At 69.3% G+C, this 57,191-nt stretch carries 55 protein-coding genes (1 of these 55 running past the window's edge); 40 read left to right on the top strand and 15 right to left on the bottom strand.

Annotated elements, in window-relative coordinates; translation table 11 throughout:
* The 3 genes from rpoB to CSR00_RS13525 form a co-directional block, all read left to right on the top strand.
* A protein-coding gene (gene rpoB / locus CSR00_RS13535; RefSeq protein WP_099022921.1) for a DNA-directed RNA polymerase subunit beta crosses the window boundary here: on the top strand, positions 1-2,553 show its 3' portion. Its footprint begins 957 nt before the window's first position; only the last 2,553 of its 3,510 coding nucleotides appear in the window; its start codon lies off the left edge, out of view; the stop codon is at positions 2,551-2,553.
* Between the two features lie 70 nt (positions 2,554-2,623).
* Positions 2,624-6,574, top strand: a complete 3,951-nt coding sequence (locus CSR00_RS13530; protein WP_099022920.1) for a DNA-directed RNA polymerase subunit beta' — start codon at positions 2,624-2,626, stop codon at positions 6,572-6,574.
* A 261-nt stretch (positions 6,575-6,835) separates the two neighbouring features.
* Positions 6,836-7,984: a phosphatase PAP2 family protein gene (locus CSR00_RS13525; protein ID WP_176562049.1), complete on the top strand. Its 1,149-nt coding sequence runs from the start codon at positions 6,836-6,838 to the stop codon at positions 7,982-7,984.
* A gap of 34 nt (positions 7,985-8,018) precedes the next feature.
* Here the strand turns inward: CSR00_RS13525 and CSR00_RS13520 are convergent, their stop codons facing one another.
* Positions 8,019-8,354, bottom strand: a complete 336-nt coding sequence (locus tag CSR00_RS13520) for a cupin domain-containing protein (RefSeq protein ID WP_099022918.1) — start codon at positions 8,352-8,354, stop codon at positions 8,019-8,021.
* A gap of 79 nt (positions 8,355-8,433) precedes the next feature.
* Here CSR00_RS13520 and CSR00_RS13515 point away from each other — a divergent pair, with 79 nt between their 5' ends.
* From CSR00_RS13515 to CSR00_RS13500, 4 genes are read left to right on the top strand one after another with little or no spacing between them, the layout of a single operon-like run.
* The gene (locus tag CSR00_RS13515; RefSeq protein WP_099022917.1) at positions 8,434-10,062 is read left to right on the top strand and encodes an acyl-CoA dehydrogenase family protein; all 1,629 of its coding nucleotides are present in this window, start codon (positions 8,434-8,436) and stop codon (positions 10,060-10,062) included.
* Positions 10,059-11,003: a crotonase/enoyl-CoA hydratase family protein gene (locus CSR00_RS13510; protein WP_099022916.1), complete on the top strand. Its 945-nt coding sequence runs from the start codon at positions 10,059-10,061 to the stop codon at positions 11,001-11,003. Before CSR00_RS13515 ends, CSR00_RS13510 begins: the two co-directional genes overlap by 4 nt.
* A 22-nt stretch (positions 11,004-11,025) precedes the next feature.
* Complete coding sequence (locus CSR00_RS13505; protein WP_099022934.1) at positions 11,026-11,796, top strand: PaaX family transcriptional regulator C-terminal domain-containing protein; 771 nt, start codon at positions 11,026-11,028, stop codon at positions 11,794-11,796.
* A gap of 14 nt (positions 11,797-11,810) precedes the next feature.
* On the top strand, positions 11,811-12,587 hold the full coding sequence (locus CSR00_RS13500; protein ID WP_176562048.1) for a crotonase/enoyl-CoA hydratase family protein: 777 nt from the start codon (positions 11,811-11,813) through the stop codon (positions 12,585-12,587).
* Between the two features lie 52 nt (positions 12,588-12,639).
* Here the strand turns inward: CSR00_RS13500 and CSR00_RS13495 are convergent, their stop codons facing one another.
* Both CSR00_RS13495 and CSR00_RS13490 read right to left on the bottom strand, forming a co-directional pair.
* Positions 12,640-13,059: a DUF3060 domain-containing protein gene (locus tag CSR00_RS13495; protein WP_099022915.1), complete on the bottom strand. Its 420-nt coding sequence runs from the start codon at positions 13,057-13,059 to the stop codon at positions 12,640-12,642.
* A 149-nt stretch (positions 13,060-13,208) separates the two neighbouring features.
* A complete protein-coding gene (locus tag CSR00_RS13490) occupies positions 13,209-13,514 on the bottom strand; it encodes a DUF3060 domain-containing protein (RefSeq protein ID WP_245905999.1) in 306 nt (101 codons plus the stop codon).
* Between the two features lie 361 nt (positions 13,515-13,875).
* Here CSR00_RS13490 and CSR00_RS13485 point away from each other — a divergent pair, with 361 nt between their 5' ends.
* The 7 genes from CSR00_RS13485 to CSR00_RS13455 all read left to right on the top strand — a co-directional run bounded on the left by CSR00_RS13485 (position 13,876) and on the right by CSR00_RS13455 (position 21,263).
* Positions 13,876-14,490 carry a TetR/AcrR family transcriptional regulator gene (locus tag CSR00_RS13485; RefSeq protein ID WP_099022913.1) on the top strand — a complete coding sequence of 205 codons (615 nt, stop codon included), beginning with the start codon at positions 13,876-13,878 and terminating at the stop codon, positions 14,488-14,490.
* Between the two features lie 387 nt (positions 14,491-14,877).
* The gene (rpsL, locus tag CSR00_RS13480) at positions 14,878-15,252 is read left to right on the top strand and encodes a 30S ribosomal protein S12 (RefSeq protein WP_007167812.1); all 375 of its coding nucleotides are present in this window, start codon (positions 14,878-14,880) and stop codon (positions 15,250-15,252) included.
* Positions 15,252-15,722, top strand: coding sequence for a 30S ribosomal protein S7 (rpsG, locus tag CSR00_RS13475; RefSeq protein WP_099022912.1), 471 nt, complete (start codon positions 15,252-15,254; stop codon positions 15,720-15,722). Before rpsL ends, rpsG begins: the two co-directional genes overlap by 1 nt.
* An 84-nt stretch (positions 15,723-15,806) precedes the next feature.
* Entirely contained in the window at positions 15,807-17,909 is a 2,103-nt protein-coding gene (gene fusA, locus CSR00_RS13470; RefSeq protein WP_099022911.1) for an elongation factor G, read from the top strand.
* Positions 17,910-18,054: 145 nt separating this feature from the next.
* Positions 18,055-19,245 carry an elongation factor Tu gene (gene tuf, locus CSR00_RS13465; protein WP_099022910.1) on the top strand — a complete coding sequence of 397 codons (1,191 nt, stop codon included), beginning with the start codon at positions 18,055-18,057 and terminating at the stop codon, positions 19,243-19,245.
* A gap of 220 nt (positions 19,246-19,465) precedes the next feature.
* Positions 19,466-20,293, top strand: coding sequence for an SHOCT domain-containing protein (locus CSR00_RS13460; RefSeq protein WP_099022909.1), 828 nt, complete (start codon positions 19,466-19,468; stop codon positions 20,291-20,293).
* A gap of 115 nt (positions 20,294-20,408) precedes the next feature.
* Positions 20,409-21,263 (top strand): mycofactocin-coupled SDR family oxidoreductase, encoded by an 855-nt coding sequence (locus CSR00_RS13455; protein WP_099022908.1) that lies wholly within the window; start codon positions 20,409-20,411, stop codon positions 21,261-21,263.
* A gap of 12 nt (positions 21,264-21,275) precedes the next feature.
* Here CSR00_RS13455 and CSR00_RS13450 read toward each other — a convergent pair whose 3' ends face one another.
* The 4 genes from CSR00_RS13450 to ddaH form a co-directional block, all read right to left on the bottom strand.
* Positions 21,276-22,157, bottom strand: coding sequence for a universal stress protein (locus CSR00_RS13450; protein WP_099022907.1), 882 nt, complete (start codon positions 22,155-22,157; stop codon positions 21,276-21,278).
* On the bottom strand, positions 22,154-23,641 hold the full coding sequence (locus tag CSR00_RS13445; RefSeq protein WP_099022906.1) for an amino acid permease: 1,488 nt from the start codon (positions 23,639-23,641) through the stop codon (positions 22,154-22,156). The genes CSR00_RS13450 and CSR00_RS13445 overlap by 4 nt, the downstream gene beginning before the upstream one ends.
* 72 nt (positions 23,642-23,713) lie before the next feature.
* Entirely contained in the window at positions 23,714-24,985 is a 1,272-nt protein-coding gene (rocD, locus tag CSR00_RS13440) for an ornithine--oxo-acid transaminase (RefSeq protein ID WP_407662441.1), read from the bottom strand.
* Entirely contained in the window at positions 24,982-25,857 is an 876-nt protein-coding gene (ddaH, locus tag CSR00_RS13435; protein WP_176562047.1) for a dimethylargininase, read from the bottom strand. Before ddaH ends, rocD begins: the two co-directional genes overlap by 4 nt.
* 134 nt (positions 25,858-25,991) lie before the next feature.
* Here ddaH and CSR00_RS13430 point away from each other — a divergent pair, with 134 nt between their 5' ends.
* Together CSR00_RS13430 and CSR00_RS13425 are read left to right on the top strand one after the other, a co-directional pair.
* The gene (locus tag CSR00_RS13430; RefSeq protein ID WP_099022904.1) at positions 25,992-26,444 is read left to right on the top strand and encodes an Rv2324 family transcriptional regulator; all 453 of its coding nucleotides are present in this window, start codon (positions 25,992-25,994) and stop codon (positions 26,442-26,444) included.
* Between the two features lie 114 nt (positions 26,445-26,558).
* Complete coding sequence (locus CSR00_RS13425; RefSeq protein ID WP_099022903.1) at positions 26,559-27,731, top strand: NAD(P)/FAD-dependent oxidoreductase; 1,173 nt, start codon at positions 26,559-26,561, stop codon at positions 27,729-27,731.
* A 151-nt stretch (positions 27,732-27,882) separates the two neighbouring features.
* Here CSR00_RS13425 and CSR00_RS13420 read toward each other — a convergent pair whose 3' ends face one another.
* Genes CSR00_RS13420 through mftR form a run of 3 tightly spaced genes read right to left on the bottom strand, consistent with a single transcriptional unit; the run spans position 27,883 to position 30,360 of the window.
* Positions 27,883-29,178: a VOC family protein gene (locus CSR00_RS13420; RefSeq protein WP_099022902.1), complete on the bottom strand. Its 1,296-nt coding sequence runs from the start codon at positions 29,176-29,178 to the stop codon at positions 27,883-27,885.
* Positions 29,175-29,693, bottom strand: a complete 519-nt coding sequence (locus CSR00_RS13415) for an RNA polymerase sigma factor (RefSeq protein ID WP_099022901.1) — start codon at positions 29,691-29,693, stop codon at positions 29,175-29,177. The genes CSR00_RS13420 and CSR00_RS13415 overlap by 4 nt, the downstream gene beginning before the upstream one ends.
* 40 nt (positions 29,694-29,733) lie before the next feature.
* Positions 29,734-30,360 carry a mycofactocin system transcriptional regulator MftR gene (gene mftR, locus CSR00_RS13410; protein ID WP_099022900.1) on the bottom strand — a complete coding sequence of 209 codons (627 nt, stop codon included), beginning with the start codon at positions 30,358-30,360 and terminating at the stop codon, positions 29,734-29,736.
* Between the two features lie 97 nt (positions 30,361-30,457).
* Between mftR and mftA the strand changes: the two genes are divergently transcribed.
* The 7 genes from mftA (at position 30,458) to mftG (ending at position 37,085) form a co-directional block, all read left to right on the top strand.
* On the top strand, positions 30,458-30,553 hold the full coding sequence (gene mftA, locus CSR00_RS13405; protein ID WP_099022899.1) for a mycofactocin precursor MftA: 96 nt from the start codon (positions 30,458-30,460) through the stop codon (positions 30,551-30,553).
* A 12-nt stretch (positions 30,554-30,565) separates the two neighbouring features.
* A complete protein-coding gene (mftB, locus tag CSR00_RS13400) occupies positions 30,566-30,892 on the top strand; it encodes a mycofactocin biosynthesis chaperone MftB (protein ID WP_099022931.1) in 327 nt (108 codons plus the stop codon).
* Positions 30,889-32,079, top strand: a complete 1,191-nt coding sequence (mftC, locus tag CSR00_RS13395) for a mycofactocin radical SAM maturase (RefSeq protein ID WP_099022898.1) — start codon at positions 30,889-30,891, stop codon at positions 32,077-32,079. Before mftB ends, mftC begins: the two co-directional genes overlap by 4 nt.
* Before the next feature lie 19 nt (positions 32,080-32,098).
* Complete coding sequence (gene mftD, locus CSR00_RS13390; RefSeq protein ID WP_099022897.1) at positions 32,099-33,304, top strand: pre-mycofactocin synthase MftD; 1,206 nt, start codon at positions 32,099-32,101, stop codon at positions 33,302-33,304.
* A gap of 114 nt (positions 33,305-33,418) precedes the next feature.
* Positions 33,419-34,159, top strand: coding sequence for a mycofactocin biosynthesis peptidyl-dipeptidase MftE (mftE, locus tag CSR00_RS13385; protein ID WP_099022896.1), 741 nt, complete (start codon positions 33,419-33,421; stop codon positions 34,157-34,159).
* A complete protein-coding gene (gene mftF / locus CSR00_RS13380; protein ID WP_099022895.1) occupies positions 34,156-35,586 on the top strand; it encodes a mycofactocin biosynthesis glycosyltransferase MftF in 1,431 nt (476 codons plus the stop codon). Before mftE ends, mftF begins: the two co-directional genes overlap by 4 nt.
* 14 nt (positions 35,587-35,600) lie before the next feature.
* The gene (mftG, locus tag CSR00_RS13375) at positions 35,601-37,085 is read left to right on the top strand and encodes a mycofactocin dehydrogenase MftG (protein ID WP_099022894.1); all 1,485 of its coding nucleotides are present in this window, start codon (positions 35,601-35,603) and stop codon (positions 37,083-37,085) included.
* A 2-nt stretch (positions 37,086-37,087) separates the two neighbouring features.
* Here mftG and CSR00_RS13370 read toward each other — a convergent pair whose 3' ends face one another.
* A complete protein-coding gene (locus tag CSR00_RS13370; protein WP_099022893.1) occupies positions 37,088-37,759 on the bottom strand; it encodes an aspartate/glutamate racemase family protein in 672 nt (223 codons plus the stop codon).
* A gap of 21 nt (positions 37,760-37,780) precedes the next feature.
* Positions 37,781-39,391 carry an MFS transporter gene (locus tag CSR00_RS13365; RefSeq protein WP_407662440.1) on the bottom strand — a complete coding sequence of 537 codons (1,611 nt, stop codon included), beginning with the start codon at positions 39,389-39,391 and terminating at the stop codon, positions 37,781-37,783.
* Between the two features lie 52 nt (positions 39,392-39,443).
* Here CSR00_RS13365 and CSR00_RS13360 point away from each other — a divergent pair, with 52 nt between their 5' ends.
* Complete coding sequence (locus CSR00_RS13360) at positions 39,444-40,130, top strand: TetR/AcrR family transcriptional regulator (protein WP_099022892.1); 687 nt, start codon at positions 39,444-39,446, stop codon at positions 40,128-40,130.
* Here the strand turns inward: CSR00_RS13360 and CSR00_RS13355 are convergent.
* A complete protein-coding gene (locus tag CSR00_RS13355) occupies positions 40,115-41,377 on the bottom strand; it encodes a cytochrome P450 (protein ID WP_099022891.1) in 1,263 nt (420 codons plus the stop codon). The genes CSR00_RS13360 and CSR00_RS13355 overlap by 16 nt on opposite strands.
* 134 nt (positions 41,378-41,511) lie before the next feature.
* Between CSR00_RS13355 and CSR00_RS13350 the strand changes: the two genes are divergently transcribed.
* On the top strand, positions 41,512-43,173 hold the full coding sequence (locus CSR00_RS13350; protein WP_099022890.1) for a carboxylesterase/lipase family protein: 1,662 nt from the start codon (positions 41,512-41,514) through the stop codon (positions 43,171-43,173).
* A gap of 47 nt (positions 43,174-43,220) precedes the next feature.
* Here CSR00_RS13350 and CSR00_RS30670 read toward each other — a convergent pair whose 3' ends face one another.
* A complete protein-coding gene (locus CSR00_RS30670; RefSeq protein ID WP_176562046.1) occupies positions 43,221-43,376 on the bottom strand; it encodes a hypothetical protein in 156 nt (51 codons plus the stop codon).
* Between the two features lie 97 nt (positions 43,377-43,473).
* Positions 43,474-44,772, bottom strand: coding sequence for an acyltransferase family protein (locus tag CSR00_RS13345; protein ID WP_099022889.1), 1,299 nt, complete (start codon positions 44,770-44,772; stop codon positions 43,474-43,476).
* Between the two features lie 553 nt (positions 44,773-45,325).
* Here CSR00_RS13345 and rpsJ point away from each other — a divergent pair.
* The 15 genes from rpsJ to CSR00_RS13270 all read left to right on the top strand — a co-directional run.
* Positions 45,326-45,631, top strand: coding sequence for a 30S ribosomal protein S10 (gene rpsJ, locus CSR00_RS13340; protein WP_003883485.1), 306 nt, complete (start codon positions 45,326-45,328; stop codon positions 45,629-45,631).
* A gap of 14 nt (positions 45,632-45,645) precedes the next feature.
* Positions 45,646-46,299: a 50S ribosomal protein L3 gene (gene rplC / locus CSR00_RS13335; RefSeq protein WP_099022888.1), complete on the top strand. Its 654-nt coding sequence runs from the start codon at positions 45,646-45,648 to the stop codon at positions 46,297-46,299.
* Complete coding sequence (rplD, locus tag CSR00_RS13330; RefSeq protein WP_099022887.1) at positions 46,299-46,961, top strand: 50S ribosomal protein L4; 663 nt, start codon at positions 46,299-46,301, stop codon at positions 46,959-46,961. Before rplC ends, rplD begins: the two co-directional genes overlap by 1 nt.
* The gene (gene rplW, locus CSR00_RS13325; protein WP_099022886.1) at positions 46,961-47,263 is read left to right on the top strand and encodes a 50S ribosomal protein L23; all 303 of its coding nucleotides are present in this window, start codon (positions 46,961-46,963) and stop codon (positions 47,261-47,263) included. The genes rplD and rplW overlap by 1 nt, the downstream gene beginning before the upstream one ends.
* 40 nt (positions 47,264-47,303) lie before the next feature.
* The gene (gene rplB / locus CSR00_RS13320; protein WP_099022885.1) at positions 47,304-48,140 is read left to right on the top strand and encodes a 50S ribosomal protein L2; all 837 of its coding nucleotides are present in this window, start codon (positions 47,304-47,306) and stop codon (positions 48,138-48,140) included.
* 29 nt (positions 48,141-48,169) lie between these two features.
* Positions 48,170-48,451, top strand: a complete 282-nt coding sequence (gene rpsS / locus CSR00_RS13315) for a 30S ribosomal protein S19 (protein ID WP_011739061.1) — start codon at positions 48,170-48,172, stop codon at positions 48,449-48,451.
* Positions 48,448-48,984, top strand: a complete 537-nt coding sequence (rplV, locus tag CSR00_RS13310) for a 50S ribosomal protein L22 (protein ID WP_099022884.1) — start codon at positions 48,448-48,450, stop codon at positions 48,982-48,984. The genes rpsS and rplV overlap by 4 nt, the downstream gene beginning before the upstream one ends.
* Positions 48,984-49,802, top strand: a complete 819-nt coding sequence (gene rpsC / locus CSR00_RS13305) for a 30S ribosomal protein S3 (RefSeq protein WP_099022883.1) — start codon at positions 48,984-48,986, stop codon at positions 49,800-49,802. The genes rplV and rpsC overlap by 1 nt, the downstream gene beginning before the upstream one ends.
* Before the next feature lie 5 nt (positions 49,803-49,807).
* Positions 49,808-50,224, top strand: a complete 417-nt coding sequence (gene rplP / locus CSR00_RS13300) for a 50S ribosomal protein L16 (RefSeq protein ID WP_099022882.1) — start codon at positions 49,808-49,810, stop codon at positions 50,222-50,224.
* Positions 50,224-50,457 (top strand): 50S ribosomal protein L29, encoded by a 234-nt coding sequence (rpmC, locus tag CSR00_RS13295; RefSeq protein WP_099022881.1) that lies wholly within the window; start codon positions 50,224-50,226, stop codon positions 50,455-50,457. The genes rplP and rpmC overlap by 1 nt, the downstream gene beginning before the upstream one ends.
* A complete protein-coding gene (rpsQ, locus tag CSR00_RS13290) occupies positions 50,458-50,766 on the top strand; it encodes a 30S ribosomal protein S17 (RefSeq protein ID WP_099022880.1) in 309 nt (102 codons plus the stop codon).
* A gap of 250 nt (positions 50,767-51,016) precedes the next feature.
* On the top strand, positions 51,017-53,002 hold the full coding sequence (locus tag CSR00_RS13285) for a hypothetical protein (protein WP_245905995.1): 1,986 nt from the start codon (positions 51,017-51,019) through the stop codon (positions 53,000-53,002).
* A 1-nt stretch (position 53,003) separates the two neighbouring features.
* The gene (locus CSR00_RS13280; protein WP_245905994.1) at positions 53,004-54,527 is read left to right on the top strand and encodes a hypothetical protein; all 1,524 of its coding nucleotides are present in this window, start codon (positions 53,004-53,006) and stop codon (positions 54,525-54,527) included.
* Positions 54,528-54,544: 17 nt separating this feature from the next.
* Complete coding sequence (locus CSR00_RS13275; protein WP_099022927.1) at positions 54,545-56,044, top strand: glycosyltransferase; 1,500 nt, start codon at positions 54,545-54,547, stop codon at positions 56,042-56,044.
* Positions 56,016-57,191: glycosyltransferase family protein (locus CSR00_RS13270; protein ID WP_245905992.1), on the top strand; the 1,176-nt coding region annotated here is incomplete at its 3' end. The genes CSR00_RS13275 and CSR00_RS13270, both read left to right, overlap by 29 nt.

Here is a 57,191-nt window from a genome sequence, read left to right as displayed (position 1 = left end):
GCGACGACGCTGACCGAAGAGGACATCGTCGCCACCATCGAGTACCTGGTCCGCCTGCACGAGGGCCAGACCACGATGACGGTGCCCGGCGGCGTCGAGGTGCCCGTCGAGGTCGACGACATCGACCACTTCGGCAACCGTCGCCTGCGCACCGTCGGCGAGCTGATCCAGAACCAGATCCGGGTCGGCCTGTCGCGCATGGAGCGCGTGGTCCGCGAGCGCATGACCACCCAGGACGTCGAGGCGATCACCCCGCAGACCCTGATCAACATCCGCCCCGTGGTGGCCGCGATCAAGGAGTTCTTCGGGACCAGCCAGCTCTCGCAGTTCATGGACCAGAACAACCCGCTGTCGGGCCTGACCCACAAGCGCCGCCTCTCGGCGCTGGGCCCCGGCGGTCTGTCCCGTGAGCGCGCCGGCCTGGAGGTCCGCGACGTGCACCCCAGCCATTACGGCCGGATGTGCCCGATCGAGACCCCGGAGGGTCCGAACATCGGCCTGATCGGGTCGCTGTCGGTGTACGCGCGGGTCAACCCGTTCGGCTTCATCGAGACGCCCTACCGCAAGGTCGTCGACGGTGTCGTCACCGACGAGATCCACTACCTGACCGCCGACGAGGAGGACCGCCACGTCGTGGCGCAGGCCAACTCGCCGCTGGACCTGGACACGCAGCGCTTCACCGAGGACCGTGTGCTGGTCCGCCGTAAGGGTGGCGAGGTCGAGTACGTCAGCTCCGCCGAGGTGGACTACATGGACGTCTCGCCGCGCCAGATGGTGTCGGTCGCGACGGCGATGATCCCGTTCCTGGAGCACGACGACGCCAACCGCGCCCTGATGGGTGCCAACATGCAGCGCCAGGCGGTTCCGCTGGTGCGCAGCGAGGCACCGCTGGTGGGCACCGGGATGGAACTGCGTGCGGCGATCGACGCCGGCGACGTGGTGGTGGCCGACAAGGCCGGCGTGATCGAAGAGGTCTCCGCCGACTACGTCACCGTGATGGCCGACGACGGCACCCGGCAGACCTACCGGATGCGCAAGTTCGCCCGGTCCAACCACGGCACCTGTGCCAACCAGCGTCCGATCGTCGACGCCGGCCAGCGTGTGGAGGCCGGTCAGGTCGTCGCCGACGGTCCCTGCACCGAGAACGGCGAGATGGCGCTGGGCAAGAACCTGCTCGTGGCGGTCATGCCGTGGGAGGGCCACAACTACGAGGACGCGATCATCCTCTCCAACCGGCTGGTCGAAGAGGACGTGCTCACCTCGATCCACATCGAGGAGCACGAGATCGACGCCCGCGACACCAAGCTGGGCGCCGAGGAGATCACCCGGGACATCCCGAACGTCTCCGACGAAGTCCTCGCCGACCTCGACGAGCGCGGCATCGTCCGCATCGGCGCCGAGGTCCGCGACGGCGACATCCTGGTCGGCAAGGTCACCCCGAAGGGCGAGACCGAGCTGACCCCCGAGGAGCGGCTGCTGCGCGCGATCTTCGGTGAGAAGGCCCGCGAGGTCCGCGACACCTCGCTGAAGGTGCCGCACGGCGAGTCCGGCAAGGTGATCGGCATCCGCGTGTTCTCCCGCGAGGACGACGACGAGCTGCCCGCCGGTGTCAACGAACTGGTCCGCGTCTACGTGGCCCAGAAGCGCAAGATCTCCGACGGTGACAAGCTGGCCGGACGCCACGGCAACAAGGGCGTCATCGGCAAGATCCTGCCCGTCGAGGACATGCCGTTCCTTCCGGACGGCACCCCGGTGGACATCATCCTGAACACCCACGGTGTGCCGCGACGGATGAACATCGGCCAGATCCTGGAGACCCACCTGGGCTGGATCGCCAAGAGCGGATGGAACATCGACGTCGCCGCCGGTGTGCCGGACTGGGCGGGCAACCTGGACGAGGAGCTGTACTCGGCTCCGGCCGACACCAACACCGCGACCCCGGTGTTCGACGGCGCCAAGGAGGCCGAGCTGCAGGGCCTGCTGTCCTCGACGCTGCCCAACCGCGACGGTGAGGTCATGGTCGACGGTGACGGCAAGGCGGTGCTGTTCGACGGCCGGTCCGGCGAACCGTTCCCGTACCCGGTGACGGTCGGCTACATGTACATCCTCAAGCTGCACCACCTGGTGGACGACAAGATTCACGCCCGTTCCACCGGCCCGTACTCGATGATCACCCAGCAGCCGCTGGGCGGTAAGGCGCAGTTCGGTGGCCAGCGGTTCGGTGAGATGGAGTGCTGGGCCATGCAGGCCTACGGCGCGGCGTACACGCTGCAGGAGCTCTTGACCATCAAGTCCGACGACACCGTCGGCCGGGTCAAGGTCTACGAGGCGATCGTCAAGGGTGAGAACATCCCCGAGCCCGGCATCCCCGAGTCGTTCAAGGTGCTGCTCAAGGAGCTGCAGTCGCTGTGCCTCAACGTCGAGGTTCTCTCCAGCGACGGCGCGGCGATCGAGATGCGTGACGGTGACGACGAGGACCTGGAGCGCGCCGCTGCCAACCTCGGCATCAACCTGTCCCGCAACGAATCCGCGTCCGTCGAGGACCTCGCCTAGTTATCCGTGATGAGCGCTTGCGCGAAGAACCACCAAGCGCTGCAACACCCGCAAGGGGAAAGGGAGTTACGTGCTAGACGTCAACTTCTTCGATGAACTCCGCATCGGCCTGGCCACCGCGGAGGACATCCGTAACTGGTCCTTCGGCGAGGTCAAGAAGCCGGAGACCATCAACTACCGCACGCTCAAGCCAGAGAAGGACGGCCTGTTCTGCGAGAAGATCTTCGGACCGACTCGCGACTGGGAGTGCTACTGCGGCAAGTACAAGCGCGTGCGGTTCAAGGGCATCATCTGTGAGCGCTGCGGCGTCGAGGTGACCCGCGCCAAGGTGCGCCGCGAGCGGATGGGCCACATCGAGCTGGCCGCGCCCGTCACGCACATCTGGTACTTCAAGGGTGTGCCGAGCCGGCTCGGCTACCTGCTGGACCTGGCGCCGAAGGATCTCGAGAAGATCATCTACTTCGCGGCCTACGTGATCACCGCGGTCGACGACGAGATGCGGCACAACGAGCTCTCCACGCTCGAGGCCGAGATGGTCGTCGAGAAGAAGGCCGTCGAGGACCAGCGCGACGCCGACCTGGAGGCCCGCGCGCAGAAGCTCGAGGCCGACATGAAGGAGCTCGAGGAGGAGGGCGCCAAGTCCGACGTCAAGCGCAAGGTGCGCGACGGCGGCGAGCGCGAGATGCGCCAGCTGCGTGACCGGGCCCAGCGCGAGCTGGACCGGCTCGACGAGATCTGGACCACTTTCACCAAGCTGGCCCCCAAGCAGCTGATCGTCGACGAGAACCTCTACCGCGAGCTGCAGGACCGCTACGGCGAGTACTTCGAGGGCGCCATGGGTGCCGAGTCGATCCAGAAGCTCATCGAGAACTTCGACATCGACGCCGAGGCCGAGTCGCTGCGCGACGTCATCAAGAACGGCAAGGGCCAGAAGAAGCTGCGCGCCCTCAAGCGGCTCAAGGTCGTCGCGGCGTTCCAGCAGTCGGGCAACTCGCCGATGGGCATGGTGCTCGACGCCGTGCCGGTCATCCCGCCGGAACTGCGGCCGATGGTCCAGCTCGACGGCGGCCGCTTCGCGACGTCGGACCTCAACGACCTGTACCGCCGCGTCATCAACCGCAACAACCGCCTCAAGAGGCTGATCGACCTCGGCGCGCCCGAGATCATCGTCAACAACGAGAAGCGGATGCTGCAGGAGTCGGTGGACGCGCTGTTCGACAACGGCCGCCGCGGGCGTCCGGTCACCGGGCCGGGCAACCGACCGCTGAAGTCGCTGAGCGATCTGCTCAAGGGCAAGCAGGGCCGGTTCCGTCAGAACCTGCTCGGCAAGCGTGTCGACTACTCGGGCCGTTCGGTCATCGTGGTCGGTCCGCAGCTCAAGCTGCACCAGTGCGGTCTGCCCAAGCTGATGGCGCTGGAGCTGTTCAAGCCGTTCGTGATGAAGCGGCTGGTCGACCTGAACCACGCGCAGAACATCAAGAGCGCCAAGCGCATGGTGGAGCGGCAGCGCCCGCAGGTGTGGGACGTGCTCGAAGAGGTCATCGGCGAGCACCCGGTGCTGCTCAACCGCGCACCCACGCTGCACCGCCTGGGCATCCAGGCCTTCGAGCCGCAGCTGGTCGAGGGCAAGGCCATCCAGCTGCACCCGCTGGTCTGCGAGGCGTTCAACGCCGACTTCGACGGCGACCAGATGGCCGTGCACCTGCCGCTGAGCGCGGAGGCGCAGGCCGAGGCCCGCATCCTGATGCTGTCCTCCAACAACATCCTGTCCCCGGCGTCGGGTCGCCCGCTGGCCATGCCCCGTCTGGACATGGTGACCGGTCTGTACTTCCTGACCACCGAGGTTCCCGGCGACAAGGGCGAGTACACCGCGGCGGACAAGGACGCCCCCGAGGGCGGCGTGTACAGCTCGCCGGCCGAGGCCATCATGGCGATGGACCGCGGCGCGCTGTCGGTGCGGGCCAAGATCAAGGTGCGGCTGACCGAACTGCGTCCGCCCGCCGACGTCGAGGCCGAGCTGTTCGGTGAGACCGGCTGGACATCCGGGGACGCCTGGACCGCGGACACCACGCTGGGCCGGGTGCTGTTCAACGAGCTGCTGCCCAAGGGCTATCCGTTCGTCAACCAGCAGATGCACAAGAAGGTCCAGGCGGCGATCATCAACGATCTCGCCGAGCGTTACCCGATGATCGTGGTCGCGCAGACCGTGGACAAGCTCAAGGACGCCGGCTTCTTCTGGGCCACCCGCTCCGGGGTCACCGTCTCGATGGCCGACGTGCTGGTGCCGCCGCAGAAGAAGGAGATCCTCGACGCCTACGAGCGTGAGGCCGACGGGATCGAGAAGAAGTACCAGCGCGGCGCGCTCAACCACGAGGAGCGCAACGAGGCCCTGGTCAAGATCTGGCAGGAGGCCACCGACGAGGTCGGTAAGGCGTTGGAGGAGTACTACCCCGACGACAACCCGATCACCCTGCTGCCGAAGTCCGGCGCGACCGGCAACATGACGCAGGTGCGCAACCTGGCCGGCATGAAGGGCCTGGTGACCAACCCGAAGGGTGAGTACATCCCGCGGCCGATCAAGTCCTCGTTCCGCGAGGGCCTGACGGTGTTGGAGTACTTCATCAACACCCACGGTGCCCGTAAGGGTCTGGCCGACACCGCGCTGCGAACCGCGGACTCGGGCTACCTGACCCGTCGTCTGGTCGACGTCTCCCAGGACGTCATCGTCCGCGAGGCCGACTGCGGCACCGAGCGTGGCATCACGGTGACCATCGCCGAGCGGCTCGAAGACGGCAGCCTGATCCGCGACCCGCACGTGGAGACCAGTGCGTTCGCCCGGACCCTGGCCGCCGACGCGCTCGATGCCGACGGCAACGTCGTCGTCGAGCGGGGACACGACCTGGGCGATCCGGCGATCGACGCCCTGCTGGCCGCCGGCATCACCGACGTCAAGGTGCGCTCGGTGCTGACCTGCACCACCGGCACCGGCGTGTGCGCCACCTGCTACGGCCGCTCGATGGCCACCGGCAAGCTGGTCGACATCGGCGAGGCCGTCGGCATCGTGGCCGCGCAGTCCATCGGCGAGCCCGGCACGCAGCTGACCATGCGCACCTTCCACCAGGGTGGTGTCGGTGGCGACATCACCGGTGGTCTGCCGCGTGTGCAGGAGCTGTTCGAGGCGCGCGTTCCGCGTAACCGCGCCCCGATCGCCGACGTCACCGGCCGCGTGCAGCTGGAGGAGAGCGACAAGTTCTACAAGATCACCATCGTTCCCGACGACGGGGGCGAGGAGGTCACGTACGACAAGTTGCCGCGCCGCCAGCGCCTGCGGGTGTTCAAGCACGAGGACGGCAGCGAGCGTCCGCTGGCCAACGGCGACCACGTCGAGGTCGGCCAGCAGCTGATGGAGGGTTCGGCCGACCCGCACGAGGTGCTCCGCGTGCAGGGACCGCGTCAGGTGCAGGTGCACCTGGTCAACGAGGTCCAGGAGGTCTACCGGGCCCAGGGCGTGTCGATCCACGACAAGCACATCGAGGTCATCGTGCGGCAGATGCTGCGGCGCGTGACCATCATCGATTCCGGTGCCACGGAGTTCCTGCCCGGCTCGCTGACCGAGCGGGCCGAGTTCGAGGCCGAGAACCGGCGGGTGGTGACCGAGGGCGGCGAGCCCGCCGCGGGCCGCCCGGTGCTGATGGGTATCACCAAGGCGTCGCTGGCCACCGATTCGTGGCTGTCGGCGGCGTCCTTCCAGGAGACCACGCGAGTGCTCACCGATGCGGCGATCAACTGCCGCAGCGACAAGCTCAACGGTCTGAAGGAGAACGTGATCATCGGCAAGCTGATCCCGGCCGGTACCGGCATCAGCCGTTACCGCAACATCCAGGTGCAGCCGACCGAGGAGGCCCGGGCCGCGGCGTACACGATCCCGTCCTACGAGGATCAGTACTACAGCCCCGACTTCGGTCAGGCCACCGGTGCCGCGGTGCCGCTGGACGATTACGGGTACTCCGACTACCGGTAATCGGTAGCGGCAGTCGGTAGCAGTCGACGAAAAGGCCCCCGGGACGTGGTCCCGGGGGCCTTTTCGTCGTGTTGCGCCCCAGGTCAGCCACATCCGATGGCGAACGCCGGGCAAACGGGTGGTGGTTCGTGGGTTAATAAGTGCTGACGGTGGGAATGAGCCGGTGACTGGTGCCGTCCAGGCCGGCCGATCCCGCAGCGTCGCCGCAGTACCCGGCAGTATCCACGCAGCATCCACGCAGCACTTTCGGAAAGGGCCCAGTTGTCTGCTATCGACGACCAAGCGGTCGCCCTGCCCCGCGCTGCGACCTGGGTACCCTCCCGCGAACGCCTGTGGGTCATCCTGCGCTGGATCGCGATCGTCGTCTGGGCGACGGTGGTCGTCTACCGCACCGCCACCGACGGTTTCGCCTTCAACCGCGAACTGCTGCTGCTCTACATCTGCACCGGCCTGGCGGCGGCCAGCATCGGCCAGGGCCGGCGGATGTTCTACATCATCCGCGACTGGTTGCCGTTCGCGCTGGTGCTCATCGCCTATGACCTCAGTCGAGGCGCGGCGACGCTGATCGGGCGGCCCACGATGTGGCACTGGCAGGTCGATGCCGACCGCTGGATGTTCTTCGGCACGGTGCCCACGGTGTGGCTGCAGGAACACCTCAAGCTGTCGCGCCCGCCGTGGTGGGAGGTGGCGATCAGCACCGTCTACATGTCCTTCTTCATCCTGCCCTACGTGATCGCCGCGGTGCTGTGGCTGCGCAACCGTGACGAGTGGAAGTCGTTCGTCAAGATGTTCGTCGGGCTGTCATTCGCCGCGCTGGTGATCTACGCCCTGCTGCCGGCGGCGCCGCCGTGGGCCGCCGCGCGCTGCACCGCCGCGCAGGTCGAGGGCGGGCCGTCCGGTCCGCGGTGCATGTTCTACCGCGGCGGCGGGGTGCCCGACGGCGGCCTGCTGGGGGCCATGCAGACCAGCCACGACGGTGCCAACGCCTGGATCGAACGGATCGTCGGGCGGGGCTGGGGCAAGCTGAACCTGCACTCGGCGACCGCGCTGCTGGACCAGGGCCAGGCCAGTGTCAACCTGGTGGCCGCGGTCCCGTCGCTGCATGCCGGCCTGTCGGCGGCGATCGCGGTGTTCCTGTGGAACCGGGTCAACACCAGGTGGCGCCCGGCGCTGGTGGCCTACCCGCTGGTGATGGCGTTCACGCTGGTCTACACGGCCGAGCACTACGTCGTCGACGTGCTGCTGGGCTGGCTGCTGGCCGCGGTCGTGGTCGTCGCCGTGCCCGCACTGTGGCGCCGGGTCAGACCCCAGTGGCCGCCGGGTCCGGGCAAGCCCCAGTGGCCCGGATTGACCGCGTTCATCCAGACGTCAGGCCGGCCGTTCCGGCGATTCTGGCGGCCTGAGGTCTGACTCGACGCGCGTGCTCTCGGGGACCAGCGGGGGATCAGCTCAGGTACACCTTGCGCAGTGTCTCGGTGACCGTCCAGGTGGTACGAGCGCCGGCGGCCAGCCGGACCACGTCACCGGGCCCCAGCCGCAGCCGCGGGGCGCCGTCGTCGAACTCCACGATTGCGGCCCCGCTGAGCACGACGAACACCTCATCGGCCTCCTCGTCGCGCATCACCCCCGGCGTCATCTCCCAGACGCCGACCTCCAGGCCCCCGAAGTCGCCCACCACCGACAGCCCGGTGGCCGGTGTTCCCTCGACGCGCTGATCGGCCGGGACGGGCTCGTGCGCCAGCGTCAGCTCGGTGGCGTGCACGACGGAGTTGGGCTGCATCGGCTCACCCTATCGGCCACGATCGACCCCGCTCTATTACGGCTCTTGAACGACTGTCGAGAAACTGTAATATGAGCTCATGTCCGACACGCATGTCGTCACCAACCAGGTTCCGCCGCTGGAACACCACAACACGGCCAGCTCGCCGGTCCTCACCGAGGCCCTCGTCCGCGAGGGCGGGCAGTGGGGTCTGGAGGAGGTCACCGAACTCGGCGCACTCAACGGCACCGCACAGGCGCAACGGTGGGGTGACCTCGCCGATCGCAACCGGCCGGTGTTGCACACCCACGACCGCTACGGCCACCGCGTCGACGAGGTCGAGTACGACCCCGCCTACCACGAGCTGATGACCGTGGCGGTCGGCCACGGCCTGCACGCGGCGCCCTGGGCCGACGATCGCCCGGGTTCGCACGTGGTCCGTGCGGCGAAGACCTCGGTGTGGACCGTCGAACCCGGCCACATCTGCCCGATCTCGATGACCTACGCGGTGGTGCCCGCGCTGCGGTACAACCCCGGACTGGCCGCGATCTACGAGCCGCTGCTGACCAGCCGCCATTACGACCCCGAACTCACGGTGCCCGCCACCAAGGCCGGCATCACCGCGGGCATGTCGATGACCGAGAAACAGGGCGGCTCCGACGTGCGGGCGGGCACCACCGAGGCGGTGCCCGCAGGGGACGGCACCTACCGGCTGACCGGCCACAAGTGGTTCACCTCGGCACCGATGTCCGATGTCTTCCTGGTGCTGGCCCAGGCGCCCGGGGGGCTGTCCTGCTTCTTCCTGCCCCGGGTGCTGCCGGACGGCACCCGAAACCGGATGTTCCTGCAGCGGCTCAAGGACAAGCTGGGTAATCACGCCAACGCCTCCTCGGAGGTGGAGTACGACGGCGCCACCGCCTGGCTGGTCGGCGAGGAGGGCCGCGGGGTGCCGACCATCATCGAGATGGTCAACCTGACCAGGCTGGACTGCACCCTCGGGTCGGCCACCAGCATGCGCAACGGCCTGACGAGGGCCATCCACCACGCCCAGCACCGCAAGGCGTTCGGCGAATACCTCATCGACCAGCCGCTGATGCGCAACGTGCTGGCCGACCTGGCCGTCGAGGCCGAGGCCGCCACCATGCTCGCCATGCAGATGGCCGGCCTGACCGACCGGGTCGTGCGCGGCGACGACCGCGCCGCGCTGCTGCGCCGCATCGGCCTGGCCGCCAGCAAGTACTGGGTGTGCAAGCAGGCCACCCCGCACGCCGCCGAGGCCATGGAATGCCTGGGCGGCAACGGCTACGTCGAGGATTCCGGCATGCCCCGGCTGTTCCGGGAGGCCCCATTGATGGGCATCTGGGAGGGGTCGGGCAACGTCAGCGCGCTGGACACGCTGCGCGCCATGGCGACCCGCCCGGAGTGCGTCGACGTGCTCTTCGACGAGCTCGGCCAGACGGCCGGGCAGGACACCCGCCTGGACGCCCACGTGGCCGCGCTGCGCACCGAGCTGGGCGATCTCGACAGCATCCAGTACCGCGCCCGCAAGGTCGCCGAGGACATCGCCCTGGCGCTGCAGGGTGCGCTGATGGTCCGGCACGGCCACCCCGCCGTCGCCGAGGCGTTCCTGGCCACCCGGCTCGACGGCCGCCGGGGCGGCGCGTACGGCACCATGCCCGCCGGGCTGGACCTGGCGCCCATCCTGGAGCGGGCACTGGTCAAGGGATGACCGACCAGTCCGTCGGCGGCGGAGTCGACGTCGAGAACCTCACGACCATGACCTACGAGGTCACCGACCGGGTCGCACGGATCACCTTCAATCGGCCCGAGGCGGGCAACGCGATCGTCGCCGACACTCCGCTGGAGCTGGCGGCGCTGGTCGAACGCGCCGACCTCGACCCCGGCGTGCACGTGATCCTGGTGTCGGGCCGCGGCGCCGGTTTCTGTGCGGGCTTCGACCTGGGGGCCTACGCCGACGGAAGCTCCTCGGCCGGCGGCGAGGGCCGCTACCGCGACACCGTGCTGGACGGCCGGACCCAGGCGCTCAACCACCGGGCGGACCGGCCGTGGGATCCGATGGTCGACTACCAGATGATGAGCCGATTCGTCCGTGGGTTCGCCAGCCTGATGCGCGCCGACAAGCCGACGGTGGTCAAGATCCACGGGTACTGCGTGGCCGGCGGCACCGACATCGCCCTGCACGCCGATCAGGTGATCGCCGCCGCCGACGCCAAGATCGGCTACCCGCCGATGCGGGTCTGGGGTGTGCCCGCGGCCGGGCTGTGGGCCCACCGACTGGGCGACCAGCGCGCCAAACGGCTGCTGTTCACCGGCGACACCATCACCGGCCGGCAGGCCGCCGAATGGGGGCTCGCGGTCGAGGCGCCCGAGCCCGGCGATCTCGACGAACGCACCGAACGGCTGGTCCAGCGCATCGCGGCCATGCCGGTCAACCAGCTCATCATGGCCAAACTGGCGTGCAACACCGCGCTGCTCAACCAGGGGGTGGCCACCAGCCAGATGGTCAGCACGGTGTTCGACGGCATCGCCCGCCACACCCCGGAGGGGCACGCCTTCGTCGCCGACGCCACCGAGCACGGCTTCCGGGAGGCCGTGCGACACCGCGACGAGCCCTACGGCGACCACGGCCGCCGGACCTCGGGAGTCTGAACCGGTGGCGCCCGCCGGCCGGATGACGGCGCGATCGGTGGTGCTCTCGGTGCTGCTCGGCGCGCACCCGGCCTGGGCCAGCGCCGCCGACCTGGTGCGGCTGACCGCCGATTTCGAGATCCGCGAACCCACCCTGCGGGTGGCGCTGACCAGGATGGTCAGCGCGGGGGATCTGGTCCGCTCGGCCGACGGCTACCGGCTCTCGGACCGGCTGCTGGCCCGTCAGCGCCGCCAGGACGACGCGCTGCACCCGCGGCTGCACCCCTGGGACGGTGGCTGGGTCACCGTGGTGATCACCAGCGTCGGTATCGATCCCCGTACCCGGGCCTCCCTGCGGAAGTCGCTGCAGGAAAGCAGGTTCGGTGAGTTGCGTGAGGGAGTGTGGCTGCGGCCGGACAACCTGGAGTTCGAACTTCCGCCGGCGGTGCGGGCGCGTTCGCGGGTGCTGTGCAGCGTCGACGACGACCCCGCCGGGCTGGCCGGTGCGCTGTGGGACCTGACCGGCTGGGCGCGCACCGCCGGCGAACTTCTCGAGGAGATGGCCGGCGCCGCCGACGTGCCGGAGCGCTTCGTGGCCGCCGCGGCCATCGTGCGCCATCTGCTCGCCGACCCGGTTCTGCCCGAGGCCCTCTTGCCGCCCGGGTGGCCGGGGGACGGTCTGCGCGTCGCCTACACCGAGTTCGCCGCGGAACTCGCGGGGCAGCGTGACCGGGCGAGTGATCGGGCGAGTGATCGGGCGGGGTGTGACGCGGACCGCGAACCGGCGAAACCTGGACCCGGGGCGGTGCGGTGATGGACAGTGGAACCATGACCGGACCCCACAGCGAGGGCGTGCGCGTCGAGCGCAACGGCCCGGTGACCACGGTGATCCTGAACCGGCCGAAGGCCCGCAACGCCGTCGACGGTCCCACCGCCATGGCGTTGTTCGAGGCCTTCTCGGAGTTCGACGCCGACGACTCCGCGTCGGTGGCCGTGCTGTGGGGCGACGGCGGAACATTCTGCGCCGGAGCGGATCTCAAGGCCATCGGGACCGCCGAGAGCAACCCCACGCAGGCCAGCGGTCCCGGGCCGATGGGCCCGACGCGCATGGTGCTGTCCAAGCCGGTCATCGCCGCGGTCAGCGGCTACGCGGTCGCCGGCGGGCTGGAACTCGCGCTGTGGTGCGATCTTCGGGTCGCCGAGGAGGACGCCGTGTTCGGGGTGTTCTGCCGGCGCTGGGGTGTGCCGCTGATCGACGGCGGCACGGTCCGGCTGCCCCGGCTCATCGGACACGGCCGGGCGATGGACATGATCCTGACCGGGCGCAGTGTCGATGCGGGGGAGGCGCTGGCGATCGGGCTGGCCAACCGGGTGGTGGCCATCGGCCGGGCACGGGAGAAGGCCGAGGAGCTCGCGGCCGAACTGGCGCAGCTGCCCCAGCTGTGCCTGCGTTCGGACCGGCTCTCGGCGCTCGGTCAGTGGGGCATGGCCGAGTCCGAGGCCATGGACGTCGAGTTCGGCAGCCTGAACCGGGTCGCCGCGGAACTGCTCGCCGGCGCCAAACGGTTTGCCGACGGCGCCGGCCGGCACGGCGGAAAGGCCTGACCGGGGCCGGTCAGCCCCCGTCGATTCAGCCCGTCGATTCAGCCCCGTCGGTTCAGCCCTTGTCGATGCTGTTGCCCGACCCGAGGTTGTTGATCTTGGGGCTGCCGTCCTTGTAGGTGATCGTGTTGTTGAGGCCGACCACCGACAGGTCGTTGTCGACGCGCTCCAGGGTGATCTTGTTGTCGGCCCCGCCGACGTTGACCGACGAGCAGGTGCCCCGCACGGTCAGGGTGTTGTTCGAGCCGCCCACGTTCAGCGACTTGCCCTGGCCGCAGTCGATCTCGGCGGTGGTGCCGAACGATCCGTAGTTGACGGTGTTGCCGATCTCGACCTGGGCTCCGGACGTCCCGGCGGTGGCCGTCGGGGCCCCGGTGTCGTTCCCCGATCCGTCCTCGGAGTCGCCCCCGCAGCCCGCGAGGCCGACGACGGCCGCCGCGGCGGCCAGGGTCAGGGCAAAACGGGTGGTGCGCATAGGTTCCTCGCTTCGTCGAAGGGGCTGTCGAAGGGGCTGTCGAAGGGGCTGTCGAAGGGGCTGTCGAAGGGGCTGTCGAAGGGGCTGTCGAAGGGGCTGTGGAAGGGGCTGGGCCCCGGGTGCGGCCCGAGAGGTGGCGGCCCGGACAGCTAGGCCGGCACCCGGCCGATGCGGTTGGTCATGCCGAGCTCGCGGCCGCGGTCGATCTCGGCGGGACTGCCCGACTTGTACAGGGCGGTCTGATCGAAGCCGTACACCGTGATGTCGTTGACCACGTTGTCGGCGATCACGGTGTTGTAGGAGCCCTGCATGGTCACCGCCCAGCAGCTGCCGACCGCGGTGATGACGTTGTAGGAGCCGTTGACGAACAGCGTCGCGTTGTTGCAGTCGACGGTCTGGGTCGACCCGATCGAGGTGATGTGGGTGTCGCCGTTCTTGGCGGCGGCCGTCGGCATCCCGGCCGTCGTCCCCGCCGCCGGCACCACCGCAAACGCCAGGGCGGCCGTCCCCATCGCCGCTGCTGCCCGTCTCATGTCCGCTCCTCAACCGTGTGATCCCGACCGTGTTGACCCGCCCCCGACCGACCCGTGCGCCCGAGCCTACGGCACCGCGGCGCCGTCACTGGGGCGTTCCGGCCGGGCTCCGCGATGCGGCGGTACCGGTCAACTAGAGTCATTAGTCAACGTGCCCGTCCACCTCGCGCCTCAACCTCAGACGTCCACCTCGCACGTCCACCTCGCGCCCGGGCCCCGACGCCCCAGCGACGGGAACCCCGAACCTCCCCACCAGCGCACCCGACCCGAAGGACCCCCCGCCATGGCAGCTCGGCCCGAATCTCCGCAGGCCGGTGCCCGGCCGCGCGCGGGATCGCGGCCGGCCAAGCTCAGCCGCGACGTCATCGTCAACGCCGCGCTGAGCTTCCTGGACCGGGAGGGCTGGGACGCCCTGACCATCAACGCGCTGGCCACCCACCTCGGCACCAAGGGGCCCTCGCTGTACAACCACGTGCACAGCCTGGAGGACCTGCGCCGCACGGTGCGGGTGCGCGTGGTCGACGACATCATCTCCATGCTGAACACCGCCGGTGAGGGCCGGACCCGCGACGACGCGGTCCTGGTGATGGCCAGCGCCTACCGCAGCTACGCCCATCACCACCCCGGCCGCTATTCGGCGTTCACCCGGATGCCGCTGGGCGGGGACGACCCGGAGTACTCCGAGGCCACCAAGGCCGCGGCCGGCCCGGTGATGGCGGTGCTGGAGTCCTACGGTGTGGAGGGCGAGGACGCGTTCTACGCCTCCCTGGAGTTCTGGTCGGCGCTGCACGGCTTCGTGCTGTTGGAGATGACCGGGGTGATGAACGGGGTGGACACCGACGCCGTGTTCACCGACATGGTGTTGCGCCTTGCTGCGGGCATGGAGCACAGGCACTAGACTTCGGCGCAGTCGCTGCGGCAGCCCTCGGCGCACACCGTCGGTCCACACTTGGAGACAGGCGCTTCGGACACCCCAGCGGGGGTGCATCTGACCTGCGGGAAGCGCTGTCAGCAGCAGGTTTTGTCGGGCTGCACAGCCCTGGTATCGTGGTAGCTCGTGCCTGGCCGAGATGGGCGCTCGCGACCGTAGAACGACGACAAACGGTCAGCTTGCGCGCACGGCGGGCCAATTCGCATGTGCAAGATTCGCATCGATCCGTTCGGTGTGAGCGTGTGCGACACGCCCGGTCGCGGGGGAGTCGACCGGGACATAACTGCAGTACACAGACCTGAAAACAGCACAACATACCAAGTAGTAACCAAGAAGAAGACAGAAAGCCGGTAGATGCCAACCATCCAGCAGCTCGTCCGCAAGGGCCGCCGCGACAAGATCGCCAAGGTGAAGACCGCGGCCCTCAAGGGCAGCCCGCAGCGTCGCGGCGTGTGCACCCGCGTGTACACCACCACCCCGAAGAAGCCGAACTCGGCACTTCGGAAGGTCGCGCGCGTGAAGCTGACCAGCCAGGTCGAGGTCACCGCCTACATCCCGGGCGAGGGCCACAACCTGCAGGAGCACTCGATGGTGCTGGTGCGTGGTGGTCGTGTGAAGGACCTGCCGGGTGTGCGCTACAAGATCATCCGCGGCTCGCTGGACACCCAGGGTGTCAAGAACCGCAAGCAGGCCCGTAGCCGCTACGGCGCCAAGAAGGAGAAGAGCTGATGCCGCGCAAGGGGCCCGCGCCGAAGCGCCCGTTGGTCAACGACCCGGTGTACGGGTCGCAGCTGGTCACCCAGCTGGTCAATAAAATCCTGATGGAGGGGAAGAAATCGCTGGCTGAGCGCATTGTCTATGGTGCGCTGGAGCAGGCCCGCGACAAGACCGGCACCGACCCGGTGGTCACCCTCAAGCGCGCGCTCGACAACGTCAAGCCCGCCCTGGAGGTGCGCAGCCGCCGCGTCGGTGGCGCCACCTATCAGGTGCCGGTCGAGGTTCGCCCGGACCGTTCGACCACGCTGGCGCTGCGCTGGCTGGTCAGCTTCTCCCGTCAGCGTCGGGAGAAGACCATGGTCGAGCGGCTGGCCAACGAGATCCTCGACGCCAGCAACGGCCTGGGTGCCTCCGTCAAGCGTCGTGAGGACACCCACAAGATGGCCGAGGCGAACCGGGCCTTCGCGCACTACCGCTGGTGATTCATGTCCCCGGCGGATGCAGTGTCGCGGGACCGGGGGCAACTACTACACCGAACTGATTAGCCAGAGAGTGGGAAGACAGCCGTGGCACAGGACGTGCTGACCGACCTGAACAAGGTCCGCAACATCGGCATCATGGCGCACATCGATGCCGGCAAGACGACGACGACCGAGCGCATCCTTTTCTACACCGGGATCAGCTACAAGATCGGTGAGGTCCACGACGGTGCCGCCGTCATGGACTGGATGGAGCAGGAGCAGGAGCGGGGTATCACCATCACCTCGGCCGCCACCACCTGCTTCTGGAGCGACCACCAGATCAACCTGATCGACACCCCCGGGCACGTCGACTTCACCGTCGAGGTGGAGCGCAGCCTGCGCGTGCTCGACGGTGCCGTGGCCGTCTTCGACGGCAAGGAGGGCGTCGAGCCGCAGTCCGAGCAGGTCTGGCGCCAGGCCGACAAGTACGACGTGCCGCGCATCTGCTTCGTCAACAAGATGGACAAGCTCGGTGCCGACTTCTACTTCTCGGTGCGCACCATGGAGGAGCGCCTGGGCGCCAACGTCATCCCCATCCAGCTGCCGATCGGCGCCGAGAGCGACTTCCAGGGCATCATCGACCTGGTCGAGATGAACGCCAAGGTGTGGAGTGCGGAGGCCAAGCTCGGGGAGAAGTACGACGTCGTCGAGATCCCGGCCGATCTGGCCGACAAGGCCGAGGAGTACCGCACCAAGCTGATCGAGGCGGTCGCCGAGACCGACGAGTCACTGCTGGAGAAGTACCTCGGCGGCGAGGAGCTCTCGATCGACGAGATCAAGGGCGCGATCCGCAAGCTGACGATCACCAGCGAGGCCTACCCGGTGCTGTGCGGCAGCGCATTCAAGAACAAGGGCGTGCAGCCCATGCTCGACGCCGTCATCGACTACCTGCCGTCGCCGCTGGACGTGCCGGCCGCCCAGGGTCACCCGCCGGGCAACGAGGACGTGATCGCCGATCGCCGGCCCTCGACCGAGGAACCGTTCTCGGCGCTGGCCTTCAAGGTCGCCAGCCACCCGTTCTTCGGGAAGCTGACCTACGTCCGCGTCTACTCGGGCACGGTCGAGTCCGGCAGCCAGGTGATGAACGCGACGAAGGGCAAGAAGGAGCGGCTGGGCAAGCTGTTCCAGATGCACTCCAACAAGGAGAACCCCGTCGAGCGGGCGTCGGCCGGCCACATCTACGCGGTGATCGGGCTGAAGGACACCACCACCGGTGACACCCTGAGCGACCCCAACGATCAGATCGTGCTGGAGTCGATGACCTTCCCGGATCCGGTCATCGAGGTGGCCATCGAGCCGAAGACCAAGAGCGACCAGGAGAAGCTGTCGCTGTCGATCCAGAAGCTCGCCGAGGAGGATCCGACCTTCAAGGTGCACCTGGATCAGGAGACCGGCCAGACCGTCATCGGCGGCATGGGCGAGTTGCACCTGGACATCCTGGTGGACCGCATGAAGCGCGAGTTCAAGGTGGAGGCCAACGTCGGTAAGCCGCAGGTGGCCTACCGCGAGACGATCCGCCGCGCCGTGTCCAACGTCGAGTTCACCCACAAGAAGCAGACGGGTGGCTCGGGTCAGTTCGCCAAGGTGATCATCAACCTCGAGCCGTTCGTCGGCGAGGACGGTGCGACCTACGAGTTCGAGAACAAGGTCACCGGCGGCCGGATCCCGCGCGAGTACATCCCGTCGGTGGACGCCGGCGCCCAGGACGCCATGCAGTACGGCGTGTTGGCCGGCTACCCGCTGGTGAACCTGAAGGTCACCCTGCTCGACGGTGCCTATCACGACGTCGACTCCTCGGAGATGGCGTTCAAGATCGCCGGTTCCCAGGTGCTGAAGAAGGCTGCCGGACAGGCACAGCCGGTCATCATGGAACCGATCATGGCCGTCGAGGTCACCACGCCCGAGGACTACATGGGTGACGTGATCGGCGACCTGAACTCCCGCCGTGGTCAGATCCAGGCCATGGAGGAGCGCAGCGGTGCCCGGGTCGTCAAGGCTCAGGTGCCGTTGTCGGAGATGTTCGGCTACGTCGGCGACCTCCGGTCGAAGACCCAGGGCCGGGCGAACTACTCCATGGTGTTCGACTCCTACGCCGAAGTCCCGGCGCAGGTGGCGAAGGAGATCATCGCGAAGGCGACGGGCGAGTGAGCGCCAGCGAGCGCGCGCGGAGTCGAGCAATGGGCAGCGCGAAGGCGACCGGGGAGTGATCCCCGGTGGTCCCGCGGGACCACACAACTGAAGAAAACAACACTGCTTTTACCAAAGCACCAACACAGTCCAGGAGGACACTGAAGTGGCGAAGGCGAAGTTCGAGCGGACGAAGCCGCACGTCAACATCGGGACCATTGGTCACGTTGACCACGGCAAGACCACGCTGACCGCAGCTATCACCAAGGTTCTGCACGACAAGTTCCCCGAGTTGAACGAGTCGCGCGCATTCGACCAGATCGACAATGCGCCCGAGGAGCGTCAGCGCGGTATCACCATCAACATCTCCCACGTGGAGTACCAGACCGACAAGCGTCACTACGCGCACGTCGACGCCCCGGGCCACGCCGACTACATCAAGAACATGATCACCGGTGCCGCCCAGATGGACGGCGCGATCCTGGTGGTCGCCGCCACCGACGGTCCGATGCCGCAGACCCGCGAGCACGTGCTGCTGGCCCGCCAGGTCGGCGTGCCCTACATCCTGGTCGCGCTGAACAAGGCCGACATGGTCGAGGACGAGGAGCTCATCGAGCTCGTCGAGATGGAGGTCCGCGAGCTGCTGGCCGCCCAGGACTTCGACGAGGAGGCGCCGGTCATCAAGGTGTCCGCGCTGAAGGCCCTCGAGGGTGACCCGCAGTGGGTCAAGTCCGTCGAGGATCTGATGGAGGCCGTCGACGAGTCCATCCCGGACCCGGTCCGTGAAACCGACAAGCCGTTCCTGATGCCCGTCGAGGACGTCTTCACCATCACCGGCCGCGGCACCGTGGTCACCGGTCGTGTGGAGCGCGGCATCATCAACGTCAACGAGGAAGTCGAGATCGTCGGCATCCGCCCCGACACCACCAAGACCACGGTCACCGGTGTCGAGATGTTCCGCAAGCTGCTCGACCAGGGCCAGGCCGGCGACAACGTCGGTCTGCTGCTGCGCGGCATCAAGCGTGAGGACGTCGAGCGCGGCCAGGTCGTGACCAAGCCCGGCACCACCACGCCGCACACCGACTTCGAGGGCCAGGTCTACATCCTGTCCAAGGACGAGGGCGGTCGGCACACGCCGTTCTTCAACAACTACCGTCCGCAGTTCTACTTCCGCACCACCGACGTGACCGGTGTGGTGACGCTGCCGGAGGGGACCGAGATGGTGATGCCCGGTGACAACACCGACATCTCCGTCAAGCTGATCCAGCCCGTCGCCATGGACGAGGGCCTGCGCTTCGCGATCCGCGAGGGCGGCCGCACCGTCGGCGCCGGCCGGGTCACCAAGATCCTGAAGTAGTCGTCGGCTCCGCCGACAGGCTCCTGAATGTGATCTAGGCGCACACGCGAACCGGAAGTGGCGCTCACCCGAAAGGGTGGGCGCCACTTCTGCATTGCACGGGCGGCTACGCCTGTGGCCGGCCCTCTTCCGTGGTCACGTTCACTCCGGCCGCTTCTGTCTTCGTGGCGGCGGGGCTACGCTTGCTCCCGAATGCGCCGCCGAGTCGAGGGGCCGACCGATGTTGATGCGCTACGTCAAGGCACAGGCGTTCGTGCTGCTGTGCGGGGGACTGGTCGGGCCGATCTTCCTGATCGTCTTCTTCGCGCTGGATCAGCCCTCGGTGCTGAAATGGATGTTCTGGGTCGGGTTGCTGGTGACCGCCGTCGACGTCCTCGCCGCGCTGGCCCTGGCGAGCTACGGCGCCCGCTCGGCCGCCAAGAACGACCGCCTGGAGCAGCACGGGGTGCTCGCGCTGGCCGAGGTGCTGGGCATCGCCGAGACCGGGACCCGGATCAACGACCGGCCCCTGGTCACGATCGACCTGCGCGTCTCCGGTGCGGGCCTGACGCCGTTCACCACCACCGACCGCGTGATCGCCTCGGTGACGCGGCTGCCCGTCATCACCGGACGCAAACTGGCGGTGTTGGTCGACCCGTCCACCAACGAATACCAGATCGACTGGGACCGAAGCGCGTTGATCAGCGGAGCGGTACCCGCCGAGTTCACCCTGGACGAGGACAACCGGACCTACGACCTGTCCGGCCAGCCCGGGCCGCTGCTGGAGATCATGCAGATCCTGCGGGCCCACCGCATTCCGATGCGCGGCACCATCGACATCCGCTCCAACCCGGCGGTGCGCCATCAGGTGATGGCGGTGGTGCGCCGCGCCGCCGCGGCGCACGGCTCGGTGCCCGATCCCGCGCCCGCGGCGGGGCCCGCACCGACGGGTCCACCCGAGCCGTCGACCGCCCAACGGCTGCAGGAGCTGGAGACGCTGCGCGCCACCGGCGCGGTCACCGAGGCCGAGTACGCCGCCAAGCGGCGGGAGATCATCGCCGAGCTGTGACTCCCGCTCGGTTCGTGGCGTCCCTGGCCGAGATCTCCGACTACCTAGAACACGTTCTAGTTCGGCTGTTAGCCTGGCCTGGAAGCTCCGCTGACCACCGGCGAAAGGACTGGCGATGACGGCAGATGGTGCGCCCCTGGAGGGCCGGGTGGCCTTCGTGACCGGGGCCGCGCGCGGCCAGGGCCGGGCACATGCGGTTCGGTTGGCCGCCGAGGGTGCCGACATCATCGCCTCCGATATCTGCGGGCCGGTCTCGGAGACCGTCCCGTACGCGGCGGCGACGCCGGAGGACCTGGAGGAGACCGCGCGGGCCGTGGAGGCCCACGGCCGTAAGGTGTTGGCCCGTAAGGTCGATGTCCGCGACGACGCGGCGCTGCGCGCGCTGGTGGCCGACGGCGTGGAGCAGTTCGGCCGGCTGGACATCCTGGTCGCCAACGCCGGCGTGCTGAGCTGGGGACGGTTGTGGGAACTGACCGACGACCAGTGGAACACCGTCATCGACGTCAACCTGACCGGCACCTGGCGTACCGTGCGCGCGGTGGTCCCGGCGATGATCGAAGCGGGCAACGGCGGATCCGTCGTGATCGTCAGCTCCTCGGCGGGGGTGAAGGCCACTCCGGGCAACGGGCACTACTCGGCGTCCAAACACGGTCTGACGGCCCTGACCAACTCGTTGGCCCTGGAGGCCGGCGAGTACGGCATCCGAGTGAACTCCATCCACCCGTACTCGGTGGCCACCCCGATGATCGAGAACGATTCGATGATGGAGATCCTCGGCAAGCATCCCAGTTTCCTGCACAGTTTCGCGCCGATGCCCTACCGGCGGGTGGGCAGCGACGGCGACAAGGGGCGCGCGGAGTTCATGTCGGCCGAGGAGGTCGCCGACGTGGTGGCCTGGCTGGCCGGCGACGCCTCGTCGACGATCTCGGGTTCACAGATCGCCGTGGACCGCGGCGTGATGAAGTACTGAGCGCCCCGGCCGCTATCCGGGCAGCACGAGCACCGGAACCGGGCTGTACCGGATGATCTTCGCCCCCCGGGAACCCAGGAAGACGCTCTTGATGCTCAGCCGCGAGGTGGTCCCGACCGCCAGCAGCTCGCCGTCCTGCCACTCGGTGGAGTCCAGCGCCTCACCCCAACCGTTGCCCGTCACCACCTGCGTGGCCACGTCCTCGGGCACCACGCCCTCGGCCTTGAGCCCGGCCAGCATCTGCTCCAGGTCGCCGGCCAGGGCGGCCAGCAGGGTGTCCTCGGCGTGCAGGCCGACCTCGGGCGGGTACATGGTGCGACCGCGGATGGCGAAACTGACCACCCGCATCGCGATGTGACAGCGCGTGCACAGCCGTGCCATCCGGCCGACGGCACGGACCGACTCGGGTGTGCCGGAGTGCGCGAAGGTCACCCGGCTCACGGCTCCGGACCGGGAGCCGCGGTAGCCGCGCGGGCTGATCGCCACCGGAACCGGGGAGGCGTGCAGCAGCCAGTCGGTGGTCGAACCGAGCACCACCTGGCCCAGGGCGCCGTCGGACGAGGACCCCACCACCAGCACCTCGACCCCGATCTCCTCGACGGCGTCGAGCAGCCCGTCACCGGCGGTCCGGCTGGTCACCTGGCGGTAGCTGATATCCAGATCGGGCGCCTTCGCCGCGAAGTAGCCGCGCGCCTCCTCCTCGGACTGCGCGCCCAGCTTCGCGGCGAAGGCCGCGTACTCGGCGTCGACCCGGGCCTGTGAGGGCGTGGTCCACGGTTTGGGTACCACCGTCACCACCACCAGCGGTGACCGCAGCATCCGGGCGACCTCGACGGCCAGGTTCAGCGGCGCGTGACCGCACTTGCCGGCCAGGTAGCCGACCGCGACGGTCACCGGGGTTCCTCGAGCGCGTCGGCGATCGAACCCACCGCGCCACCGCTGTCGTTGAGCGCGCTGTGGCGGCGGCCCCACGCCAGATAGAAGATCAGGGCGGCACCGACCCACAGACCGAACCACACCCAGGTCGTCCAGTGCAGGCCCGAGAGCACCCACAGGCAGGCCAGCACCGAGAGCACCGGGACCACGGGGTAGAAGGGCACCTTGAACGCGCGCGGCAGGTCCGGCTCCCGCGTGCGCAGGATGATCACCCCGAGGGAGACCACGATGAACGCCACCAGGGTGCCGATCGAGACCATGTCCAGCAGATAGCTCAGCGGGATGAAGCCCGCCAGGATCCCGGTCACCACCGCCACCACGACGGTGTTGTTCACCGGTGTCATGGTGCGGGGGCTGACCTTGGCGAACATCGCCGGCAGCAGCCCGTCGCGGCCCATCGCGAACAGGATGCGGGTCTGGCCGTACATCACCACCAGGGTCACCGAGAAGATCGAGATCACCGCCCCGGCGGCCAGGATCGTACTGGCCCACGTGCCGCCGGTGATGTTCTCCAGGATCACCGACAGCCCGGCGCTCTTCTGCTCGGGAGAACCGAATTCCTCGGCGGGCTGCGAACCGATCCCGGCGAAGGCGACGAGTACGTACACCGTCGTGACGATCAGCAGGGCACCGATGATGGCCCGCGGCATGGCCTTCTGCGGGTTCTTCACCTCGTCCCCGGCGGTCGAGACCGCATCGAGGCCGATGAACGAGAAGAAGATGGTCGCCGCCGCCGCGGTGACCCCGTGCCAGCCCTTGTCCATGAAGCCGGCGAAATGGTCGGCGTTGTAGGCGGTGAGCGCGATGACGACGAACATCGCCAGCACGCCGAGTTTGATGATCACCATGATGGTGTTGACCACCGCCGACTCGCTGGCCCCGCGGATCAGCAGCAGCGCACACATCACGATCAGCACCACCGCCGGCAGGTTCACCAGCCCCGAGGGGTCGTCCCACGGTGCCGCCGAAAACGCCTGGGGGATCTGGAAGCCGAAGACGTTGTCCAGCAGCTTGTTCAGGTAGCCGCTCCAGCCGACGGCCACCGCCGAGATCGACACCCCGTACTCCAGCAGCAGGCAGGCGGCCACGCCCATGGCCACGAACTCGCCCATCGTGGTGTACGCGTAGGAGTACGTCGACCCCGACACCGGAACCGAGGAGGCCAGCTCGGCGTAGCAGATCGCCGAGAGCCCGGCGGCCAGCCCGGCGATCAGGAAGGAGATGATCACCGCGGGGCCCGCCTCGGGGACCGCGTCGGCGAGCACGAAGAAGATGCCGGTACCGACCGTGGCGCCGACGCCGAACATCATCAGCTGGAAGGTGCCGATGCTCCGCTTGAGGTTCTCGGAGGCGCCATGGGCGACGGGAGCTCCCGTCACCGGTCGGCGGCGCAGCATCTGCTCGCCGAGGCTGGGGAGGGATCCCGCAGTGGATGAGGTCATGGAGCCTCCTTGCGCCCCGGGGGCGCTGTCAGTGTTTCCCTGGGCGTTTCCCGGGCTGTTTCCCTGGTTGCGTCACGTCGCCCCCGCCTCGACCAGCGCGCCGGCGAACTGGTCGACGGCCCAGTCGATCTCGTCGGCCGAGATGACCAGCGGCGGTGCGAACCGCAGCGTGGAGCCGTGGGTGTCCTTGACCAGCACCCCCCGCTGCGCCAGCAGCAGGCCGATCCGCTTGCCGGTGCCCAGTGCCGGGTCGATGTCCACCCCGGCCCACAGGCCCAGCCCGCGCACGGCCAGGACACCACGGCCGGTGAGGGCCCCGAGCCGGTCGTGCAACTGGCGGCCCAGGGTTGCCGAGCGGTGCTGGAACTCGCCGGTGGCCAGCATCGCCACCACGGTGTCGCCGATCGCGGTGGCCAGCGGGTTGCCGCCGAACGTCGACCCGTGCTCACCGGGGTTGAGCACCCCGAGCACCTCCCGGTCGGCCACCACCGCCGACAACGGCACCACGCCGCCGCCGAGCGCCTTGCCGAGCAGATAGACGTCGGGAGTCACCCCCCAGTGATCGCAGGCGAATGTGCGCCCGGTACGCGCCAGGCCGGACTGGATCTCGTCGGCGATCATCAGCACGTTGCGGGCCGAGCAGATCTCGCGGACCCGCGGCAGGTACTCCGCCGGCGGCACCACTATCCCGGCCTCGCCCTGGACGGGTTCGAGCAGGACCGCCACGGTGTTCTCGTCGATGGCCGCGGCCAGTGCCTCGGCGTGCGGGTCGTCCGGCCCGAAGGGCACCGTGCGGAAGCCCGGGGTGAACGGGCCGAAACCGCCGCGGGCGGACTCATCGGAGCTGAAGCTGACGATGCTGATGGTCCGGCCGTGGAAGTTGTTCTCGGCCACCACGATATTGGCCAGGCCGGCCGGCACCCCCTTGACGTCGGTGCCCCATTTCCGGGCCACCTTGATCGCGCTCTCCACCGCTTCGGCGCCGCTGTTCATCGGCAGCACCATGTCCTTGCCGCACAATTCGGCCAGCGCCGCGCAGAACGGGCCGAGCCGGTCGGAGTGGAAGGCGCGGCTGACCAGGGTGACGGTGTCGAGCTGGGCGTGCGCGGTGGCGGTGATCCGCGGGTGGCGGTGGCCGAAGTTCACCGCCGAGTAGGCGGCCAGGCAGTCCAGATAGCGGCGGCCCTCGACATCGGTGATCCAGGCCCCCTCGCCCGAGTGGGCCACCACCGGCAGCGGCGCATAGTTGCGCGCGGTGTGGCGCGCCTCCGCCGCGATGGCCGCGGAGGTGGCGGCGTGGGCGGCGGAGCCGGCGCCGGTCGTCACGGTGTCCAGGATGGTCACGAATACACCTCCAATGTGCAGCATTTCACGGATCCGCCGCCTTTGAGCAGTTCGGACAGCTCCACCGGGACGGGGACGAAGCCCGCGTCGAACAGCTGCTGTGCAAAACCCGTTGCGCGCGAGGGCAGTACGACGTGCCTACCGTCGGAGACCGCGTTGAGTCCGAGGACGTAGGCGTCGGCGCTGGCGACCTGGATGGCGCCGGGGAACAGCTGTTGCAGCAGGAGGCGGGACTCGTCGTCGAAGGCCGGGGGGTAGTAGGCGATGGTGGTGTCGTCGAGTACCGCCAGCGCGGTGTCGAGATGGTAGAAGCGCGGGTCGACCAGGTGCAGGCTCACCACCGGCAGCCCGGTGAGCTCGGCGATCTCGGCGTGGGCGGCGTGGTCGGTGCGGAATCCCGTGCCGGCCAGGACCATCTCCCCGACGACCAGCAGATCGCCCTGGCCCTCGTTGACCGCGTCGGTGTGGCGCGGTGTGTGCCCGGCATCGGTCATCCAGCCGGCGTAGGCCCCGGACTCGCCCTGGCGTTCGGGGTGCTTGAACCGGGCCACCACGGCGGCCCCGTTGACGATCAGGCCGCCGTTGGCGGCGTACACCATGTCGGGCAGCCCGGCGACCGGGGCGACGAGGTCGACGGTGTGCCCGAGGCGCAGGTAGGTCTGGCGCAGCTGCTCCCACTGGGCCAGCGCCAGGCCGGCGTCCACCTCGGTGTCGGTGTCCATCCACGGGTTGATGGCGTATTCGACCGCGAAATAGGTCGGCGGGGTCATCGCGTAGCGGCGGGCGCGTGCGCTGCGCACGGGGGTGGCGGTCGGGGCTGCGGCGACATCGGACACCGGCGCGGATGCGCCGGTGAGATCGGAAATCGTCATGAATCAAATGCTAGAGACGCCATTTTTCGCAATCAATCACCTTGTATTGCGTGTCTATGAGTGATCCATTGTCCTACGGGGGTCATTGTGGCAATTTGTTGCGTGATTGTGGTGTGGGAGGTGGGTGACGGCCGATGGACCGCCTGGACGAGACCGACGAACGGATCCTCAACGAGCTCGCCGACCATGCGCGGGCGACGTTCGCCGAGATCGGCGAGCGGGTCAATCTCTCGGCCCCGGCGGTCAAACGCCGGGTGGACCGGATGCTCGACCGCGGGGTCATCCGGGGCTTCACCACCGTCGTGGACCGCACGGCACTGGGGTGGACCACCGAGGCGTACGTGCAGGTCTACTGTCAGGGCACCATCGCGCCCGACGAGCTGCGCCGGGCCTGGCTGGACATTCCGGAGGTGGTGAGTGCGGCGACGGTGACCGGGACCTCCGATGCCATCCTGCATGTGCTGGCCCGCGACATGCGCCACCTGGAGACCGCTCTGGAACGGATCCGATCCAGCGCCTCGATCGAGCGCAGCGAGAGCATCGTGGTGTTGTCGAACATCATCGACCGGGCCCGTCCCGAAGGCTGACTCCCGTCCGAGTCCCGTCCGAGTCCCGTCCAAGTCCCGTCCGAGTCCCCGGGGTGGTAGACCGTGGGTCTTGTAGATCGTGTAAGAACAGATCCCGTGAGCGCGCAAAAGGTTGTGATCGTAGGCGGTGGCCTGTCGGCTTCGCGAGTGGCCGAACAGTTGCGGCGGTCGGAGTACGACGGTGAGATCGTCCTGGTCAGCGACGAGGTGCACCTGCCGTACGACCGGCCCCCACTGTCGAAGGAGGCCCTGCACAAGGAGGGCCACACGCTGGTCGACGTCACGCTCAAACCCAGGGAGTTCTACGAGGAGAACAAGATCACCCTGATGATGGGCTCGGCGGCCACCGCCCTGGACACCGAGGCCGAGGCGCTGACGCTGGCCGACGGCACGGTGGTCGACTACGACGAACTCATCATCGCCACCGGCCTGGTGCCGAAGCGTATCCCGTCGCTCCCCGATCTGGCCGGCGTCCACGTGTTGCGCTCCTACGACGAGAGTCGGGCGCTGCGCGAGCAGGCCGGCTCGGCACGCAAGGCGGTGATCATCGGGGCGGGGTTCATCGGCTGCGAGGTGGCCGCGAGCCTGCGCACGCTCGGCGTCGACGTGGTGCTCGTCGAGCCCCAGCCGGAGCCGCTGGCCTCGGTGCTCGGGGAGCGGATCGGTGCGCTGGTCAGCCGGCTGCATCGCGGGCAGGGGGTCGATGTGCGCACCGGCGTGGGCGTCGCGGAGGTGTCCGGGACCGACCGCGTCGAGAAGGTCGTGCTCACCGACGGCACCGAGTTCGAGGCCGACCTGGTGGTGGTCGGCATCGGGTCGCGGCCGGCCACCGACTGGCTCGAGGGCAGCGGTGTCGAGGTCGACTCGCGCGATGGGGGCGTGATCTGCGACAACGTCGGGCGCACCAGCGCGCTGCACGTGTGGGCACTCGGTGACGTCGCGTCGTGGCGTGATGCCACCGGACACCAAGCGCGGGTTGAGCATTGGAGCAATGTCGCCGAGCAGGCCCGGGTGCTGGTGCCGGCGCTGCTCGGCCAGGTGCCGCCCGAGGCGGTCGTGGTGCCCTACTTCTGGAGCGACCAGTACGACGTGAAGATCCAGTGCCTGGGTGAACCCGAAGCCGACGACGTCGTGCACCTGGTCGAGGACGACGGCCGCAAGTTCCTGGCCTACTACGAGCGCGACGGCGTCGTCGTCGGCGTCGTCGGCGGCGGCATGCCCGGCAAGGTGATGAAGACCCGCTCCAAGATCGCCTCGGGCGCACCCATTTCCGACGTGCTGGGCTAGCCGCCGGCATCCCTTCCCGCGGGCCTCTTCGCGCGGCCCCTTTCCCGCGAGCGCTCATCCAGGTACGGATTCTTCGAATTCTGCGTACCTCAGTGAGCGCTCGCGCGGTGCAGCGAGCTGGTGGTGGCAGGTGGTGGTGGCGCGCGCCGGCTCAGAACTCGCCGAGATAGAACCGGCCGCCCTGGTCGTCGGTGCACTCGGCCATCAGCCCGTAGGCCTGCCGGCTGGGCTCCTGCACGACGGTGCCGCCGGCCTCGCGCACCCGTGCCACCGCGGAGTCCATCTCGGCGACGGTCCACATGGGTACCGTCGCCGGTGCCCGCCCGCCGCCGGCCACGCCGGCCATCGGATGCGATCCGCTGACCTGCCAGCCGTCCTCGACGCGTCCGGGTTCGAAATCCCAGTGCAGCACCGCGCCGTAGAAGCGCCGGAAGGCCGCCGAGTCGGGCACCTGATGGGTGATGTAGGCCAGCTCGCCCGGACCGGCGCCGTTGAGCGCGGGACGCCGCACCCCGCCGGTGGGCTCGAAGACCGCGAAGCGCGCACCGGCGGGATCGGTGGCATCCAGCACCGTTCCGAAGCCGGATTCGGAGCTCTCGCCGGTGCGGCCGCCGGCGCCGAGGATGGCTCGGCGCGCGGCGTCCAGGTCTGCCACGGCGTAGCAGCAGAACAACATGTGCTGTCCGGGGGCGGCCACGATGCCGACGGGTTCGGCGGTGTTGGTGACGCGGTGGGTGTCCTCGTCGTAGGTCCAGCCCAGTACGTGGCCGTAGAACGCGGCGGCCCGGCGTGGGTCGGGGGTCCACACCGAGACGTAGCCGACGTCGCCGTGGCGGATCGGTGCCGGTGCCGTGCGCATCGGGCCCGAGAGCATCCACCGGTGGCCGAACGGGTCGAGGAACGCCGCATTGCGCGACCCGTGCGCCTCGTCGACCTCGCGGACGACGGTGGCGCCGTGCTCGGCGGCGCGGGCCAGCGCCGCGTCGGTGTCGCCCACGGGCAGCATCAGGCTGACCGACACCGCGCCCGCGGCCGGTGCGCGCAGGCCGAGCTCGGGGAACTCGTCGGCCAGGTAGAGCACCCCGCCGCCGATGGCCAGCTCGGCATGACCGACCCTGTTGTCCGCCATGATGATCGGCTCGCCGATGACGACGGCGCCGAGCGCCTCGGTGTACCAGCGCAGGGCGCGGCGGGCGTTGCGCACCTGGAGGTAGGGCAGGGCGGCCGGGCGTGGAAGGGGAGCGGGTTCGGGAACGTCGGTGTTCGGGGCGGTGTTCAGGCGGGCCACGGCGGTGTCGGTGCCGGACATGTCGACTCCTTCGGTGTTGGCGGGCAGGGACAGCGCCGACTCCAGCCGGGTGCGCAACCGCTGCGCGAAGGCCGGGTCGGGGTGGACGGGGAGGTCGCCACCGCCCAGGACACGCAACGGGTCGCCGGGCGAACTCATGACGGACCTCCCTCCGGGTAGAGCGCCCGAAACGATCGTCGGGCGCGCACCAGCAGTGCCTCGGTGGCGTGCACCGTGCGGCCCAGCAGGTCGGCGCATTCGGGCACCGACCGGTCGTCCAGATAGCGCAGCGTCAGCACCGCCCGGTGCGCCCCGGAGAGCCGGGCGAGCACCCCCTCGGCCACCAGCCGGTCCAGGTGGGCCTCCCACTCGTCGGAGGGCTCCGGAGGTTCCGGGGGCTCGGCGAGCACCACGGTGGACCGCTCGCCGCGCCGCCGGTAGTGGTCGGCCAGCTTGTGGCGGGCCACCCCGATCAGGTAGGGCACCGTGATCGGGGGAGGCTGCGGTCTGCGGGCGGCGTCCATGGCCGCCAGGAAGGTCTCCGATGTCAGGTCCTCGGCCGTGCCGCGGTCGCCGCAACGCCGGATGAAGTATCCGTACACCACCGGCAGCGCCTCGTCGTAGAGACGGAGCAGCGCCCGCGGAGCGTCGGGGCGGTCGGGTTCGGCGCTCACATCCCTATCGTCGTCGTGGGCCGCCGAACTCCGACGCCGGTTAGGTGAGTTTTTTGCGCGCGGTCGGCGCCATGGGTGCCCCGAAGGTGTCGCCCAGGGCGTCGAAGGCTCCGATGAGCGCGTCGGCCAGCGCCACCGTCTCGTCGGCCAGCCAGTGCTCATAGGCCGACAGGGCCACGCCGAGCAGCACCCAGGCCAGGGTCTGTGGGCCCAGATCGGCGGGCGAGCCGCCGAGCCGGCGTGCGACGAACTCGGCGATCACCGCGCGCCAACCGGCATACATCGTCATGGAATAGGCTTGCAGCTCTTCGGTTTCCAGGATCACCCGCATCCGCTCGCGGTGCCGAAGCGCCTCCTGCTCCCCGAAGGTGTTGAAGGCCAGCAGTGCCTCGCGCAGGGCCTCGGCCAGCGGCACGTCGGGATCGATGTTCTCCAGCAGGGCGCCCAACTGATCGAGGTGGACGTCGAAATCGCCCCACGGGATCGCGCTCTTGGAGGCGTAGTAGCGGAACACGGTGCGCCGGGCGATCCCCGCGGCCGATGCGACGTCGTCGACGTTGACCGCGTCGAAGCCCCGGGCGCTGAACAGGTCGATGGCGACGTCGGCGATGTGGTCGCGGGTGGTCGAACGTCGCCGACCGACCCGGGCGCCGGGCTCAGACACCATTTTCGCGGACCCCACTTCCGTTATGGCACTCGATGCCATATTCTAGGGCTCCATCGACCCCTTGTGTCGAGTGTCACACGAAGAAAGGTGGAGCAATATGGACCACGATCAGCAGCAGGCCGCCGACGCCGACCTCGTCACCGAATCGCTGGTGGAAGAGGTCTCGATCGACGGAATGTGCGGGGTCTACTGACCCATGGGCACGATGCCGACCGCGACCGGAGCCGAGCGGTCAGGGCCGCCCGAATCGTTCGACCCCGGTCGCGGTTGGCGCCTGCACCCCCAGGTGGCGGTGCGCCCCGAACCCTTCGGCGCCCTGCTCTACCACTTCGGCACCCGCAAACTGTCCTTTCTCAAGAGCCGGACGATCCTGGCGCTCGTCGAATCGCTCGACGAGCACCCCGACGTCCGGACCGCCTGCCGCGCAGCCGGAATCGACGACGACGCGCAGTCGCCCTACCTGCACGCCCTGGGTGTGCTGGCGGACTCGAACATGATCGTCGCCCGGCCCGACCTCCAGGAGCAGACATGACCTCAGTGGCGCCCGTTCCGCGGCTCGTCGACCAGTTCGAACGGGGCCTGGACGCCCCCATCTGCCTGACGTGGGAGCTGACCTACGCCTGCAACCTGGCCTGCGTGCACTGCCTGTCCTCGTCGGGCAAGCGCGACCCGCGCGAATTGTCGACCGACCAGTGCAAGGCCATCATCGACGAGCTCGAGCGCATGCAGGTCTTCTACGTCAACATCGGTGGCGGGGAACCGACTGTGCGCCCGGATTTCTGGGAGCTCGTCGACTACGCCACCGCCCACCACGTCGGGGTGAAGTTCTCCACCAACGGGGTGCGGATCACCCCCGAGGTCGCCGCCAGGCTGGCCGCCAGCGACTACGTCGACGTCCAGATCTCGCTGGACGGCGCCACCGCCGAGATCAACGACGCGGTGCGCGGGCCCGGCTCGTTCGCGATGGCGATCCGGGCACTGGAGAACCTGGCCGCCGCTGGATTCGCCGACGCCAAGATCTCGGTGGTGGTGACCCGCCACAACGTGGACCAACTCGACGACTTCAAGGCCCTGGCCGACACCTACGGCGCCACCCTGCGCATCACGCGCCTGCGTCCCTCGGGGCGGGGGGCCGACGTGTGGGACGAACTGCACCCGACGGCCGACCAGCAGCGCCAGCTCTACGACTGGCTGGTCGCCCACGGCGAGCGCGTGCTGACCGGCGACTCCTTCTTCCACCTGTCCGGCCTGGGGGAGCCGGGAGCCCTGGCCGGGCTGAACCTGTGCGGGGCCGGCCGCGTGGTCTGTCTGATCGATCCGGTGGGTGACGTCTACGCCTGTCCGTTCGCCATCCACGACAACTTCTTGGCCGGAAACATCCTGTCCGACCATGGATTTGAGAACATCTGGAAGAACTCCACGCTGTTCGGCGAGTTGCGTGAACCGCAGTCGGCGGGGGCGTGCTCGGGCTGCGGGCACTACGACGCCTGCCGCGGCGGTTGCATGGCCGCCAAGTTCTTCACGGGTCTGCCGATGGACGGCCCCGACCCGGAGTGCGTGCAGGGCTACGGCGAATCCGCGCTGGCCGCCGACCGCGAGGTGCCCAGGTCCGGCGTCGACCACTCCCGCACCGGCCGCCGCAAGGAACCGGTGCTGCTGACGCTCGGCGCACCCCCGGCGCAACCACCCAAGAAGTTCTGCAACGAGAGCCCCGTCTAGAAAGTCCTGGTCTGACCTCATGGCACGCGATACCTGGTTCGAAACCGTCGCCATCGCCCAGCAACGGGCGAAGAAGCGGCTGCCCAAGTCCGTCTACTCCTCGCTGATCTCGGCCAGCGAAAAGGGGGTGACGGTGGCCGACAACGTGGAGTCCTTCGCCGAGCTCGGCTTCGCACCGCACGTCGTCGGTGCGACCGAGAAGCGCGAGATGGCGACTACCGTTATGGGCCAGGACATCTCGTTGCCCGTGATCATCTCGCCGACCGGCGTGCAGGCCGTGGACCCCGACGGTGAGGTGGCCGTGGCACGCGCCGCGGCCGCACGGGGCACCGCGATGGGGCTGTCCTCGTTCGCCAGCAAGCCGATGGAAGAGGTCATCGCGGTCAACGGCAAGATCTTCTTCCAGATCTACTGGCTGGGCAGCCGGGACGCCATCGCCGAGCGCGTCCAGCGCGCCAAGGACGCCGGCGCGGTCGGACTGATCGCCACCACCGACTGGAGCTTCTCCCACGGCCGGGACTGGGGCAGCCCGAAGATCCCGGAGCGGATGGACCTGCGCACCACGCTGCGGATGTCCCCGGAGGTGCTCACCAAGCCCAGCTGGTTGTGGAGCTTCGGCAAGCACCTGCGGCCGCCCGACCTGCGGGTACCCAACCAGGGCCGGCGCGGCGAGCCCGGCCCCACGTTCTTCGAGGCCTACGGGGAGTGGATGGGAACCCCGCCGCCCACCTGGGAGGACATCGCCTGGCTGCGTGAGCTGTGGGGCGGCCCCTTCCTGCTCAAGGGGATGGTGCGCGTCGATGACGCCAAACGTGCTGTGGATGCCGGTGTTTCGGCGATCACGGTGTCCAACCACGGCGGCAACAACCTGGACGGCACGCCGGCGGCCATTCGGTGCCTGCCGGCCATCGCCGACGCGGTGGGCGACCAGGTCGAGGTTTTGCTGGACGGTGGCGTGCGGCGCGGCAGCGACGTGGTGAAGGCCGTCGCCCTGGGGGCGCGTGCGGTGATGATCGGGCGGGCCTACCTGTGGGGTCTGGCGGCCAACGGGCAGGCGGGTGTGGAGAACGTTCTGGACATTCTGCACGGCGGCATCGACTCGGCACTGCGCGGCCTCGGTAAGGCCTCGATCCACGACCTGGGGCCCGAGGACGTCCTGGTTCCGGAGGGCTTCACCCGGACCCTCGGGGTGCCGGGCGGTGACACGGCGCCCACGGCGGGCTGAGCGCGTCCTGGGGCGGGCGTGGCGTACGGGGCAGACGTGAACTTACGCTCCGGTCAATCCGGCGCCTCCGGCGAATAAATTCCGTCCAGCACACCAACAATCGGCGCACACCAGGTGAATCCGGCCTACCATCGGCGGGTGGCTTTCCCCAGCGAGCTTGGGAACTCGACGTCGAGACAGCTGCACGGCCGGTCGCCGGTGGTGCTGGTGCCGGTGGGTTCCACCGAACAGCACGGACCGCACCTGCCGTTGGACACCGACACCCGCATTGCGTGCGCGGTGGCCCGTGGCGCCGCCTCCCGGCTGGACCGCGGGACGGGCGGGCACCTGGTGGCCCCGGCCGTCGCCTACGGGGCCAGCGGCGAGCACGAGGGATTCCCCGGCACCGTCTCGGTGGGTACCGCGGCGCTGGAGTTGCTGCTGCTGGAGTACGGCAGGTCCGCCGCGAACTGGGCGAACCGCGTGGTGTTCGTCAACGGGCACGGGGGCAACGTGGCCGCGCTGGCCGCGGCCGTGCGCCGGCTGCGCTATGAGGGCCGGGACACAGGGTGGTGCTCCTGTATGGTGCGGGGCGGCGACGCCCACGCGGGTCATACCGAAACGTCTGTATTGCTACATATTTCGCCGGCGGATGTCCGGCTGGAGGAGTCACGCGCGGGTAACATCGCGCCCCTGTCAGACCTGATGCCGTTGATGAGCCGCGGGGGTGTCGCGGCAGTGAGTGAGGTGGGAGTGTTGGGGGATCCGACCACTGCAACCGCGTCGGAGGGTGAACGTCTGCTCACCGAGATGGTTGCCGGCTGCGTCGAGCGCGTCGGCCGCTGGACGCCCCGGGCGGACGGGATGTTGACGTGAGGGCCGGTGTCGGCGCCGCCGCGGACCGGCTCCCCGACGGGTTTGCTGTGCAGGTCGACAGGCGCGTCCGGGTGCTGGGGTCGGGGGCCGCGCTACTGGGGGGATCTCCGACCCGGCTGCTGCGGTTGGCCCCGGCGGCGCGCACCATGCTCGACGGCGGACGCCTCGAGGTGCACGACGCGGTCAGCGCCCGGTTGGCCCGCACGCTCCTCGACGCCACGGTGGCCCATCCGCGACCGGCCAGCGGCCCGTCTCACCGTGATGTCACCATCGTTATCCCGGTGCGCGACAATGTATCCGGTGTGAGGCGGCTGATCTCGGCCCTGCGTGGCAAGCGGGTCATCGTGGTGGACGACGGGTCTGCGGTGCCGATTCGCCCCGAACACCTGGGAGCCTACGACAGCGAGGTCGAGGTGCTTCGCCACGAGCTGAGCAGGGGTCCGGCGGCCGCGCGCAATACGGGCCTGGCCGCCTGCCGGACGGACTTCGTGGCCTTCCTGGACTCCGACGTGGTTCCGCGGCCCGGATGGCTGGAGGCGCTGCTCGGCCATTTCTGCGATCCGGCGGTGGCACTCGTGGCGCCGAGGATCATCGGACTGGCACCGTCCGACCGCCTGGTGGCCCGCTACGAGGCGGTGCGCTCATCGTTGGACCTGGGGTTGCGGGAGGCCCCCGTCGTGCCGTACGGGACGGTGTCCTACGTGCCGAGCGCGGCCATCGTGTGTCGGCGGTCCTGTCTGACCGCGGTGGGCGGCTTCGACGAGAGCATGCACTCGGGGGAGGACGTCGATCTGTGCTGGCGGCTGATCGAGTCCGGGGCGCGGTTGCGCTACGAACCGATCGCACTGGTCGCCCACGAGCACCGCATTCAGCTGCGAGAATGGTTGGCCCGCAAGGCGTTTTATGGCACCTCGGCCGCCCCGCTGGCCGGCCGCCACCCGGACAAGACCGCTCCGTTGTTCGTCTCGGCGGGGATGACGGTGGTCTGGCTGATGCTGGCGCTGGGCTCGCGGTTGGGGACTTTGGCGTCCCTGCTGGCCCTGGCCTTCACCGGGCGTCGGGTCTCGGCGGCCATGGACGGGCCCGAGACGGCCCCGCGTGACGTCCTGCTGGTGGCGGGGCAGGGGCTGGTCGCGTCCGCACTGCAGCTGGCCTCGGCGATCTGCCGGCACTACTGGCCGGTGGCGCTGCTGGCGGCCACCGTCTCGCGGCGGTGCCGTCGCGTGGTGCTGCTGGCCGCGGTCCTCGACGGCGTCGTGGACTGGCTGTCGCGACGCCGCAACGCCGACGACGACGACAAGCCCATCGGCCTGCTGCCCTATCTGGTCCTCAAACGTCTTGACGATCTCGCCTACGGTGCCGGGCTGTGGGTCGGGGTGGCCCGGGAGCGGAACCTGCGCGCACTCACGCCGCAGATCCGGCCCTAGACCGGTCGTCGACGGTGACGTCCCTCGGGCACAGCGATGTCCTGGTCATCGGTGCCGGAAGTGCCGGATCGGTGGTGGCCGAGCGGCTTTCGGTAGATCCGGGCTGTACGGTAGCGATCGTCGAAGCGGGCCCCGGTCCGGCCGAACCCGGGATCGCGGGGCTGACCGCCAATGGCATGGTGTTGCCGGTGGGCGCCGCCAGCCCGGTGGTGGCGCGATTCGAGACGGCGCTGACGCTCGACCCGCCCAGGCGGGCTGCGATCGTGCGCGGCGCGACGGCAGGCGGGTCGGGTGCGGTCAACGGTGGATACTTCTGCCGCGCCCTGCCCGTCGACTTCGCGGAATGGAACCTGGCGGGCTGGACATGGTCCGAGGTGATCGGGCACTACCGGGCCATCGAGACGGATCTCGACTACTGCGCCCGGCAAGGCGCCCAGCAAGGCACCCGGCAAGGCACCGGCGATCACGGCGACAGTGGTCCGATCCCGGTTCGCCGGACGCGCGAGATCACCGGCAGCACCGCGCTGTTCCTCTCGGCGGCCGAACGCGCGGGCGTGCCCTGGCTGGCCGACCTCAACGCGGTCAGCCACGGGCCGGCGTTGCCGACCGGCGCCGGTGCGGTGCCACTGAACATCGTCGCCGGCATGCGGCGCGGCCCCGGTGCCGGATTCCTGGAGCCCGCGCTGCTGCGTCCCAACGTCGTGCTGCACGCCCGCACCCGGGTGGTGCGGCTGCGGGTCGGCGGTGCGCGGGTGCACGGCGTCGAGGTGGTGGGTCCCCGGGGCGCGGGGGTGCTGACAGCGGACAAGGTCGTGTTGTGCGCGGGCGCGATCGGTTCGGGGCATCTGCTGATGCTCTCGGGGATAGGCCCCGAGCCCGATCTGCGTGCCGCCGGAGTGCCCGTGCAGATTGCCGCGCCGGTCGGCCGGCGCAGCGCCGACCATCCGGAATGGGTGTTGCCGGCCCACTGGGCGGTGGAGCCGCGCAGGCCGGTGCTGGAAGCCGTACTCAGCACCAGCGATGATCTTGAGATCAGGCCCTACACGGGAGGCTTCATCGCGATGGTCGGCGACGGGGCCGGCGGTCGGCCCGACTGGCCGCATATCGGTGTGGCGGTGATGCATCCGGGCAGCCGGGGCCGCGTCAGCCTGGTGTCCTCCGATCCGGCGGTGCCGCCGCGGATAGAGCACCGCTACGACACCGTGAGCGCCGACGTCGACCTGCTGCGACGGGGGGCCGGCCTGGTAGCGGAATTGCTCGGCGGCACAGTGGAACTCGGAGATCCGATGTGGTCCACCTCGCAGCACCTGTGCGGAACCGCTCCGATGGGGCGCGCCGGCGATCCCGACGCGGTGGTCGACGCGCACTGTCGGCTGATCGGGGTGGACAACCTGTGGGTGGTCGACGGCTCGGTGCTGCCGGCGGTCCCGCGGCGGGGGCCACACGCGACGACGGTCATGCTCGCGCACCGGGCGGCGGGATTCGTCCGCGGGGGTTGAGCTCAGTTCCCACCCGGTGCGGCCAGGGGGGCCAGGCTCTGCGCCAGCAGGGTCGCGGCCTGGACACCGTCGATCACCGGGACCCCGAGCCGGCGGCGCAATGGTTCTGCGTAGCGGGCCATGGCGGCGCACCCGAGAACGATGGCCCGGCTGCCGTCCCCGGACAGTGCCGCGGCGCACAGCTCGGCGATCGGGCCGAGGCTGGCCGGGTCGGCGTCGATGCGCACCACGGGGATGTCGCAGGCGTGCACTCCCAGGCAGGCCCGTGGCGTGTGCAGCCGGGCCAGTTCCCACCCGCGGGGCACCGTGGCACTCATCGATGTCACCACCGAGAAGGTCCCGGCCAACAGTGCCGCGGCATGCATGGCCGCCTGGGCGATGCCCAGCACCGGTGCATCGACCAGCGCGCGAGCCTGCTCCATCCCGGGGTCGCCGAAGCAGGCCACCACGTAGGCGTCGGGGCGCTGCCGCGAACGAGCGGCGGCGGCGGCGATCTCGTCGAGTAATCCCGGCACACAACGTCGTTCGTCGTCGTCGTTCTCGATACTCGGCGGCCCCTGGTCGGGGTTGACCGCCTCGACGACGGTGTCGGGCGCGGCCACCGCGGCCGCGCTGGCGGCGATCGCCGCGGTCATCGAGGCCGTCGTGTTCGGATTGACCAGCAGCACGTGCATGGGTTCGAGATTAATGCGCCCTCACCGGTGGTGCCGCCCGGCCCGGCGGCGGGCGCCCCGGCGACGGATGCGGCGGATCACCGCAAGTTGGGTCCCGTCACGCCCCGGCGCCCACAGGCCGACGGCCACCGCCGCGGTGGCCAGAACCGCGGCGAGCACCAGCAATGACGAATGCATGGCCGCGACGAAGGCGGCCCTGCTCACCTCGGCCAGCCAGACGCCCTGCGGCCCGCCGAGGCGGGTCGCCAACTCCAGAGATTCGGCCAGGGAGCGGCCGGCGACCTCCCGGGCCGCCGCCGGCAGCGCCGAGACCTTCGGGGACAGCAGCGTGCTGTACTGATGTGCCAGGATCGAGCCGGCCAGCGCGATACCGAGCGCGGCGCCGATCTCGCGGGTCGCATCGTTGACCGCGGAGGCCACGCCCTGTTTGTCGTCGGAGACCGAAACCATGATCGCCGATGTCGTGGGGGCGGTGCACAAACCGATGCCCGTACTCAGAATGAGCAACGGCCAGGCCAGATCCCAGTAGGGCGAGTCCACGCCGACCTGGCGCAGGCACAGCAGCCCGGCCGCGGTGCACAGCAGGCCGAGGAAGACCACCAGGCGAAGACCCAGCTTCGGCAGGTACCACGCCGAGAGCACCGAGAAGGCGAGCATCGGCACCACCAGCGGCGAGATCGCGAAGGCGGTGGCGATCGCGCTGTATCCCATCACCAGCTGGATGTGCTGCATGAGAAGGAAGAAGAATCCGAACAGGGCCAGGAACAGCATGGTGATGGCGACGGCGCCGGTGGCGAACGTGGCGTCGCCGAACAGTCGCACGTCGAGCAGCGGGTGGCGCTGACGCAGTTCGACGACCCCGAAGGCGGCGGCGAGGGCGACGCCGGCCAGCAGGCAGCCGTAGACCACGGGGTCACCCCAGCCGTGCGACGGCACGGCCAGGATGCCGAACACGAAGACCGCGACGGAGGCGCCGATCAACAGCGTCCCGGCCCGGTCCAGCGGCCTGGACTGCGGGTCCTTGGACGTCGCGACGGTCAGCGACAGTGGGATCAGCACCGTGGCGACGATGCCGAACGCCCAGAAGATCGACTGCCACGACCAGAAGTGCAGTAGCCCACCGGAACCCAGCATTCCGACCACGGCGCCGCTTCCGGCGACGCCGGCCCAGATGCCCACCGACTTGGCCCGCTGCCCGGGCGGGTAGGCGGAAGTGATCAGCGACAGGGTGGCCGGCATGATGAAGGCGGCACCCACGCCGGCGACGCCGCGGGCCACGATCAGGTGCAGGGGGTCGGCCCAGATGGCCGGGGCATAGGAGGCGGCGGCGAAGATCAGCAGCCCGGCCGCCAGCGCGCCGCGACGTCCGTAGCGGTCGCCGATCGCGCCCGCGGGCAGCACCAGGCAGGCCAGGGCCAGGGTGTAGCTGTCGACGACCCAGGTCAGTTCGGTCTGGCTGGCCGAGGTCGACAGCGCGATGTCGCCGAGGGCGGTGTTCAGGGCGACCATCGACGAGATCACCAGCGTCAGTCCGAGGCATGCGAGGCAGAGCGTCCACACGCGCATCCGCTGCGAGGGGGCGGCGTTGAGTGGATCGGTACGCTGGGCGGGCCGGGCGGTGGTTTCGGTCACGTGGAGCCCTCCACTGGTCGGCAAGTTTTGAGACTAACAGTCTCGTTGGCGGATGGACAGGTTGCTGGTGGAAGACGAGGCACACGAGGGGGCGCTCGAGGGGGCGCACGACGGGGCACGCAGTGACCCCCGCCCGGCCCGGTCGCGGGCCAGGCTGCTCGACGCGGCCGCCAACCTGCTGCGCGCCGGCGGCCCGAGCGCGGTGACGGTCGACGCGGTGCTGCGCGGAGCCAACGTCGCCCGCGCCACCCTGTACCGGCATTTCCCCAGCGGCAACGACCTACTGGCAGCGGCCTTCCAGAGTCTGATACCGCCCGCGCCGACACCCCCGTCGGAGGGCTCCCTGCAGGACCGGTTGACCGCGATGCTTCAGGCGTGGGCGGACCTGGTCGCCGAGGCGCCCACCATGCTCACCGCGATGTACTGGGTTGCGCTGGGCAGCGATCTCGAGGAGCTCCCCGACTCGCGGCACGGCGACAGCCCGGAGATGCAGACACTGCGCGAGCGTCTTGCCCAGCAGTACGCCGCGCCGTTCGACGCGATCTTCGACAGCCCCCAGGCCACCGAGGAACTCGTCGAATTCGACCGGGCGACGGCGATCACCCTACTGCTGGGGCCCCTGGTGACCGCGCGGCTCTCGACCCTGCCCGATATCGACTATCGAGAGACGGTGCGTGCCACCGTGCTGGGCTTCCTGCACGTGTACGGCCGCACCGACGGCGATCAGCGCAGCGAGTAGCGGATCGGCAGGTGCTTGAGGCCGCCGACGAAGGTGGTGGCGCTCAGCTCGGGCGGTCCGGCCAACTCGATGGAGTCCAGCCGCGGCACCAGCTCGGTGAAGAAACTGTTCATCTCCATCCGGGCCAGCGCGGCACCCAGGCAGAAGTGCACGCCGTAGCCGAACGCCACGTGGCGGTTCGGGTCACGGGCCACATCGAAGCGGAACGGGTCGTCGAACACCTCCTCGTCGCGGTTTCCGGATACGTAGGCCAGGTAGACCGATTCACCCTTGGCGATCGGCACCCCGCGCACCTCGGTGTCGCGGGTCGCGGTGCGCATGAACTCCTTGACCGGGGTGCTCCAGCGGATCATCTCCTCCACCGCGGTGGGCATCAGCGACGGGTCGGCGGCCAGGCGGGCCAGCTGGTCGGGGTTCTCGATCAGTGCCCGCAGCCCGCCCGAGATCGCGTCCTTCGTGGTGTCGTGGCCGGCGCTGGCGACGATGACGTAGTAGGAGGCGGTGTCCATGTCCGAGAGCGGCTCGCCGTCGATGCGGCCGTTGGCGATCGCCGAGGCCAGGTCCTCGGTCGGGTTCGCCCGGCGGGACGCGGTCAGGGCGGCGAAGTAGTTGAAGAAGTCGGCCAGCACCGCCAGCATGTCCTCGGTGGTGTCGCCGCGCTGATGTTCGGCGTCGTCGCCGCCGAACATCTCCTGGGTCAGTTTCAGCATGCGGGGGAAGTCGGATTCGGGCAGCCCGAGCAGTGACAGGATCACGTAGAGCGGGAAGTTGACCGCGATCTCGGTGACGAAGTCGCATTCGGGCCCGACCTCGCGCATCCGGTCGACGTAGCGGCGGGCCAACTCGTCGACGCGCACCTTCAGATCGCGCATGGCCTTGGGGCGAAACCAGTCCGCGCCGATCACACGGACCTTGCGGTGGTGCGGGTCGTCCATGTGGATCAGCGTGCGCAGCCCGATCCCGGCCTCGCGCTGTGCCTTGAGCACCTCATCGGCGTCGGCGGGCATCAGCAACGGCCGCGGGCCGCTGACGAACAGTTCGTTGTCCCGCTCGATGGCCATGATGTCGGCGTGCTTGGTGACCGCCCAGAACGGGAGGTAGGGCGGGTTGTCCACCCAGGCGACCGGTTCGTTGGCGCGCAGCCAGGTCAGCGCCGCGTGCAGCCGCGCGTCGTCGGCGTAGGCGGTCGGATCGGCGAGCACCCGTCCCTGTTCGCTGGCCCGATGCTGCGTCGTCGAACTGGTCATGGGGCTCCTCGGATCTGCGAACAGGTGTTTTTGACGGGTGTCAGGTCGGGGTGTCAGGTTCAGTGTCGGCGATCGGTGCCGAGATTGAAAGCGATTCGGCCCTTTCGGGACCTTGGTCATTGCCTCCCGGCCGGATGCCGCCGGCCGGTGCGCTCGCATACCCTCGGGTCGTGCCTACCGCCGCCCTTCGCCGCACGGCCGCGCTGCTGGGCGTGCTGGCACTGGTCGCGGTGCTCATCGGTGGGTGCGCCGGCGGGCAGACGACCCCGCCGGTGCGCGACACCGCCGCCCCCGCCGACCCCGGGCTGGACCAGGGTCTGGTGCACACCCGCACCGGAGCGCTGCGCGGCCAGATCGCCCCCGACCACCTGCTCTTCCAGGACATCCCGTATGCCGCACCCCCGGTGGGGCCCCTGCGTTGGCAGCCCCCGCGTCCGGCCCCGCCGTGGCCGGGAGTCCGCGACGCGGCGTCGTCGGGACCGCGCTGTATCCAGGACAGCCGCGTCGATCCCGGATTCGGGCGCACCTCCAACGAGGACTGCCTGTCGCTGAACGTATGGTCGCCCACCGGGGCCTCCGCGCTGCCGGTGATGGTCTGGATCCACGGCGGCGGCTTCGTCAACGGCAGCGGTGACATCTACGACGCCGAATGGCTGACCACCAAGGGCCACATGGTCGTCGTCACGGTCAACTACCGGCTCGGCGCACCGGGCTTTCTGGCCCACCCCGATCTGGGCCCGCCCGACGAGGTCGGCAACTACGGGCTGGCCGACCAGCAGGCCGCGCTGCGCTGGGTCCGCGACAACATCGCCGCCTTCGGCGGCGATCCGGCCAAGGTCACCATCGCCGGCGAGTCCGCGGGCGCGATGTCGGTGTGCGACCACCTCGTCGCGCCCGGCTCGCAGGGCCTGTTCCGGGCGGCGATCCTGCAGAGCGGGCCGTGCCAGGTGCAGGCCGACCCGGTCGTGGCCCAACGGGTCAGCCGCGAGTATGCCCGGGCGGTGGGCTGCGGGGATCCGAGCACCACAGCGCGCTGCCTGCGGGCGCTGCCCGCCGCCGCCCTGGTGGATCCGCCGTGGTATCTGCGGATCGGCACCGACCGCCTCAGCGGGCCCGTCACCGGCACCCGGATGCTGCCGATGGACCCGCCCACGGCGATCCGGGCGGGCAGGGCGGCCCGGGTTCCGGTGCTGATCGGCTCCAACGCCGACGAGTTCACGCTGTTCATGGCGCTGCGCTACCTGCGTACCGGGCGAGAGCCCAGTGCCGCGGCCTACCCGGGGATGCTCGCCGACGCCTTCGGCGGCCACGCCGGCGACATCGCGAGACGGTATGCGCCGGAGCGTTTCGGCGGGGACGTCTCGCTGGCCTACGCGACCGCGGTCACCGACGGCGTGTTCGCCTGCCCGGCGGCCGGCGTCGCCTCCGGCCTGGCCGCCCACGCACCGGTCTACGCCTACGAGTTCAGCGACCGCACCGCTCCGGCCCCGGCGCCGCTGCGCACCGTGCCGTTCCCGGTCGGGGCGGCGCATTCGCTGGAGCTGCGCTACCTGTTCGACGTCGGCGGGGCCCCGCCGCTGTCCCCGGTCCAGCGGCGGCTGTCCGACCAGATGATCGGCTACTGGAGCCATTTCGTGGCCACCGGCGTGCCCGGATACCCGGGCGCCCCGGTCTGGCCGGCGCTGTCCGGGCCGGGCGGACAGCAGCGGATGACCTTCACCGCGCAGGGCCCGCGGGTGCGGTCCGACTTCGGTGTCGAGCACCAGTGTCCGTTCTGGGCGGGACTGGCCGGCTGAGATCCGGGAGGCGAGGGCGGCGGCGCCGCTGCCGGCCGAGTGCCGCCCTATCCGGCCGGCGCGGCGATCGAGCGCCACAGGTCGTCGTGTCGCGGGCGCACCCCGGACTCGATCAGGATGCGCCGCGACGCGCTGCGGGCGCGCTCGGCGAGTTCGGCCTCGTCGACCGGCGACAGCCACACCGGCCGGCGTTTCTCCAGCACCACCGCAAGCCCGAGGGCTCAGGCAGGGGCGGAACGGCCAGGGGCGAAACGGGTTCGGTGTCGGCGGTGCTCCGTTGACCGGTGCTCGCCCGTCGCCTCAGCCGCCCTCGTGCGGGGTGACGACCGGCACCGGGGGAGGCGTGCCCTGGTCGTAGGCATCGGGCCGGGTGACGAAGGCGATCAGGGCGACCGTCACCAGCGTCAGTGCCGCTACCGCCGCGTACTTGCTCGACGGCAGCGGGTGGTAGAGCCCGCGTCTGATGTCGTGCCGCAGTTCCCGGAACCGTTCCGGGCTGGCATCACGCAACGGGTTCTCGATGAAGTGGTGGCAGGCGACGGCCAACCCGAAGCTGAGCGCGAGCACGCATGCGGCGAAGTTGGCGCCCGGAGCCATCGTCGCGCCGACGATGACGATGACCGGCCAGTGCACCAGGTAGAGCGAATACGAGATATCACCCAGATAGGTGCTGACCGGGTTGCGCAGCAGGCCCTGCAGGACCGGCTCGCTACCGACCCCGGCAATGATCACCAGTGCGGCACCGGTCACCGGCAGCAGCGCCCACGGCGCTGGGAAGCCCGTGGAGTCGGCGTTGATGAGCATCATGCCCGCGCCGATGAGCACCAGCCCCGCCCACGACAGTGCCGGCTTGAGGACCTCCGGTATCCGCGCGAGGACGCCTGCCGCGGTGGCCAGCAGGGCCCCGATGCCCAGTTCCCAGAGGCGCGCGGCGGTGTCGAAGTAGGCCCAGTCCGGCGACGTCGCGGTCTCGTAGAGCGACCACCCCCACGAGGCGGCGATCAGTACCCCGACGACGCCGCCGATCAGCACGGCGCGCCGGGCGCCCGGCCAGCCCTTGCGCGCCACGACCAGGCACAGCGCCAGCACCACCACCGGCCACACGAGGTGGAACTGCTCCTCGACGGACAATGCCCAGTAGTGCTGCAGGGGGGACTGGGCCGACGCGATGCCGCCGGCGTCCTCGGCGGCGAAACGCCAGTTCGCCAGGAACACGAAGGCGAACGCGGCGTCCAGCCCCACCTGGTGGGCGCGGGCCGCCGGGAACACCAGCGCCGCGGCCACACAGGTGAGCAGCAGCACCACCGTGGCGGCCGGGACGATGCGCCGCAGCCGGTTCCAGTAGAACTGCCGCATCGACGGCCTCTCGCGGCCCTCGGTGCTGCGCAGCAGTCCGCCGGTGACCAGGAATCCCGAGATGACGAAGAAGACGTCGATGCCGACGAACCCGCCCCGGGGCACACCCCAGAGGTGATGGGCGAGGATCGCCAGGACGGCCACCATCCGCAAACCCTGGAGATCCAGCCGAATGTTTGCTCGTTCAGCGCGGCGGCGGCGCCGCAGCGACGGACTCTCGTATTGTGGCACTACAACGGACATTTCTCCCCCGAGCGCTACATATGTGCAGTTACGCGTAATGGTCGCCCATGTCGCGGTTAAATGCATCTTGGCGAAGCGCCCGCGCCGGGATTCGTAAGGCAACTCACAGGGTTCCGTCGACCCTGCCGCGGGGCGCCGGATCACCCGGTCTGTCACCCGGTCTGTCACCCGGTCGGGGTCCCGGATCCGGGGTCCCTCCGGCGGCCCGGGCCGGGGGTGCGGACGGCATGCCCGGGGATTTGGAGCACGCGCCGATCTGAGGCATACTGTTCGGGTTGCCTTGAGCAGGGCCGGTGTCCTTTGGGGCCCGTCCGGCGCGGGGCAGACGACCGGCGTCCGCACGGACGCGTCCGGTCCCACCTTATCGCTCGTGTATCCGGCAGTTTCGGGCCGCGGACGGAAGTGTGCGTCGGGTGACACGCCCGACCGCGGGGGCCGGTGAACCAGAGACAGGTAAACAGCGGCGGCATACGAGCGCGACCAGCGCGCTCCACGCCTACGTGGTTGCCGGGCCCAGGCCCGGCGCCGGAATGACAGTGAAGGTAGGAGAAGCGTGGCGGGACAGAAGATCCGCATCAGGCTCAAGGCCTACGACCATGAGGCGATTGACGCCTCGGCACGCAAGATCGTGGAGACGGTCACCCGTACCGGTGCCAGCGTGGTCGGTCCGGTGCCGCTGCCGACCGAGAAGAACGTGTACTGCGTCATCCGGTCCCCGCACAAGTACAAGGACTCGCGGGAGCACTTCGAGATGCGCACCCACAAGCGGCTGATCGACATCCTCGACCCGACGCCCAAGACCGTTGACGCCCTGATGCGCATCGATCTTCCGGCCAGCGTCGACGTGAACATCCAGTAGGAGACCCAGCAACCATGGCACGCAAAGGCATATTGGGCACCAAACTGGGCATGACGCAGGTGTTCGACGAGAACAACAAGGTCGTCCCGGTGACGGTCGTCAAGGCCGGGCCCAACGTTGTGACGCGCATCCGCACCACGGAGCGCGACGGTTACAGCGCGGTGCAGCTCGCCTACGGCGAGATCAGCCCGCGCAAGGTGAACAAGCCCGTGACTGGTCAGTACGCCGCCGCCGGGGTGAACCCGCGCCGGCACCTGGCCGAGTTGCGGTTCGAGGACGAGGCCGCCGCCGCCGACTACGAGGTCGGCCAGGAGCTGACCGCCGCCATCTTCGATGACGGCACCTACGTCGACGTCACCGGCACCAGCAAGGGCAAGGGTTTCGCCGGCACCATGAAGCGTCACGGCTTCTCCGGCCAGGGCGCCAGCCACGGCGCCCAGGCGGTGCACCGCCGGCCCGGCTCCATCGGTGGCTGCGCCACCCCCGGCCGGGTGTTCAAGGGCACCCGGATGGCCGGCCGGATGGGCAACGACAAAGTGACCACGCAGAACCTGGTGGTGCACAAGGTCGACGCCGAGAACGGCGTGCTGTTGATCAAGGGCGCCATCCCCGGCCGCAACGGCGGACTCGTCATGGTTCGCAGCGCGATCAAACGAGGTGAGAAGTAATGGCATCCACGCTCACGATTGACGTCCGCACCCCGGACGGCAAGTCCGGCGGCACGGTGGAACTACCGGCTGCCCTCTTCGACGTCGAGCCGAACATCGCGCTGATGCATCAGGTGGTGACGGCCCAGCTCGCCGCCGCGCGTCAGGGCACCCACTCGACCAAGACCCGCGGCGAGGTCTCCGGTGGCGGCCGTAAGCCCTACCGGCAGAAGGGCACCGGCCGCGCGCGCCAGGGTTCGACCCGGGCTCCGCAGTTCACCGGCGGTGGCACCGTGCACGGCCCAAAGCCGCGTGACTACAGCCAGCGCACCCCGAAGAAGATGATCGCCGCCGCGCTGCGCGGGGCGCTCTCGGACCGGGCGCGCAACGAGCGGATCCACGCCGTCACCGAGGTGATCAGCGGTCAGACCCCGTCGACCAAGAGCGCCCGTGCGTTCCTGGAGACGCTGACCCCCAACCGCAAGGTGCTGCTGGTGATCGGCCGTTCCGACGAGGTCGGTGCCAAGAGCGTCCGCAACCTGCCCGGTGTGCACGTGATCTCGCCGGACCAGCTCAACACCTACGACGTGCTCAACGCCGACGACGTGGTGTTCTCGGTGGAGGCCCTGGACGCCTACATCGCCGGTGCCACCAAGGCGCAGAAAGAGGAGGTGTCGGCCTGATGGCGACCGTGACCGACCCCCGCGACATCATCCTGGCTCCGGTCATCTCGGAGAAGTCGTACGGGCTCATCGAGGACAACGTGTACACCTTCGTGGTGCACCCGGATTCGAACAAGACGCAGATCAAGATCGCGATCGAGAAGATCTTCTCCGTCAAGGTCGAGTCGGTGAACACCGCGAACCGGCACGGTAAGCGCAAGCGGACCCGCACCGGCTACGGCACGCGCAAGAGCACCAAGCGCGCGATTGTGACCCTGGCACCCGGCAGCAAGCCGATCGACCTGTTCGGCGCGCCGGCCTGACCCAGCGCCGATCAAGGGACATAAGAGGATTTGAACTGATATGGCAATTCGCAAGTACAAGCCGACGACCCCTGGCCGTCGCGGTGCCAGCGTCTCCGATTTCGCCGAGATCACCCGCGACCATCCGGAGAAGTCGCTCGTTCGCCCGCTGCACGGCAAGGGCGGTCGCAACGCGCACGGCCGGATCACCACCCGGCACAAGGGCGGTGGCCACAAGCGTGCCTACCGGGTGATCGACTTCCGGCGCAACGACAAGGACGGCGTCAACGCCAAGGTCGCGCACATCGAGTACGACCCCAACCGGACCGCCAACATCGCACTGCTGCACTTCCTGGACGGCGAGAAGCGCTACATCATCGCGCCGCAGGGCCTCAAGCAGGGTGATGTCGTGGAGTCCGGTGCCAACGCCGACATCAAGCCCGGCAACAACCTGCCGCTGCGCAACATCCCGGCCGGCACCGTGATCCACGCCGTCGAGCTGCGGCCCGGCGGCGGCGCCAAGCTCGCCCGCTCGGCCGGCGTCAGCATCCAGCTGTTGGGCAAGGAGGGCACCTACGCCTCGCTGCGTATGCCCTCCGGCGAGATCCGTCGCGTCGACGTGCGCTGCCGCGCCACCGTCGGCGAGGTCGGCAACGCCGAGCAGGCCAACATCAACTGGGGCAAGGCCGGCCGCATGCGGTGGAAGGGCAAGCGCCCCACGGTCCGTGGTGTCGTGATGAACCCGGTCGACCACCCGCACGGCGGCGGTGAGGGCAAGACCTCCGGTGGCCGCCATCCGGTCAGCCCCTGGGGTAAGCCCGAGGGCCGCACCCGCAAGCCCAACAAGCCGAGCGACAAGCTCATCGTCCGACGCCGGCGCACCGGCAAGAAGCGCTGAGGCCGGTAGAGGATTAGGGAGAAGTAGCGATGCCACGCAGCCTGAAGAAGGGCCCGTTCGTCGACGACCATCTGCTCAAGAAGGTCGACGTCCAGAACGAGAAGAACACCAAGCAGGTCATCAAGACCTGGTCCCGTCGGTCGACCATCATCCCCGACTTCATCGGGCACACCTTCGCCGTCCACGACGGCCGCAAGCACGTCCCGGTGTTCGTCACCGAGTCGATGGTCGGGCACAAGCTCGGCGAGTTCGCGCCGACGCGGACCTTCAAGGGTCACATCAAGGACGACCGGAAGAGTAAGCGCCGATGACTACAGCTACTCAGACAGCAATCGAGTATCCGTCCGCGACGGCCAAGGCCCGCTTCGTGCGTGTCTCGGCGACCAAGGCGCGCCGGGTGATCGACCTGGTCCGCGGGAAGAGTGTCGAGGAAGCCCTCGACATTCTGCGCTGGGCGCCGCAGTCGGCCAGCGAGCCGGTCGCCAAGGTGATCGCCAGCGCGGCGGCCAACGCCCAGAACAACGAGGGCCTGGATCCGTCGACCCTGGTGGTGGCCACCGTGTACGCCGACGAGGGGCCGACCGCCAAGCGCATCCGTCCGCGCGCCCAGGGGCGTGCCTACCGGATCCGCAAGCGCACCAGCCACATCACCGTGATCGTCGAGAGCCGCCCGCAGAAGCGGGATGCCCAGGCGACCTCGGCCGGCGCCGCCCGTTCGCGTCGCGCCCAGGCCAGCAAGGCCGCCGCAGCCAAGAAGGCCGCGCCGAAGGCGGCCGCCGAGAAGGCCCCGAAGACCGACACCGCGACAGAAGCTTCGAGCGAAGCGAAGGGAGGCTCGGAGTAGTGGGCCAGAAGATCAACCCCCACGGCTTCCGCCTCGGCATCACCACCGACTGGAAGTCGCGGTGGTACGCCGACAAGCAGTACGCCGACTACGTCAAGGAAGACGTCGCGATCCGCAAGCTGCTGGCCACCGGCCTGGAGCGCGCCGGTATCGCCAACGTCGAGATCGAGCGGACCCGTGACCGCGTGCGGGTGGACATCCACACCGCGCGTCCCGGGATCGTCATCGGCCGCCGCGGCACCGAGGCCGACCGGATCCGGGCCGACCTGGAGAAGCTGACCGGTAAGCAGGTCCAGCTGAACATCCTGGAGGTCAAGAACCCGGAGAGCCAGGCCCAGCTGGTGGCCCAGGGCGTCGCCGAGCAGCTGTCCAACCGTGTGGCCTTCCGTCGCGCGATGCGCAAGGCCATTCAGTCGGCCATGCGTCAGCCCAACGTCAAGGGCATCCGGGTGCAGTGCTCGGGCCGCCTGGGCGGCGCCGAGATGAGCCGCTCGGAGTTCTACCGTGAGGGTCGCGTCCCGCTGCACACGCTGCGGGCCGACATCGACTACGGCCTCTACGAGGCCCGCACCACCTTCGGTCGCATCGGCGTGAAGGTGTGGATCTACAAGGGTGACGTCGTCGGTGGCAAGCGTGAGCTGGCCGCCGCGGCGCCGGCCGCCGACCGTCCGCGCCGGGAGCGCCCGTCGGGCACCCGCCCGCGTCGCAGCGGCGCGTCGGGCACCACCGCGACGAGCACCGACGCGGGCCGGGCGGCCACCGATGAGGCGCCCGCGGCCGCGGCCGCCACGGCGCCCGCCGAGACTACGGAGAGCTGAGAGTCATGCTGATTCCCCGCAAGGTCAAGCACCGCAAGCAGCACCACCCGAAGCAGCGCGGTACCGCCAGTGGCGGCACCACGGTCGCGTTCGGCGATTACGGCATCCAGGCACTGGAGCATGCCTACATCACCAACCGGCAGATCGAGTCTGCCCGTATCGCGATCAACCGGCACATCAAGCGTGGCGGCAAGGTGTGGATCAACATCTTCCCGGACCGTCCGCTGACCAAGAAGCCCGCCGAGACCCGCATGGGTTCGGGTAAGGGTTCGCCGGAGTGGTGGGTGGCCAACGTCAAGCCCGGGCGCGTGCTGTTCGAGCTGAGCTACCCCAATGAAGAAACCGCTCGCGCGGCACTGACCCGCGCGATTCACAAGCTGCCGATCAAGGCACGCATCGTTACCCGAGAGGAGCAGTTCTGATGGCAGTGGGTATTTCCGCTGGCGAACTGCGCGAGCTCAACGACGACGAGTTGACCGATCGCCTGCGCGAGTCGAAGGAAGAGCTGTTCAACCTGCGCTTCCAGATGGCTACCGGGCAGCTCGACAACAATCGTCGGTTGCGCACGGTGCGCCAGGAAATCGCGCGCGTCTACACGGTGCTGCGCGAACGTGAACTGGGTCTGGCCTCCGGACCCGTTGGTGAGGAAGCGTAAATGGCTGCAACACAAGACAAGGCGCAGGGTCCCAAGCACACCCCGCGCACCGAGAAGCCGCGCGGCCGTCGCAAGACCGCCATCGGCTATGTCGTCAGCGACAAGATGCAGAAGACCATCGTGGTCGAGTTGGAGGATCGCAAGAGCCACCCGCTCTACGGCAAGATCATCCGGACCACCAAGAAGGTCAAGGCCCATGACGAGAACGGCGACGCCGGCATCGGCGATCGCGTGTCTCTGATGGAGACCAGGCCGACCTCGGCCACCAAGCGGTGGCGCCTGGTCGAGATCCTGGAACGAGCGAAGTAGTACGCGCGAAGTAGTACGCGCGAAGAAGTAGCTGCGCCCGCGAGGGTGGAGCGGAAACAAAGGGCCCCGGTGCGCGGAGCGTGCCGGGGCCTTTTTGCTCGTGAGTTTCTTGGAGATTCGGTTAGCTGATCTCCATGTATTGTTGAGAAAGGCAACCAAACAATGGTTCGCCGAAATGGCCCCGGAGGGTTTGTGACGTTTCGGTGGCTTAATGGGTAATCGCAGCGAATCTCCGTTTACTCTTTACGCGATGTTGTCGCGGAAATGGACCACGGCGCGGTTTGCCGCCGTCCTGGCACTGCTCACGGTGATCGTCACGGTGATGACGGGGGTGACGCTCGCGCCCGCCTCCGCGGCGCCCGGGGATGACTCCGCGGACGCCTCGGTGCTCGCCGACTCTCCGACCCTGTCCCTGGTGGACCTGGGCTCGGACGCTGACCTGGCCCTGTACGGGCAGATCGGCACCGCCACGCTGACCCTGCCGGTGCCGCGCGGTATGACCCCCTCGACGCTCAACGTCACCGCCCAGTTGCCGGTCTACGTGCGCAGCGCAACGGTCACCGTCACCCAGGACGACAGGGTGCTGGCCCGCGTCGACATTCCGCCGGGGCCCCCGGGGCCACTGATCATCCCGCTGACGGGGGTGCGGGTCACCGACAACTCGGTGACCCTGCTGCTGCGCGGATATCTGATGCCCGAGGACGGATACTGCGTGGACCCGACCAACCCGCTGCGGCTGACCGACGTCACGGTCAGCTTCACCGGGGTGGAGACCAGGCCGAGCACCGTCGCGGACTTCCTGCCGCCCGTGCTGCGGGCGCTGACGATCTTCGTGGGCCCCGAGCCCTCGCAGGCCGAGTCCGATGCGGTGGTCAAGCTCGCCACGTCGATCGCCGCCTACTACGGAAAACAGAATCCGACGATCACGGTGGAGCAGCTGGCGGACCCCACCAGCCCGCCGGTCGGGGATACCGGCCCGTTCGAACGGCATATCGCGGTGGTGCAAAGCGCCGACAACGGGGTTTCCCTGTTCGGCGCGGAATCCGAAATGCCGGCTTTGCTGGTATCGGGCGGGCCCAACGAATTGGCCAACCAGACCCGCCTGATCACCAGCACGGTGGCGCAGTTCGCCGTCAGCTCCAAGGCGGTCATCGGGCCGCTGCGCTCGGTGCCCCAGCTGCCCGGGAACCTGACGACCATCCGGGAACTCGGCCAGCCCGGCGTCAATGCTGTCGCGCTGAACCCCCAGGTCGGTATCGCCCTGGACCAGACGCGGCTGGGTCATCCCGTCAAGAATCTGCGGGTCCACCTGGTCGGGACCTACACCCCGCTGCCGGCGGCGATCGGCGGGCAGGTGCTCGCCTCGATCGCGGGCGAGACGGTCGCCCAGTGGCCGGCCGACCCCAGCGGTGTCATCGACCGCTGGGTCGACATTCCGGATCGGCTGCTCAAGCGCTACACCACGCTCAACGTCCAGGTGAACATCTCCGGCAACACCGGCCGCTGCGGCGAGTTCCAGCCGATCGCCCTCGTCATCGACGGATCCACGGCCGTGCAGAGCACCCCGGCCCGCCCCCCGGTGCCGGAGGGCTTCCAGTCGCTGCCCCAGGCGCTGATGCCCCGTGTCGCGGTGGGGATCAACGCCGACGCCTATGCCGACACGGTCCGCGCCGTGCAGATCATGACAGGGCTGCAGCGGCTCAGCGCGCTGCCGGTCGACCCGGTGGTGATGCCGCTCCGGGAGGCCATCGACTCGCCCGGCCCGGCGGTGCTGATCACGCCGGACGGCTGGCAGGACACCGACATACGGCTGCCGATCTCGGCTCCCGAGACCGTGCCGATGACCGTCGAGGTGGTCGACGCCGACGGCAACCCCACCACCCTGACCCTGGAACCCGGGGTTCGGTTCGGCTCGTTGCTCACCCTCACCGAGAACGAGCGCACGCTGCTGGTGGCCACGTCCAACCGCGATGCAGCCCAACTGGACGAGCTGCTGCGCTGGCTGGACGCCGACCCGCGCCGGTGGTCGGTGATCGACGGCACGGCGGTGGTGTCCGTGCCCGGACGCGACCCGCTGATCGTGCCGAGCGCGGTGCAGACCGCCGCGCCGATCACCGGTGAGGGCGATGACCAGCGCATCGTCTACTGGGCGTTCGGCGCCCTGGTGATGCTCGTGGTGCTGCTCGGCGGGCTGTGGATCGTGCTGCGGTCCCGGCGCACGAAACCGGGTGAGTGAGATGACCGGGAGCACTCCGGTGATCGAGGCGCCGCAACCGCCCAAGGCCACGACGCCGTTCCTGCACTCCCTGCACCCGGTGTACCGGCTGATCCTGCGGTGGTCGTTCATCGCGATCGTGACCGTGCTGGCCTTCCACGAGACCATCGACAGGACCATCGCGGCCACGGCGGCCGGAGCCATGGGCAGCTACGTGTGGATCGTGCCCGTCGTCGCCGTCATGGCCGCGCAGGGGGTGGCCCGGCGCCGCCGCACCGAACTTCCGATCCACGACCGCCAGACCGATCTGATCGTCGGGACCATGGGCCTGGTGCTGGCGCTGATGCTGCACGCGGTCCTGCTGAATCGCTATTCGCAGTACTACTACCTGCTGCGCCTGGACCTGGTGGCCCTGGTGCTGTTCGTGCTGAGCTCGGCAATCGTGCTCTTCGGTCTGCGGCCGGTGATCCGGTTCGCCTGGGTGTGGGTCATGTGCTTCATGGTGTTCCCGCTGCCGTATCTGCTCACGGTGATCCTGTTGGGCGGAAACCGGATCGCGGCCGGCATGACGACCCTGATCGTCGCCGCAGTGGCCACCGGGATCGGCACGGGCCGCACCGTCGACCGCGGGTTCTTCGCGTCGGTGGCGGCGTGGGGGGTGGGCCTGGCCACCCTGGGGCTGATGGCGTGGCTGTTCCCCGACGCCCCCCTGGCGGCCTTCCAGTTCATCCCCACCCTGACCGCGGTCGTCCTGGTGATGGTGGCGGTGTTCTTCGGCTCCCGGCGCGGGCGCGCCAAGCGACTGCTCGAGCGCAGGGTGGAGCCGCTTGCCGCCAGCCAGGTCTGGTCGGCGCTGCCGGTGGTGCTGGCCGTCGCGATCGCGTTGTCGTTGGTGCGGGTACCCGATACCGGCTTCGCCCGGGTCTACACCAATCCGTCGCTGCGGTTCGACGCGCCCCCGGCGGCGCCGCCGGGCTGGCATGTCGCCGAGACGGTCCGGTACGAGTGGGTCACCCGCCTCTACGGCCGCGGATCCGCCCTGACCCGGCAGCTGATGGTGCAGGACGTCGGCGAGGGCCGGTACGACAAATTCGCCCGCCCCCGCACTCTCGTCGTGGACACGACGGTAACCCGGCGCCCGTTCTCTCTGAACACCTACCCGCCCCGGCTGATCTACCGGCTCGAGGGAGCCCGGCTGAGCCCGCCGGAGCCGGTCGACCTGGGAAGCGGCGTGACCGCCGACCTGTTCTCGGCCGTGGACGACCGGATCCTGGTGACCTGGGAGGCGCTGCTGTGGACGTGGAGCGACGGCGAACTGACCCAGCGGGTGCTGGTGGTCGCCGTGGACAACCATGAGGACTGGGCGCCGTTCCCGCGCCCGACCGGTGCCGTGGGGCCGACCCTGGCCTCGATGCTGACGATTCTGTTCCGCGGCAACGCGGCCGAGACCGACACGGAGCACCGCTACAAGGACGATGAACTGCTGACCGGTTTCGGCCGTGCCCTGGTCCGCGCCCAGCTGCAGGCCGGCGGGGCCGGGCCGTGAGCGCCCCGGCGCTGCCGCTGTCACCCGACACGGCCACCGAGGAGGAGCGGCAGTTCGCGCTGTACCAGGCGATCAACGGACTGCGCGAGCAGCACCCGCTGCAGTCGGCGGCGGTGGCGGCGCTGGGCTGGCAGAAGGCGCTGGCGGGGTCACTGGTGATCATCACGATCGGGTTCGCCTGGTGGAGTTGGGAGCCCACCGCGGTGGTGCTGATCGGGCTGTGCACCCTGGCCTACGTGCTGACCATGATCGACCGGGTGCTGATCTTCAAGGACGGCCTGGCCTCGCGGCCGATCGTGATCAGCGACGAACAGGCCCGGGCGATCCCCGACGACGAGCTGCCGCGCTACACCATCCTGGTGCCGGCCTACAACGAACCCGAAGTGGTGGGTGACCTGATCGGGGCGATGGCTGCGCTGGAGTACCCGGCGGACAAACTGCAGGTGCTGCTGCTGCTGGAGGCCGACGACGAGGTCACCATCGACGCCGCCCGCGGTTGCGCGAACTCGGAGATGATCACCATCCTGCTGGTGCCCCCCGCCGAACCGCGCACCAAGCCCAAGGCCTGCAACTACGGGCTGTTCTTCGCCACCGGGGAGATCGTCACCATCTATGACGCGGAGGACCTGCCCGAGCCGCTGCAGCTGCGCCGGGTGGCCGCCGCGTTCCGCCGGTTGCCCGACGACATCGCCTGTGTGCAGGCCAAACTCGTCTATCACAACGGCCACCAGAACATCCTGACCGCATGGTTCACCGCCGAGTACGGTCTGTGGTTCGGGTATCTGCTGCCCGGCATGATGACCACCACCTCGCCGATCCCGTTGGGCGGCACCTCCAATCACCTGCGCCGCTCGGTGCTCGACGAGATCGGCTCGTGGGACCCGTTCAACGTCACCGAGGATGCCGACCTGGGGTTGCGCATCGACGCCTCCGGCTATCACACCGCGGTGCTGGATTCGACCACGCTGGAGGAGGCCAACAGCGACCCGATCAACTGGATCCGGCAGCGCTCCCGCTGGTACAAGGGCTATCTGCAGACGTGGCTGGTGCACATCCGCCAGCCCGTCAAGCTCTTCCGCACGCTCGGGCCGCGCAGTTTCGTGCGGTTCAACCTGGTGCTGGCCGGCACGCCCATCGTCGCCGTGCTCAACCTGGCGTTCTGGCTGATCACCCTGCTGTGGTTCCTGGGCCAGCCCGAAGAGGTCGGCAGGGTGTTTCCCTGGTTCGTCTACTTCCCCGCGTTGATCGCGCTGGTGCTGGGCAACTTCGCCACGCTGTACATGAACGTGATCGCCCTGCGCGAGGACGACCGGTCGGACCTGCTGCTGGCCGCGGTGACCGTGCCGGTCTTCTGGCTCATGATGAGCGTCGCCGCCGCCAAGGGCGTCTACCAGCTGCTGCGCAACCCGTCCTACTGGGAGAAGACCTTCCACGGCCTGGCCGCCAAACCCGGCGAGCAGGCCGGCCGGGAACCCGGCCGGGAACCCGATGCCGCATCCGAGCAGCAACCGGCGTGAGCGGGTCAGCGTGACCGACCGTCGCTGCAAGCAGCTGCTGTTCCTGGCCGCGTTCGCGCTGTACGCGGGCGCCGGCTACTGGCTGCAGGTGCGCCACGGGTTCATCCTGGGCGACGCGCTCGCCCGGGTCCAGGCGTCGGGCAGCGTGGTGTTCAGCCGCGATCCGCACCTGGCGGCCATCGGTTTCATCTTCACCCCGTTGACCGCCATGCTGGAGATCCCCGCCATCCTGCTCAGCCAGTGGTGGCCGGACCTGACGGCGCGGGCGTACGCGGGCTCGCTGATGTCGGCGGTGTTCATGGCCGGCGCGGTGTGGCAGATCATGTCGATGGGCACCGACCGGGGGCTGCCGCGGCCCTACGTGCTGGCCATCACCGGCCTGTTCGCGCTGAACCCGATGATCATCTTCTACGGCAGCAACGGGATGAGCGAGGCGCCGTTCGTCTTCTTCCTCACCTGGTCGGTTCGCCGGCTGATCATGTGGATGGTCGACGACGACGTGCACCACCTGGTGGTGGCCGGCGGCATCGCGATGGGCCTGGCCTACCTGACCCGCTACGACGCCGTCGGGACGATCGCCGCCGCCGGGCTCGTGGTGGGCATCACCACCTACCGGCGGGCGCGCACCGCACCGCGGTTCCGCCGGGCCCTGATGGACCTGCTCATCGTCAGCGGGCCCGGGTTCGCCGCCTTCGTCGGGTGGGCGGCGACGAGCTGGTTGATCACCGGCGACGCCTTCGCGCAGTTCACCTCCCAGTACGGCAACGCCGCGATCCTGGCGCAGGAGGGCGGGTCGCCGAACACCGGTCTGGCGCAGGGGTTCGCCTTCGCCGGGTTGTGCATCATGTTGCTGGCGCCGACCCTGATCCCGATCGGGTTGTGGGCCGGGGCGCTGCGGTGGCGCCGGCCGAAGGCCTCCATGCTGGTGGTGCCGGTGACGCTCTACGGTGCGGTGCTGGCCTTCCAGGCCTACAGCTATGCCTCCGGGTCGACGTTTCCGTTCCTGCGGTTCTACATTGCCGCCATCCCGTTCGCGGCGTGCCTGGCGATGCTGGCGGTGCCCGACGGTGTCTTCGCCACCCCCACCCGGCGGGGCCGCTACGCCCCGGCCCCGGCGGGTGGGGGTGGCGAAGACACCGTCGGGCAC

The sequence above is a fragment of the Mycolicibacterium palauense genome (assembly GCF_002592005.1).
GTDB classification, from domain to species: Bacteria; Actinomycetota; Actinomycetes; order Mycobacteriales; family Mycobacteriaceae; genus Mycobacterium; species Mycobacterium palauense.
This window is presented reverse-complemented; position numbering and strand designations above follow the sequence as displayed.

Excerpts from the sequence above, each read along its gene's own strand:
- CSR00_RS13360 (WP_099022892.1), top strand. The coding sequence starts at position 39,444 with ATGGACAGGTTGCTGGTGGAAGACGAGGCACACGAGGGGGCGCTCGAG.
- CSR00_RS13490 (WP_245905999.1), bottom strand. The coding sequence starts at position 13,514 with ATGCCGACGGCCGCCGCCAAGAACGGCGACACCCACATCACCTCGATC.
- CSR00_RS13460 (WP_099022909.1), top strand. The coding sequence starts at position 19,466 with ATGTTGATGCGCTACGTCAAGGCACAGGCGTTCGTGCTGCTGTGCGGG.
- rplP (WP_099022882.1), top strand. The coding sequence starts at position 49,808 with ATGCTGATTCCCCGCAAGGTCAAGCACCGCAAGCAGCACCACCCGAAG.
- rplB (WP_099022885.1), top strand. The coding sequence starts at position 47,304 with ATGGCAATTCGCAAGTACAAGCCGACGACCCCTGGCCGTCGCGGTGCC.
- rpsS (WP_011739061.1), top strand. The coding sequence starts at position 48,170 with ATGCCACGCAGCCTGAAGAAGGGCCCGTTCGTCGACGACCATCTGCTC.
- rplV (WP_099022884.1), top strand. The coding sequence starts at position 48,448 with ATGACTACAGCTACTCAGACAGCAATCGAGTATCCGTCCGCGACGGCC.
- rpsG (WP_099022912.1), top strand. The coding sequence starts at position 15,252 with ATGCCGCGCAAGGGGCCCGCGCCGAAGCGCCCGTTGGTCAACGACCCG.
- rplW (WP_099022886.1), top strand. The coding sequence starts at position 46,961 with ATGGCGACCGTGACCGACCCCCGCGACATCATCCTGGCTCCGGTCATC.
- CSR00_RS13485 (WP_099022913.1), top strand. The coding sequence starts at position 13,876 with ATGGCAGCTCGGCCCGAATCTCCGCAGGCCGGTGCCCGGCCGCGCGCG.
- CSR00_RS13505 (WP_099022934.1), top strand. The coding sequence starts at position 11,026 with ATGACGGCGCGATCGGTGGTGCTCTCGGTGCTGCTCGGCGCGCACCCG.
- CSR00_RS13370 (WP_099022893.1), bottom strand. The coding sequence starts at position 37,759 with ATGCACGTGCTGCTGGTCAATCCGAACACGACGGCCTCGATGACCGCG.
- rpsQ (WP_099022880.1), top strand. The coding sequence starts at position 50,458 with ATGGCTGCAACACAAGACAAGGCGCAGGGTCCCAAGCACACCCCGCGC.
- mftA (WP_099022899.1), top strand. The coding sequence starts at position 30,458 with ATGGACCACGATCAGCAGCAGGCCGCCGACGCCGACCTCGTCACCGAA.
- rpsL (WP_007167812.1), top strand. The coding sequence starts at position 14,878 with ATGCCAACCATCCAGCAGCTCGTCCGCAAGGGCCGCCGCGACAAGATC.
- CSR00_RS13515 (WP_099022917.1), top strand. The coding sequence starts at position 8,434 with ATGTCCGACACGCATGTCGTCACCAACCAGGTTCCGCCGCTGGAACAC.
- CSR00_RS13285 (WP_245905995.1), top strand. The coding sequence starts at position 51,017 with ATGTTGTCGCGGAAATGGACCACGGCGCGGTTTGCCGCCGTCCTGGCA.
- CSR00_RS13510 (WP_099022916.1), top strand. The coding sequence starts at position 10,059 with ATGACCGACCAGTCCGTCGGCGGCGGAGTCGACGTCGAGAACCTCACG.
- CSR00_RS13520 (WP_099022918.1), bottom strand. The coding sequence starts at position 8,354 with ATGCAGCCCAACTCCGTCGTGCACGCCACCGAGCTGACGCTGGCGCAC.
- CSR00_RS13455 (WP_099022908.1), top strand. The coding sequence starts at position 20,409 with ATGACGGCAGATGGTGCGCCCCTGGAGGGCCGGGTGGCCTTCGTGACC.
- CSR00_RS13495 (WP_099022915.1), bottom strand. The coding sequence starts at position 13,059 with ATGCGCACCACCCGTTTTGCCCTGACCCTGGCCGCCGCGGCGGCCGTC.
- CSR00_RS13420 (WP_099022902.1), bottom strand. The coding sequence starts at position 29,178 with ATGAGTTCGCCCGGCGACCCGTTGCGTGTCCTGGGCGGTGGCGACCTC.
- mftC (WP_099022898.1), top strand. The coding sequence starts at position 30,889 with ATGACCTCAGTGGCGCCCGTTCCGCGGCTCGTCGACCAGTTCGAACGG.
- CSR00_RS13345 (WP_099022889.1), bottom strand. The coding sequence starts at position 44,772 with ATGTCCGTTGTAGTGCCACAATACGAGAGTCCGTCGCTGCGGCGCCGC.
- mftD (WP_099022897.1), top strand. The coding sequence starts at position 32,099 with ATGGCACGCGATACCTGGTTCGAAACCGTCGCCATCGCCCAGCAACGG.
- CSR00_RS13280 (WP_245905994.1), top strand. The coding sequence starts at position 53,004 with ATGACCGGGAGCACTCCGGTGATCGAGGCGCCGCAACCGCCCAAGGCC.
- CSR00_RS13500 (WP_176562048.1), top strand. The coding sequence starts at position 11,811 with ATGACCGGACCCCACAGCGAGGGCGTGCGCGTCGAGCGCAACGGCCCG.
- rplD (WP_099022887.1), top strand. The coding sequence starts at position 46,299 with ATGGCATCCACGCTCACGATTGACGTCCGCACCCCGGACGGCAAGTCC.
- CSR00_RS13350 (WP_099022890.1), top strand. The coding sequence starts at position 41,512 with ATGCCGCCGGCCGGTGCGCTCGCATACCCTCGGGTCGTGCCTACCGCC.
- mftR (WP_099022900.1), bottom strand. The coding sequence starts at position 30,360 with ATGGTGTCTGAGCCCGGCGCCCGGGTCGGTCGGCGACGTTCGACCACC.
- CSR00_RS13355 (WP_099022891.1), bottom strand. The coding sequence starts at position 41,377 with ATGACCAGTTCGACGACGCAGCATCGGGCCAGCGAACAGGGACGGGTG.
- CSR00_RS13430 (WP_099022904.1), top strand. The coding sequence starts at position 25,992 with ATGGACCGCCTGGACGAGACCGACGAACGGATCCTCAACGAGCTCGCC.
- ddaH (WP_176562047.1), bottom strand. The coding sequence starts at position 25,857 with ATGACGATTTCCGATCTCACCGGCGCATCCGCGCCGGTGTCCGATGTC.
- mftB (WP_099022931.1), top strand. The coding sequence starts at position 30,566 with ATGCCGACCGCGACCGGAGCCGAGCGGTCAGGGCCGCCCGAATCGTTC.
- rplC (WP_099022888.1), top strand. The coding sequence starts at position 45,646 with ATGGCACGCAAAGGCATATTGGGCACCAAACTGGGCATGACGCAGGTG.
- CSR00_RS13445 (WP_099022906.1), bottom strand. The coding sequence starts at position 23,641 with ATGACCTCATCCACTGCGGGATCCCTCCCCAGCCTCGGCGAGCAGATG.
- rpmC (WP_099022881.1), top strand. The coding sequence starts at position 50,224 with ATGGCAGTGGGTATTTCCGCTGGCGAACTGCGCGAGCTCAACGACGAC.